At 37.6% G+C, this 56,385-nt stretch carries 73 protein-coding genes, 1 pseudogene and 1 riboswitch (2 of these 75 only partly in view); of the genes and pseudogenes, 68 read left to right on the forward strand and 6 right to left on the reverse strand.

The genetic code is table 11. The annotated features are described in order from the left end of the window. The 14 genes from dnaG to IGJ49_RS05155 form a co-directional block, all read left to right on the forward strand. A protein-coding gene (gene dnaG / locus IGJ49_RS05090; RefSeq protein WP_438722602.1) for a DNA primase crosses the window boundary here: on the forward strand, positions 1–1,297 show its 3' portion. The gene continues 545 nt to the left of window position 1, outside the view; only the last 1,297 of its 1,842 coding nucleotides appear in the window; its start codon lies off the left edge, out of view; the stop codon is at positions 1,295–1,297. A 23-nt stretch (positions 1,298–1,320) separates the two neighbouring features. Then, positions 1,321–2,430, forward strand: coding sequence for an RNA polymerase sigma factor RpoD (gene rpoD / locus IGJ49_RS05095; RefSeq protein WP_010735787.1), 1,110 nt, complete (start codon positions 1,321–1,323; stop codon positions 2,428–2,430). Between the two features lie 290 nt (positions 2,431–2,720). Then, the gene (locus IGJ49_RS05100) at positions 2,721–4,781 is read left to right on the forward strand and encodes a cell division site-positioning protein MapZ family protein (protein WP_438722604.1); all 2,061 of its coding nucleotides are present in this window, start codon (positions 2,721–2,723) and stop codon (positions 4,779–4,781) included. 280 nt (positions 4,782–5,061) lie between these two features. Then, positions 5,062–5,925, forward strand: a complete 864-nt coding sequence (locus tag IGJ49_RS05105) for a CvfB family protein (protein WP_010735785.1) — start codon at positions 5,062–5,064, stop codon at positions 5,923–5,925. 104 nt (positions 5,926–6,029) lie between these two features. After that, entirely contained in the window at positions 6,030–6,503 is a 474-nt protein-coding gene (gene fur / locus IGJ49_RS05110; RefSeq protein ID WP_023519469.1) for a ferric iron uptake transcriptional regulator, read from the forward strand. A gap of 96 nt (positions 6,504–6,599) precedes the next feature. Further along, positions 6,600–7,487, forward strand: coding sequence for a site-specific tyrosine recombinase XerD (gene xerD, locus IGJ49_RS05115; protein ID WP_023519470.1), 888 nt, complete (start codon positions 6,600–6,602; stop codon positions 7,485–7,487). A gap of 19 nt (positions 7,488–7,506) precedes the next feature. After that, a complete protein-coding gene (locus tag IGJ49_RS05120; RefSeq protein WP_019723231.1) occupies positions 7,507–7,875 on the forward strand; it encodes a GNAT family N-acetyltransferase in 369 nt (122 codons plus the stop codon). Next, a complete protein-coding gene (locus tag IGJ49_RS05125) occupies positions 7,872–8,642 on the forward strand; it encodes a segregation/condensation protein A (RefSeq protein WP_438722606.1) in 771 nt (256 codons plus the stop codon). Before IGJ49_RS05120 ends, IGJ49_RS05125 begins: the two co-directional genes overlap by 4 nt. Then, positions 8,626–9,201 carry an SMC-Scp complex subunit ScpB gene (gene scpB / locus IGJ49_RS05130; protein WP_438722608.1) on the forward strand — a complete coding sequence of 192 codons (576 nt, stop codon included), beginning with the start codon at positions 8,626–8,628 and terminating at the stop codon, positions 9,199–9,201. Before IGJ49_RS05125 ends, scpB begins: the two co-directional genes overlap by 17 nt. After that, positions 9,201–9,917, forward strand: a complete 717-nt coding sequence (locus tag IGJ49_RS05135) for a pseudouridine synthase (protein ID WP_010735779.1) — start codon at positions 9,201–9,203, stop codon at positions 9,915–9,917. The genes scpB and IGJ49_RS05135 overlap by 1 nt, the downstream gene beginning before the upstream one ends. An 84-nt stretch (positions 9,918–10,001) precedes the next feature. Beyond that, positions 10,002–10,124, forward strand: a riboswitch (FMN riboswitch). 127 nt (positions 10,125–10,251) lie between these two features. Further along, positions 10,252–10,863, forward strand: coding sequence for an ECF transporter S component (locus IGJ49_RS05140; protein WP_077151649.1), 612 nt, complete (start codon positions 10,252–10,254; stop codon positions 10,861–10,863). 554 nt (positions 10,864–11,417) lie between these two features. Beyond that, the gene (locus IGJ49_RS05145) at positions 11,418–12,941 is read left to right on the forward strand and encodes a YfcC family protein (RefSeq protein WP_010735777.1); all 1,524 of its coding nucleotides are present in this window, start codon (positions 11,418–11,420) and stop codon (positions 12,939–12,941) included. Between the two features lie 376 nt (positions 12,942–13,317). Then, positions 13,318–14,658 (forward strand): M20 family metallopeptidase, encoded by a 1,341-nt coding sequence (locus tag IGJ49_RS05150; RefSeq protein ID WP_438722611.1) that lies wholly within the window; start codon positions 13,318–13,320, stop codon positions 14,656–14,658. A gap of 213 nt (positions 14,659–14,871) precedes the next feature. Further along, on the forward strand, positions 14,872–15,603 hold the full coding sequence (locus IGJ49_RS05155; RefSeq protein ID WP_179099925.1) for an alpha/beta hydrolase: 732 nt from the start codon (positions 14,872–14,874) through the stop codon (positions 15,601–15,603). Positions 15,604–15,860: 257 nt separating this feature from the next. Here the strand turns inward: IGJ49_RS05155 and IGJ49_RS05160 are convergent, their stop codons facing one another. Continuing rightward, positions 15,861–16,082, reverse strand: coding sequence for a ferredoxin (locus tag IGJ49_RS05160; protein ID WP_010735774.1), 222 nt, complete (start codon positions 16,080–16,082; stop codon positions 15,861–15,863). Between the two features lie 29 nt (positions 16,083–16,111). On the opposite strand from IGJ49_RS05160, the gene IGJ49_RS05165 reads away from it, so the two are divergent. The 10 genes from IGJ49_RS05165 to IGJ49_RS05210 all read left to right on the forward strand — a co-directional run bounded on the left by IGJ49_RS05165 (position 16,112) and on the right by IGJ49_RS05210 (position 26,562). Next, a complete protein-coding gene (locus IGJ49_RS05165) occupies positions 16,112–17,131 on the forward strand; it encodes a helix-turn-helix domain-containing protein (protein WP_375152201.1) in 1,020 nt (339 codons plus the stop codon). Beyond that, positions 17,118–18,509: a RecQ family ATP-dependent DNA helicase gene (locus IGJ49_RS05170; protein ID WP_349520219.1), complete on the forward strand. Its 1,392-nt coding sequence runs from the start codon at positions 17,118–17,120 to the stop codon at positions 18,507–18,509. The genes IGJ49_RS05165 and IGJ49_RS05170 overlap by 14 nt, the downstream gene beginning before the upstream one ends. Positions 18,510–18,593: 84 nt before the next feature. Then, positions 18,594–19,229: an SAG1386/EF1546 family surface-associated protein gene (locus IGJ49_RS05175; RefSeq protein WP_375152202.1), complete on the forward strand. Its 636-nt coding sequence runs from the start codon at positions 18,594–18,596 to the stop codon at positions 19,227–19,229. 126 nt (positions 19,230–19,355) lie between these two features. Beyond that, the gene (gene cmk, locus IGJ49_RS05180) at positions 19,356–20,036 is read left to right on the forward strand and encodes a (d)CMP kinase (protein WP_349520223.1); all 681 of its coding nucleotides are present in this window, start codon (positions 19,356–19,358) and stop codon (positions 20,034–20,036) included. Positions 20,037–20,169: 133 nt separating this feature from the next. Beyond that, positions 20,170–21,402: a 30S ribosomal protein S1 gene (rpsA, locus tag IGJ49_RS05185; protein WP_010735769.1), complete on the forward strand. Its 1,233-nt coding sequence runs from the start codon at positions 20,170–20,172 to the stop codon at positions 21,400–21,402. Positions 21,403–21,614: 212 nt separating this feature from the next. Then, positions 21,615–22,925: a ribosome biogenesis GTPase Der gene (gene der, locus IGJ49_RS05190; RefSeq protein WP_010735768.1), complete on the forward strand. Its 1,311-nt coding sequence runs from the start codon at positions 21,615–21,617 to the stop codon at positions 22,923–22,925. Positions 22,926–23,170: 245 nt separating this feature from the next. Then, positions 23,171–23,446, forward strand: a complete 276-nt coding sequence (locus IGJ49_RS05195; protein ID WP_002290178.1) for an HU family DNA-binding protein — start codon at positions 23,171–23,173, stop codon at positions 23,444–23,446. Positions 23,447–23,689: 243 nt separating this feature from the next. Then, positions 23,690–24,736 carry a hypothetical protein gene (locus IGJ49_RS05200; RefSeq protein ID WP_438722617.1) on the forward strand — a complete coding sequence of 349 codons (1,047 nt, stop codon included), beginning with the start codon at positions 23,690–23,692 and terminating at the stop codon, positions 24,734–24,736. Then, positions 24,737–25,996 (forward strand): tetratricopeptide repeat protein, encoded by a 1,260-nt coding sequence (locus tag IGJ49_RS05205; protein WP_062805402.1) that lies wholly within the window; start codon positions 24,737–24,739, stop codon positions 25,994–25,996. Positions 25,997–26,001: 5 nt separating this feature from the next. Beyond that, on the forward strand, positions 26,002–26,562 hold the full coding sequence (locus tag IGJ49_RS05210; protein ID WP_023519477.1) for a YpiB family protein: 561 nt from the start codon (positions 26,002–26,004) through the stop codon (positions 26,560–26,562). Between the two features lie 724 nt (positions 26,563–27,286). Here IGJ49_RS05210 and IGJ49_RS05215 read toward each other — a convergent pair. Beyond that, positions 27,287–28,168: a YitT family protein gene (locus tag IGJ49_RS05215; protein ID WP_349520229.1), complete on the reverse strand. Its 882-nt coding sequence runs from the start codon at positions 28,166–28,168 to the stop codon at positions 27,287–27,289. A gap of 247 nt (positions 28,169–28,415) precedes the next feature. Here IGJ49_RS05215 and IGJ49_RS05220 point away from each other — a divergent pair, with 247 nt between their 5' ends. The 12 genes and pseudogenes from IGJ49_RS05220 to IGJ49_RS05275 all read left to right on the forward strand — a co-directional run. Continuing rightward, positions 28,416–28,754, forward strand: a complete 339-nt coding sequence (locus tag IGJ49_RS05220) for a nucleotide pyrophosphohydrolase (RefSeq protein ID WP_010735763.1) — start codon at positions 28,416–28,418, stop codon at positions 28,752–28,754. Between the two features lie 19 nt (positions 28,755–28,773). Next, positions 28,774–29,979 (forward strand): CCA tRNA nucleotidyltransferase, encoded by a 1,206-nt coding sequence (locus IGJ49_RS05225; RefSeq protein ID WP_409173805.1) that lies wholly within the window; start codon positions 28,774–28,776, stop codon positions 29,977–29,979. A gap of 265 nt (positions 29,980–30,244) precedes the next feature. Continuing rightward, positions 30,245–30,700, forward strand: a complete 456-nt coding sequence (locus IGJ49_RS05230; RefSeq protein ID WP_010735761.1) for a hypothetical protein — start codon at positions 30,245–30,247, stop codon at positions 30,698–30,700. 228 nt (positions 30,701–30,928) lie between these two features. Then, on the forward strand, positions 30,929–31,204 hold the full coding sequence (locus IGJ49_RS05235; RefSeq protein ID WP_010735760.1) for a hypothetical protein: 276 nt from the start codon (positions 30,929–30,931) through the stop codon (positions 31,202–31,204). A 12-nt stretch (positions 31,205–31,216) separates the two neighbouring features. Next, positions 31,217–33,313, forward strand: a complete 2,097-nt coding sequence (locus IGJ49_RS05240) for a cation:proton antiporter (protein WP_010735759.1) — start codon at positions 31,217–31,219, stop codon at positions 33,311–33,313. A 222-nt stretch (positions 33,314–33,535) separates the two neighbouring features. Next, positions 33,536–35,422, forward strand: coding sequence for an ABC-F family ATP-binding cassette domain-containing protein (locus tag IGJ49_RS05245; RefSeq protein WP_438722622.1), 1,887 nt, complete (start codon positions 33,536–33,538; stop codon positions 35,420–35,422). Positions 35,423–35,432: 10 nt separating this feature from the next. After that, positions 35,433–36,380 carry a thymidylate synthase gene (locus tag IGJ49_RS05250; protein ID WP_023519479.1) on the forward strand — a complete coding sequence of 316 codons (948 nt, stop codon included), beginning with the start codon at positions 35,433–35,435 and terminating at the stop codon, positions 36,378–36,380. A 14-nt stretch (positions 36,381–36,394) separates the two neighbouring features. Beyond that, positions 36,395–36,907, forward strand: a complete 513-nt coding sequence (locus IGJ49_RS05255) for a dihydrofolate reductase (protein WP_023519480.1) — start codon at positions 36,395–36,397, stop codon at positions 36,905–36,907. A gap of 264 nt (positions 36,908–37,171) precedes the next feature. Then, positions 37,172–38,014 carry a DegV family protein gene (locus IGJ49_RS05260; RefSeq protein ID WP_438722625.1) on the forward strand — a complete coding sequence of 281 codons (843 nt, stop codon included), beginning with the start codon at positions 37,172–37,174 and terminating at the stop codon, positions 38,012–38,014. A 242-nt stretch (positions 38,015–38,256) separates the two neighbouring features. Further along, positions 38,257–39,153 carry an SGNH/GDSL hydrolase family protein gene (locus IGJ49_RS05265; RefSeq protein ID WP_375152206.1) on the forward strand — a complete coding sequence of 299 codons (897 nt, stop codon included), beginning with the start codon at positions 38,257–38,259 and terminating at the stop codon, positions 39,151–39,153. Continuing rightward, positions 39,146–39,802 carry a YpmS family protein gene (locus tag IGJ49_RS05270; protein ID WP_010735753.1) on the forward strand — a complete coding sequence of 219 codons (657 nt, stop codon included), beginning with the start codon at positions 39,146–39,148 and terminating at the stop codon, positions 39,800–39,802. Before IGJ49_RS05265 ends, IGJ49_RS05270 begins: the two co-directional genes overlap by 8 nt. A 32-nt stretch (positions 39,803–39,834) precedes the next feature. Continuing rightward, positions 39,835–40,086, forward strand: a pseudogene (locus IGJ49_RS05275) (peptide-methionine (S)-S-oxide reductase); the annotation flags it as partial. Between the two features lie 81 nt (positions 40,087–40,167). On the opposite strand, the gene IGJ49_RS05280 reads toward IGJ49_RS05275, so the two are convergent. From IGJ49_RS05280 to IGJ49_RS05295, 4 genes are all read right to left on the reverse strand, one after another. Next, positions 40,168–41,298 (reverse strand): tyrosine-type recombinase/integrase, encoded by a 1,131-nt coding sequence (locus tag IGJ49_RS05280; RefSeq protein ID WP_438722627.1) that lies wholly within the window; start codon positions 41,296–41,298, stop codon positions 40,168–40,170. Between the two features lie 12 nt (positions 41,299–41,310). Then, complete coding sequence (locus IGJ49_RS05285) at positions 41,311–41,625, reverse strand: hypothetical protein (protein WP_167592546.1); 315 nt, start codon at positions 41,623–41,625, stop codon at positions 41,311–41,313. A 61-nt stretch (positions 41,626–41,686) separates the two neighbouring features. Then, positions 41,687–42,241 carry a DUF4352 domain-containing protein gene (locus IGJ49_RS05290; protein ID WP_167592547.1) on the reverse strand — a complete coding sequence of 185 codons (555 nt, stop codon included), beginning with the start codon at positions 42,239–42,241 and terminating at the stop codon, positions 41,687–41,689. 145 nt (positions 42,242–42,386) lie between these two features. Next, the gene (locus IGJ49_RS05295; RefSeq protein ID WP_438722629.1) at positions 42,387–43,142 is read right to left on the reverse strand and encodes a helix-turn-helix domain-containing protein; all 756 of its coding nucleotides are present in this window, start codon (positions 43,140–43,142) and stop codon (positions 42,387–42,389) included. 149 nt (positions 43,143–43,291) lie between these two features. Here IGJ49_RS05295 and IGJ49_RS05300 point away from each other — a divergent pair, with 149 nt between their 5' ends. The 32 genes from IGJ49_RS05300 to IGJ49_RS05455 form a co-directional block, all read left to right on the forward strand. After that, positions 43,292–43,561, forward strand: a complete 270-nt coding sequence (locus tag IGJ49_RS05300) for a helix-turn-helix domain-containing protein (RefSeq protein WP_167592548.1) — start codon at positions 43,292–43,294, stop codon at positions 43,559–43,561. A gap of 11 nt (positions 43,562–43,572) precedes the next feature. After that, positions 43,573–43,890: a MerR family transcriptional regulator gene (locus tag IGJ49_RS05305; RefSeq protein ID WP_167592549.1), complete on the forward strand. Its 318-nt coding sequence runs from the start codon at positions 43,573–43,575 to the stop codon at positions 43,888–43,890. A gap of 134 nt (positions 43,891–44,024) precedes the next feature. Beyond that, a complete protein-coding gene (locus IGJ49_RS05310) occupies positions 44,025–44,174 on the forward strand; it encodes a hypothetical protein (RefSeq protein WP_438722631.1) in 150 nt (49 codons plus the stop codon). Between the two features lie 41 nt (positions 44,175–44,215). Continuing rightward, complete coding sequence (locus IGJ49_RS05315; RefSeq protein ID WP_438722632.1) at positions 44,216–44,551, forward strand: hypothetical protein; 336 nt, start codon at positions 44,216–44,218, stop codon at positions 44,549–44,551. Then, positions 44,548–44,709, forward strand: a complete 162-nt coding sequence (locus IGJ49_RS05320; RefSeq protein WP_438722634.1) for a hypothetical protein — start codon at positions 44,548–44,550, stop codon at positions 44,707–44,709. Before IGJ49_RS05315 ends, IGJ49_RS05320 begins: the two co-directional genes overlap by 4 nt. Beyond that, the gene (locus IGJ49_RS05325; protein ID WP_438722635.1) at positions 44,702–45,046 is read left to right on the forward strand and encodes a hypothetical protein; all 345 of its coding nucleotides are present in this window, start codon (positions 44,702–44,704) and stop codon (positions 45,044–45,046) included. The genes IGJ49_RS05320 and IGJ49_RS05325 overlap by 8 nt, the downstream gene beginning before the upstream one ends. Continuing rightward, positions 45,039–45,809 (forward strand): DUF1071 domain-containing protein, encoded by a 771-nt coding sequence (locus IGJ49_RS05330; RefSeq protein WP_438722637.1) that lies wholly within the window; start codon positions 45,039–45,041, stop codon positions 45,807–45,809. Before IGJ49_RS05325 ends, IGJ49_RS05330 begins: the two co-directional genes overlap by 8 nt. A gap of 9 nt (positions 45,810–45,818) precedes the next feature. Then, positions 45,819–46,547, forward strand: a complete 729-nt coding sequence (locus tag IGJ49_RS05335; RefSeq protein WP_438722639.1) for a putative HNHc nuclease — start codon at positions 45,819–45,821, stop codon at positions 46,545–46,547. Beyond that, complete coding sequence (locus tag IGJ49_RS05340) at positions 46,540–47,373, forward strand: DnaD domain protein (RefSeq protein ID WP_438722641.1); 834 nt, start codon at positions 46,540–46,542, stop codon at positions 47,371–47,373. The genes IGJ49_RS05335 and IGJ49_RS05340 overlap by 8 nt, the downstream gene beginning before the upstream one ends. 15 nt (positions 47,374–47,388) lie before the next feature. Next, positions 47,389–47,709: a hypothetical protein gene (locus IGJ49_RS05345; protein WP_438722643.1), complete on the forward strand. Its 321-nt coding sequence runs from the start codon at positions 47,389–47,391 to the stop codon at positions 47,707–47,709. Continuing rightward, a complete protein-coding gene (locus IGJ49_RS05350) occupies positions 47,710–47,904 on the forward strand; it encodes a hypothetical protein (protein WP_438722645.1) in 195 nt (64 codons plus the stop codon). It begins immediately after the preceding gene. 17 nt (positions 47,905–47,921) lie between these two features. Next, on the forward strand, positions 47,922–48,140 hold the full coding sequence (locus IGJ49_RS05355; RefSeq protein ID WP_438722647.1) for a hypothetical protein: 219 nt from the start codon (positions 47,922–47,924) through the stop codon (positions 48,138–48,140). Between the two features lie 12 nt (positions 48,141–48,152). Then, positions 48,153–48,566 carry a hypothetical protein gene (locus IGJ49_RS05360; protein ID WP_438722649.1) on the forward strand — a complete coding sequence of 138 codons (414 nt, stop codon included), beginning with the start codon at positions 48,153–48,155 and terminating at the stop codon, positions 48,564–48,566. A 2-nt stretch (positions 48,567–48,568) separates the two neighbouring features. Continuing rightward, positions 48,569–48,805, forward strand: coding sequence for a hypothetical protein (locus IGJ49_RS05365; RefSeq protein WP_438722651.1), 237 nt, complete (start codon positions 48,569–48,571; stop codon positions 48,803–48,805). Continuing rightward, a complete protein-coding gene (locus IGJ49_RS05370) occupies positions 48,799–48,930 on the forward strand; it encodes a hypothetical protein (RefSeq protein WP_438722653.1) in 132 nt (43 codons plus the stop codon). Before IGJ49_RS05365 ends, IGJ49_RS05370 begins: the two co-directional genes overlap by 7 nt. Before the next feature lie 11 nt (positions 48,931–48,941). After that, entirely contained in the window at positions 48,942–49,445 is a 504-nt protein-coding gene (locus IGJ49_RS05375; protein ID WP_438722655.1) for a hypothetical protein, read from the forward strand. Positions 49,446–49,462: 17 nt separating this feature from the next. Beyond that, positions 49,463–49,777 (forward strand): MazG-like family protein, encoded by a 315-nt coding sequence (locus tag IGJ49_RS05380; RefSeq protein WP_438722656.1) that lies wholly within the window; start codon positions 49,463–49,465, stop codon positions 49,775–49,777. After that, entirely contained in the window at positions 49,774–49,983 is a 210-nt protein-coding gene (locus tag IGJ49_RS05385; RefSeq protein ID WP_438722658.1) for a hypothetical protein, read from the forward strand. The genes IGJ49_RS05380 and IGJ49_RS05385 overlap by 4 nt, the downstream gene beginning before the upstream one ends. After that, entirely contained in the window at positions 49,980–50,381 is a 402-nt protein-coding gene (locus IGJ49_RS05390; RefSeq protein ID WP_438722660.1) for a YopX family protein, read from the forward strand. Before IGJ49_RS05385 ends, IGJ49_RS05390 begins: the two co-directional genes overlap by 4 nt. Further along, positions 50,378–50,953 carry a DUF1642 domain-containing protein gene (locus IGJ49_RS05395; protein ID WP_438722661.1) on the forward strand — a complete coding sequence of 192 codons (576 nt, stop codon included), beginning with the start codon at positions 50,378–50,380 and terminating at the stop codon, positions 50,951–50,953. The genes IGJ49_RS05390 and IGJ49_RS05395 overlap by 4 nt, the downstream gene beginning before the upstream one ends. Further along, the gene (locus IGJ49_RS05400; RefSeq protein WP_438722662.1) at positions 50,950–51,093 is read left to right on the forward strand and encodes a hypothetical protein; all 144 of its coding nucleotides are present in this window, start codon (positions 50,950–50,952) and stop codon (positions 51,091–51,093) included. Before IGJ49_RS05395 ends, IGJ49_RS05400 begins: the two co-directional genes overlap by 4 nt. Then, positions 51,090–51,287, forward strand: coding sequence for a hypothetical protein (locus IGJ49_RS05405; RefSeq protein WP_438722664.1), 198 nt, complete (start codon positions 51,090–51,092; stop codon positions 51,285–51,287). The genes IGJ49_RS05400 and IGJ49_RS05405 overlap by 4 nt, the downstream gene beginning before the upstream one ends. Further along, on the forward strand, positions 51,284–51,514 hold the full coding sequence (locus IGJ49_RS05410; RefSeq protein ID WP_438722666.1) for a hypothetical protein: 231 nt from the start codon (positions 51,284–51,286) through the stop codon (positions 51,512–51,514). The genes IGJ49_RS05405 and IGJ49_RS05410 overlap by 4 nt, the downstream gene beginning before the upstream one ends. Then, positions 51,511–51,732, forward strand: a complete 222-nt coding sequence (locus tag IGJ49_RS05415; protein ID WP_438722668.1) for a hypothetical protein — start codon at positions 51,511–51,513, stop codon at positions 51,730–51,732. The genes IGJ49_RS05410 and IGJ49_RS05415 overlap by 4 nt, the downstream gene beginning before the upstream one ends. Continuing rightward, entirely contained in the window at positions 51,729–51,923 is a 195-nt protein-coding gene (locus tag IGJ49_RS05420; RefSeq protein ID WP_438722669.1) for a hypothetical protein, read from the forward strand. Before IGJ49_RS05415 ends, IGJ49_RS05420 begins: the two co-directional genes overlap by 4 nt. Positions 51,924–51,990: 67 nt before the next feature. Continuing rightward, positions 51,991–52,194, forward strand: coding sequence for a hypothetical protein (locus IGJ49_RS05425; RefSeq protein ID WP_438722671.1), 204 nt, complete (start codon positions 51,991–51,993; stop codon positions 52,192–52,194). Positions 52,195–52,198: 4 nt separating this feature from the next. Further along, entirely contained in the window at positions 52,199–52,336 is a 138-nt protein-coding gene (locus IGJ49_RS05430) for a hypothetical protein (RefSeq protein WP_438722672.1), read from the forward strand. Next, entirely contained in the window at positions 52,308–53,021 is a 714-nt protein-coding gene (locus tag IGJ49_RS05435; protein WP_438722674.1) for an ORF6C domain-containing protein, read from the forward strand. The genes IGJ49_RS05430 and IGJ49_RS05435 overlap by 29 nt, the downstream gene beginning before the upstream one ends. Before the next feature lie 92 nt (positions 53,022–53,113). Then, on the forward strand, positions 53,114–53,530 hold the full coding sequence (locus IGJ49_RS05440; protein WP_438722675.1) for an ArpU family phage packaging/lysis transcriptional regulator: 417 nt from the start codon (positions 53,114–53,116) through the stop codon (positions 53,528–53,530). Positions 53,531–53,869: 339 nt separating this feature from the next. Beyond that, positions 53,870–54,706: a phage terminase small subunit gene (terS, locus tag IGJ49_RS05445; RefSeq protein ID WP_438722677.1), complete on the forward strand. Its 837-nt coding sequence runs from the start codon at positions 53,870–53,872 to the stop codon at positions 54,704–54,706. Then, positions 54,696–56,111, forward strand: coding sequence for a DEAD/DEAH box helicase family protein (locus IGJ49_RS05450; protein ID WP_438722679.1), 1,416 nt, complete (start codon positions 54,696–54,698; stop codon positions 56,109–56,111). Before terS ends, IGJ49_RS05450 begins: the two co-directional genes overlap by 11 nt. Positions 56,112–56,122: 11 nt before the next feature. Then, positions 56,123–56,385, forward strand: the 5' end (the start) of a protein-coding gene (locus IGJ49_RS05455) for a phage portal protein (RefSeq protein WP_438722681.1). Its footprint extends 1,267 nt past the window's final position; the window shows 263 of its 1,530 coding nt (coding positions 1–263); it begins with the start codon at positions 56,123–56,125; its stop codon lies off the right edge, out of view.

The following is a 56,385-nucleotide window of genomic DNA, read 5'->3' on the forward strand; positions in this document are numbered from 1 at the left end:
GGAAGTATTCAAGCAGTCCGGCTTGTTTGTGACACATGATGATGGACGGATGTCGGATCGTTTTTATCAACGGATCATGTTTCCTCTTCGTAATGGTCAAGGTCGGACGATCGGGTTTTCTGGTCGTTACTTGGCTAGTGAACACGATGCAAAAGATCAACCAAAATATTTGAACAGTCCTGAAACGGATCTATTCAACAAAAGACAAGTCTTATTCAACTTAGACAAAGCACGTAGTGAGATCCGCAAGTCGGGTGAAATCTTACTATTCGAAGGATTTATGGATGTTATCGCTGCATGGCAAGCGGGTGTCAAGACTGGTTTAGCCTCCATGGGAACAAGTCTGACGACTCAACAGATCCAGCAGATGGAAAAACTGACAAAAGAATTAGTGTTTTGTTATGATGGTGACCGTGCGGGTGTAGAAGCTACGAACCGAGGCATCGAACTACTGCGTCAAAATAGTCGAATGCAATTATCTGTCGTAGCGATCCCAGAAAAACTCGATCCAGATGAGTACTTGAGAAAGTATGGGGAAGAGGCTTTTCAAGAATTAGTTTTACACGGACGAGAAACCATTTTTGCTTTTAAATCGCGTTATTTGAAGCAAGAAAAAAATCTGGAAAATGAAAAAGATAAAATTGAATATCTTGAAGCGGTACTAAGTGAATTGAGTAAAGTTGTTTCGCCAATCGAACAAGACATGTATCTAACGCAGTTATCAGCAGAATTTCAGCTGAGTCGAGAAACGCTGCAAAAACAAATACGTGATCTGCGCCGAAAGAATCAACCAACCAAGCAAGAACAAGCTCAACCAACGACAGAGCAGGTGTCCGTAAAATCTGGAACGATCAGACAAAAACGCCCACTATCTCAGGTTGAAAAAGCAGAACAAATGCTATTGTATCGAGCGTTCAAAGAACTTGCTGTGCGTAATCTACTCAAGGAACAAGGCGTTCAATTTATTCATGATACTTATGCAGAAATCTATTTTTTATTTGATGCGTTTGTATCTCAAAATGGAGAATTCAAACTTGCGGAGTTTTTAGACTTCTTGCAAGATGAAAATTTAAGGCGGATAGTGGTCGAGATCGAATATATGCGAATGGCTGAAGAAAGTACGCCACGTGAGATCCAAGACTTACTGAGAGTGATCAGTAAATCGGGCTTAGCTGAAGAAATCATAACAAAAAAACAGATGCAGCAAGAAGCACGACGTACTGGGAACAAACAGTTAGAATTGGAATTGACGATTGAGATCATCAATTTAACGAAACAGTTAAAACAAGCCGAATAGCTACTTAAAGGGGGCCTTCTTTTATGGCAAATGGAACAGATGTTAAAAAATATGAAGCAGCAGTGGCAGCGTTCATTAAAGAAAATAAACCAAAAGGGCAAGTGATTTATGATGATCTATCAAATAAACTTGCGACACCATTCACTTTAAATGCAGATGAAATGGATAAGTTGATCCAAAAAGTAGAGGACGCAGGTATCAGCGTCGTTGACGAAAATGGTGAACCATCGATCCATAGTCTGAAAAGTGCTGAGAAAAAAGCAGAACAAGCGAAAACAGAAGATCTTTCTGCACCGACAGGCGTCAAAATCAATGATCCTGTTCGGATGTACCTCAAAGAAATTGGCCGCGTCTCCCTTTTAACTGCAGAAGAAGAAGTAGCATTAGCATTGAAGATCGAAGAAGGTGACCAGGAAGCGAAACAACGCTTAGCTGAAGCTAACCTTCGTTTAGTTGTAAGTATTGCCAAAAGATATGTGGGTCGTGGGATGCAATTTTTAGATTTGATCCAAGAAGGAAATATGGGATTGATGAAAGCTGTTGAAAAATTTGACTACCGTAAAGGGTTCAAATTTTCTACCTACGCAACTTGGTGGATCCGTCAAGCGATCACACGTGCGATTGCTGACCAAGCCCGTACGATTCGTATTCCAGTGCATATGGTGGAAACCATCAATAAATTGATCCGTATCCAACGTCAATTACTACAAGACTTAGGAAGAGAACCAACGCCTGAAGAAATCGGTGCTGAAATGGATCTTCCTACAGAAAAAGTACGCGAAATCTTAAAAATCGCTCAAGAACCTGTCTCATTAGAAACACCAATCGGTGAAGAAGATGATTCACATTTAGGTGATTTTATCGAGGACCAAGAAGCAACTAGTCCTGCGGAACATGCAGCGTATGAATTATTGAAAGAACAATTAGAAGATGTCTTAGATACTTTGACAGATCGTGAAGAAAACGTCTTACGTTTGCGTTTTGGCTTAGATGATGGCCGTACACGTACGTTGGAAGAAGTAGGTAAAGTCTTCGGCGTGACTCGTGAACGTATTCGACAAATCGAAGCAAAAGCATTAAGAAAACTTCGCCACCCATCACGCTCAAAACAATTGAAAGATTTCTTGGAATAATCAAGAAATAATTTTTTAAACAAAAAAACAGATCATTTTTCTTGAATGATAGAAAACCCTCAAAGTAGGAGATCTCTCCAGCTATTGAGGGTTTGTTTTTTATCAAACAATTCGACTAACTTTCAACAAAGGTCCGTTTAAACAAAGTAGCTCATTACGGTCGTTATTTATTTTTTACTGAAAGACTTAGTTGTTTTTTTATAAAATCCTTAGGATATCCTATTGGCGTGTGGATTAGATTATGGTAGATTTAATGGTAGCGAAAACCTAGTAAAGGAGCCGATCGCTAAGTGATAAAAAAATGTCCAAAATGTGGATCAGAAAAAATCAAAGATCAATCAAAATGTCCAGAATGTGACTTTGAACCACAACAAGATGAACTGACACAATTACCCCAAACAGATGGAAATCAATCGTTAGACGAAACAGCTGAGGAAGTTTATCCAGACAGTATCGTAAATGATCCAATCGAGTGGTCAGAACTAAAAGATCTACCGTTGGAGTCTGTCATGGAGTTGTTTGACTCAAGTGACACGAGCACTGAGTCAAAGGATGATCAAGTAGATAAAAAAGAAAATACCAATCTTGGCAAAGAAAAAACAGAGACAGATCACTCTGCTACCTCTGAGCAAAGAGAAAAAGCGCAGCAGAAAAAACGAGTAGCTGAATTAAAAGAAGCAGTAAACAATGAAGAAGAAAATTCCATTCTAGCTGCTTACATCAAGGCGCATCGTGAAGATACGACTGAAGAACACGCAAAAGAGCTGCTTCGAATGATCGAAACGGCGGCAGCAACGGGTGAGGATTCAGTCGACATTCGCTTGTCGGAAAATACAACGGAGCAAGTTTCTCCTGAAAAATCTCAAGAGGATGCAATAAAAGAGCCACCAGTGGAAGAACCAACAGAAGAAACGATCATTGAAGATACTGTGGTCGAAGATTCTTCAACAAGTACAGAAGAACAAGTAGACGTAATTACAAATATAGAAGAAACTGCCCCAGTTTCTACGGAAGAACCTGTAGAGACGACTGAACCGATCGAAGAGGAAAGTTCTAAGGTTGAGAGTACGAAAGCTGCTTCAACAGATGCACCGCAACCAAAAGAAGCTCCTGAAACAACTGAACTGGTGGAAACACAGCCGGAACAGACAAAGGTTGAGGAACAAGAAACAAGCAATGCGTCCATCAAAAAAGAAGAATTGCCAAATGATCGAGGATCAAAGAAATCCAAAAAAAGATTATACCTGACGAGTGCGGCAGTGCTTTTACTTGGTGCAGGGGGTTGGATGTATTATGATCATCAGCAAAAAGTCCAAGCAGAAATCGCTGCCGAAACCCAACGTAAACAAGATAAAATGGCTGATTTACAATCAGATTTAGCTGCGTTTTATTCAGATGATGATGAACAGTTCATTCGTACAAGTATGATCAATCAAGACTTATTAAAATTAAGGGCATCATTGAATGAGGTCAAAGATGAAAAAGGGTATGCAGATCTGGAAAAAACCTTTGAAGATATCCAATCAAAGATCAAACAGATCCAAACGGTCAATGAATGGTTTGTTACACCAGTTATCGCAGATGATCAACTGATCGCAGAACCCAAATTGAAAGCTGACCAAGCGATCCAAAGTTTTGAAACAGAAGATACAGCATTTGGTCAATTGATCGACAAAGCGACAGATGAAGCAACTAAACAGTATCAACAACTTCAAACAGCAAAAGAAAAAACTGCTGTGATCTATGCAGATGGTCAAGTAAAAGATTCAGCAACGAAAGAGCAGTACGACACAGCAAAAGCAGAAGTGGCGAAAGTAAAAAATACAGAATTAGTCAAAGCACTTGTGACCGAATTGGACAAAGTCGATGAAGCTTTGACGAAAAAAGAAGAAGCGAAGAAAGCCGAAGAAGCAAAGAAAGCTGAAGAAGCGAAGAAAGCCGAAGAAGCGAAACAAGCGCAGGCGCAGGCTGAAGCGCAAGCACAAGCACAAGCTGAGGCAGCTGCTCAACAAACTGAGGCGACACAAACAACGCCAGCGACTAACTCCGCAAACCGTCCAATCATGGAAACAAGAGCCAGTGATGTCGCAGATGCTTCTAATCCTGCTTGGAATTGGGCACCAGGAGTCAAAGAAAGTGTGATCGCAACAAGTATTGCACGAGGCTACATCGTAGAGGGCGGCTATCGATTAGAGAAAGCTCGCATCGAAAACGGTGAAGGATACTACAACCTTTATGCGACTTCTACTAAATCATCTTTGATGAATGGTATCGGTGAAAGTGCTCTACCATTTTATATTGTCACAATCAATTGTAAAACTGGTTGGTTTGGTGGGAACGGTAGTAACTAGATCAGTGGTAGTTAGCTAGAGTATAGTTCTATCAGCCTGATTTGCTATTCCTACAAAGCAAAACAACAATGGTCCAGAAGCAATTTTTCTTTCTATCATAGCGTCAAAAATAGGCCTTAGAATCCAAAAATATGAGGATATTTTCGGGTTTTATGGCCTATTTCAGTCGAACACTGACGGCTTAAGCTTTTATGGAGAATCTCTATCTATAAACATGGCGTTATGTTATGATAGCAAAGAAATGTTGGAATACAAAGGCCTTTTAGAAAAGGAGAAAAAGATGAACGAATTATTAGCAAATGTCTTTACCGCAATGGTGATTGACGAAAATGAAAAAAATTATTTTGTCCAAAAAAATGGACAAACTTTCCGTTTGAGCAAAGAGGAAGGAGAGCATACGATCGGCGAAGCAGTCGAAGGTTTTGGTTATCAGAATCAAAAACAAGAGAATCGTTTTACAACGGTGATCCCGAAGAGTCGCATTGGTCATTATGCTTTTGGAACAGTCACTTCTTCAAGAAAAGATCTAGGTGTCTTTATTGATATTGGTTTACCGGATAAAGATTTTGTTGTTTCGCTGGATGAGTTACCTACAATGACTGAGTTGTGGCCCAAAAAAGGGGATCAGTTGATGATCGCTTTGCGCGTTGACGCGAAAGATCGCATTTGGGGAAGCCTAGCAGAAGAAAGAATCTTCAAATCACTAAGTAAGCATGGTTCAGAAGAATTGAAAAATAAAAACATCTCAGGAATCGCTTATCGTTTGAAGCTGACTGGCACGTATCTGCTGACGGATGATTTTTATATTGGGTTCATCCATCCTTCAGAACGTTACCGCGAACCACGTTTAGGTGAAAAATTAGAAGGACGCGTAGTTGGGGCTAGACCTGATGGTGTGTTGAATATCTCTTTGAAACCACGTGCACACGAAGCGATTTCTGATGATGCACAAATGATCTTAACGATTTTAGAACGTTCAGCAGATCAACAAATCGCATTCACTGACAAATCAGATCCAGATGAGATCATGCGTGCCTTTGGGATCAGTAAAGGGGCATTTAAGCGAGCAATTGGTAATTTATTGAAACAAGGATTGATCAAACAAGAGGATGGCGTGACGAAACTAGCGAAAAAATCTAATTGAGAATGACTTGCATGTTTTTCTCGTCTAGCTTATAATAATTTTAATCTAGAACGGTTGATTAGATATCTTAATTATAATCATTATAAATTGTTGGGGTTGAGAAAATGGGCATGAATACAATGTCAGTAATGAAAAAAACAAAACAACAGCTACATGAATCTGGGTTTAAACTGACCCCACAACGAGAAGCAACCTTGCTCGTCCTCTTAGAGAACGAAAAAGAACACTTGTCAGCAGAAGAAGTTTTCTTTCTAGTCAAAAAGAAAAACTCAGAGATCGGTTTGGCCACCGTTTATCGGACGTTGGAGATTCTAACGGATCTAAAAGTCATCGACAAAGTTAGCTTCAATGATGGTGTGGCTCGGTATGATCTGCGAAAAGAAGGAGCCAAACATTTTCATCATCATCTCCTGTGCTTAGATTGTGGAACGATCGAGGAAGTCGAAGAAGATCTGCTAAGTGAAGTTGAACAAGTGATCGAACAGCGTTACCACTTTTTTGTCAAAGATCATCGTTTGACCTTTCATGGTATCTGCCAAGAATGCTATAATAAGAAAAAAGAAAGAAAGACCGTCTGAATTGATAGACGGCTTTTTCTTTGAAGTGTCTACTGAAAAATAGACTACCGAAACCAAAGGCTATCTGATATGATAAAGAAGCATGAGGTGAGAAGGATGGAAGAAGAAATCAATGAATATCTTCGCTATTTAAGTATCGAGCGTGGATTATCGTTCAATACTCGAAAAAGTTATGAACGAGACTTGAATCAATACTTGCACTATCTAAAAGAACACGAGATAACCTCTTGGCAAACAATTGATCGATTTGTCGTCATCCAATATTTAGAAACGTTGCATGCGGAAAATAAGGCTTCTGCAACGATTACACGTATGATTACAAGTTTAAGAAAATTCCATCAATTTTTGCGACAAGAACGGTATACAGAACAAGATCCAATGCAACACATCGAGACACCGAAGAAAGCCCAAAAGTTGCCAAGTACATTGTCTTTAAAGGAAGTAGAACGGCTGATCGAAACACCTGATACATCGAAAAGTTTAGGGATCAGAGATCGCGCTATTTTAGAAGTCATGTATGCAACAGGGATGCGTGTGAGTGAGTTAGTCGGACTGAAGTTAGGCGATTTGCACTTGTCTTTAGGGCTGGTTCAAACCTTAGGTAAAGGAGATAAAGAACGAATCATTCCTTTAGGCGATTATGCGATCCAATGGTTAGAACGTTATTTGGATGAGGTTCGTCCTTTACTAGTCAAAAATCCATCTGAAAACCACGTTTTTTTGAATCATCATGGTTCAAGTCTCTCTCGACAAGGAATATGGAAAAATTTAAAACAACTTGTTCGAGAAGCAGGGATCTACAAAGACGTGACCCCTCATACATTGAGGCATAGTTTTGCGACACATTTACTAGAGAATGGGGCGGATTTACGTACCGTTCAAGAACTATTAGGTCATGCAGATATTTCAACGACACAGATCTATACACATATCACGAAAAAAAGAATGACAGATGTCTACAAGCAGCATTTCCCAAGGGCTTAGTTTATAGGATGGTGAGAAAATGTTAACACATTATCGAAAAGAAAACCGAAAAATCGCGATGGGACTATTGAGCTTTCATAAAAAGTTAAATGCAGAATCAAGTTTACTAAAAGAGATCGATACCTATGAATCTGCTGAGGATTATGAACTTTTTTTCTATACGCCAGAAGATTCTACAAATATCCAAGGAATCATTGGTGTGCATTGGAATGATAAAGATCAGATGACGATTCACGATATTTCGTTGAATCCTTCCTACCGGGGGGAGAATATCGGGTTTCAAATGTTGAATGAATTGCAAGCAAAATACCCCGATGTGTTGATCCATCCAACGGATATCACAGAAGCTTATTTAAGTAGATGGATCAATGAAAATAAGGAAGAGTGAATGATGTGTCAGAAATCAATATCAAATTAGATGTCTTTGAAGGTCCATTAGATTTACTCCTTCATCTGATCCAAGATATGTCGATCGATATTTACGATATCCCGATCGCCACTATCACGGAACAATACATGAACTATATCCATACGATGAAGACGCTTGAGTTAGCTGTGGCAGGAGAGTACCTTGTCATGGCAGCAACACTGATGGCAATCAAAAGTAAGACATTATTGCCTATCCAAGAAGTAAGCAATGACGAAGAAGAATTTTGGGAAGAAGATCCTCGTGACGAATTAGTCAATCAGCTGTTAGAATACCGCAAATTCAAGTATGCAGCAGATAAGCTTACTGAAAAGGCAGAAGAACGTAGTTTGTATTTCACAAAAGAACCTTCTGCAATCGATGAGTTATTGGGGCAAGAAAAACCATTGAAGCGTGGACAAGTGAAAAAAATCGATTTATTTCAAGCCATGCAGAAAATTTTAGAACGAAAGAAATTTGCTCAAAAAGAAGAAAAAACGATCGCACCTGATGATGCGACAATCGAAGAACGAATGACATTTATCCAACAGCGCATCGTCTCTCAAAAAAATGGCTGTTTGTTCGAATCTTTTTTTGAAACGCCTTCTAGAAACGAAGTCGTCACAACATTTTTGGCGATCCTCGAATTGATGAAAAATGGACAGATCGTGGCTCAGCAAGAAAAAAATTATGAATCAATCATGCTTTATCCAGCAGTAGGAGATACACAACATGACGAAATTAAGTGAACTTGAAGCAATCTTATTTATAGTAGGAGAAGAAGGAACGACAATCGAAGAATTGAGTGCCTTACTGACCTATACACGAGAAGAAACGACTGCTTTAGTGGCAGAGTTGGCAGCTAGTTATGAAGCAAATGACAACACAGCGTTACATCTTTTTGAAACAGAAAAACAACTCGTGCTGACTACCAAAAAGGAGTTAGCGCCGATCGTCAAAAGATACGCGCAAGGGACATCGAATACCTTGTCACAAGCGGCAGTCGAAACACTAGCAATCATTGCATATAAACAACCGATCACTAGAAGTGAGGTCGAGTTGATTCGTGGTGTTCAAGTTTCTGGCGCGATTCAACGCTTGACTGCACACCAACTGATCGAAGAAAAAGGGCGAGTCGATGGACCAGGTCGCCCGATCCTTTACGGGACCACAAGTCATTTTTTAGATTATTTTGGTCTGAGATCGCTAAATGAGTTACCCGATATTCAAGATATCGAACGTTCACTGGAAGAAGACGCAGCCCTTGATTTATTTTTTGATGGCGTGCATGAAGGAGAAAACATATAATGGAAAGATTACAAAAAGTAATTGCTCACGCAGGAATTACCTCTCGCCGTAAAGCCGAGGAATATATTTTGGCTGGTCGAGTAAAAGTAAATGGTCAAGTCGTCAAAGAACTTGGCGTAAAAGTTGGCAAACACGATACAGTGGAAGTCGACCAAGTGCCGATCTATCAAGAAGAATATGGCTATTATTTACTTTATAAGCCAAAAGGGGTCATTTCTGCTGTAGCAGATGACAAGGGCCGGAAAGTAGTGACAGACCTATTACCAATGGTCAAAGAGCGTATCTATCCAGTTGGACGACTAGATTATGATACTTCTGGCATACTTTTATTGACGAATGATGGTGATTTTGCGCAACGATTGACGCATCCCAAGCATGAAGTTGATAAAGTATATGTTGCCAAAGTCAAAGGGATCGCCACTAAGTCAGCGCTGAACCCATTGACAAAAGGAATCAAAATTGAAGGAAAGAAAACGTCACCTGCAAAATATGCCATTTTATCTGTTGATCCTCATACGAATCATAGTATCGTAGAATTAACGATCCATGAAGGCCGTAACCACCAAGTAAAAAACATGCTACAAGCCGTCGGGTTACCTGTGCAAAAATTAAAACGAGAAAAATATGGCGAATTGACCTTGCAAGGTTTACGTCCTGGTGAGTATCGTGAGCTGAATAAAAAAGAAATCAGTCAGTTATTGAATCAATCAAAATAAATAACTTACTTTTTGTAAGGCTAAATACCTTGCTTTTTTGTTATGAAATAAGTATAATAAAATGGTAAACAAAAATTAGATATGGTTCGTCTTCAGGGGCAGGGTGAAATTCCCGACCGGTGGTTATAGTCCACGACCTACTTTTGCGAGTAGCTGAATCGGTGAAATTCCGATACCGACAGTAAAGTCTGGATAAAGAAGATAGAGCTTATTTGGCATACGTATGTACAAATGACTCTAACTCTATTTTCCCCTGCGAAAATAGAGTTTTTTTGTTTGTGTTTACGTGGTTGAATAGTTCGCTGAAGAGGAATCCCAACAGGAGGATTTCAACATGAAGAACACCCGAGTACAAAAAATGGTTGCGGTCGCATTATTTGCTGCAATCGGATTGGTTTTGCAATTTTTCTCATTTCCAATCATGCCAACATTTAGTTTTTTGAAAATCGATTTTAGTGATATCCCAGTTTTGATCAGCATGTTTTTATTTGGCCCGTTAGCGGGGATCATTACCGCGTTTTTACGTTCGATCTTACATTTGATCATGACCGGTTTTAGTCCGGAGAATCTAGTTGGCGACGTCGCTAGTTTCTTTTCAACAGCGGTCTTTACTTTACCGATTTTCTACATCTTCAAAAGAAACAAATACCAAAAAGGAAAAAATCAAATTTTTGGCGTGATCAGTGGAACACTTGCACTAACCATTTTCATGAGTATTGCGAACTATTTTGTAATCACACCTCTTTATTTAACATTTTTAGGCCTAAACGCAACCCAAATGTTAGGTATGCCACTGGCAAATTACATTTTGATCGGTATTGTACCTTTTAACTTGATCAAAGGATTTATCGTTAGTGTGGCATTCCTTGTCTTACACGCCAAACTACTGCCTTGGTTGAGCAGAAAACAACACCAGTTAGAAAAACGGCATAGCGTTGTAAAATAAAAGTAAATGACTCTTTTAAAAAAAGACTAGGATAGCATATAATACAAAGAATACAAGTAAACTTGAAAGTAGGAATTCCTACTTTCAAGTTTTTTTTATGAAAAAGAGCATTTTCAGTTATTTATATAGAGACTAGATAGGTTATATGGGAGGGGAACAAATGACCAATCATAGGTATTCGCATAGCTAACACTTATTTTTTAAAGTTTTTCTTAATATTTTGTTATGAAAAAAAATTCAATAACCGACATTGTGTAAGCGTTTTATAAATCGTGTCTGAGTATTTTTTGCCTTTTTGTATAAAAATGTATTTTATACGTTTTGATGTGAAATTCTTCTCTTTTTGTTTGTTAGATGGACCTGATATAATAGACGACGGAAACGCTACAATTAGTATGAATAAAGCATTTCAATTAAATAATCAAAGGAGGGACAATAAACGAGGGTTTTGAATAAAATTTATCGAATCTACTAGTTATTATTTTTGGTCTTATCATCTTTTTGATAAAATACCGATGTGTCAAAGATTTTTGAAACAAGAAAGGAAGAAGAAAATGGAACAAACAACGAAGAAGAAATTTCAAATGCCTTCAGCGTACTCGGTCTTATTCATTATTATTGCCATTATCGCTGTACTTACATGGTTCATCCCAGCAGGACACTACAGTGTGGATGAAGCCGGTAATATCATTGCAGGGTCTTACGAAAGAGTCCAACAAAATCCACAAGGACTTTGGGATATCTTTATGGCTCCAGTCAACGGGATGTTGGGTGTACCAGCAGGTGAGTTAACGAAAGAAACACCTGCGGCAATTCCAATTTCCTTCTTTATCTTAATTGTTGGTGGTTTCTTAGGAATCATCAATAAAACTGGCGCATTAGATGCTGGGATCGCAACAGTTGTGAAACGCTTCAAAGGAAAAGAAAAAATGTTGATCCCTGTATTGATGCTTTTATTCGCTTTAGGTGGTTCAACTTATGGAATGGCGGAAGAAACGATTCCATTTTACGCATTATTGATTCCTGTTATGATGGCCGTCGGTTTTGATACTGTCACAGCGGTAGCCATCGTGTTGGTCGGATCTCAAGTGGGTTGTTTGGCATCAACAGTTAACCCATTTGCGACAGGAGTTGCATCACAAGCTGTTGGTATTTCAATGGGTGAAGGAATCGGGTTACGTTTCTTTATGTTCGTTGTCTTACTAGCAATCTCTATTATTTATGTGTATCGCTATGCGTCGAAGATCGAAAAAGATCCAACCAAATCTTTAGTATATAATCAGCGCGAAGAAGACATGAAACACTTTGATATCGAAGCAATCAATCGTCAAGAAATGATCACGAAGAAACAAAAACATGTCAATGTATTGTTCTTCCTTACTTTTGGTATCATGATCATTAGTTTGATTCCATGGACAACATTGAATGAAAACTTCACTATTTTTGAGTCATTGACAAATTGGTTAACTGGCCTACCTGTAATTGGAACTGTTTTAGGTAAAAACATGTTGCCTCTAGGTGATTGGTATTTCCCTGAAATCACAATGTTATTCTTAGTAATGTCAATCGTTGTGGCAATCACTTTTGGTATGAAAGAATCTGATTTTGTCAAAGAATTCTTAGCAGGTGCTTCAGACTTGATTGGTGTAGCAATCGTTGTTGCTGTTGCTCGTGGGATCCAAGTAGTGATGAACAACGGTTTGATCACAGATACGATCTTACATTGGGGAGAACAAGGATTAAGCTCATTATCATCAAGTGTCTTCTTGATCCTTACATTTATCTTCTATATCCCTATGTCATTCTTGATTCCATCAACTTCTGGCTTAGCAGCTGCTACAATGGGCATCATGGGACCAATGGGAGAATTTGCTGGTGTCGGTAAAGATCTAGTAATCACTGCTTACCAATCAGCATCTGGATTAGTGAACTTGATCACGCCAACTTCTGCTATCGTAATGGGTGCAATCGCCATTGCTCGCTTTGATATTTCCGTTTGGTGGAAATTCACTGGGAAGTTGATTGCCATCTTATTTGTTGCTATCTGTGTGATCTTAGGTGTAGCAGCAATGTTCTAATTCTAGACAAATGACAGCCAAAGTTCTATGATAAATGAAGAAACAATATCTATTGACTGAATAAAGAGACATGAATCCTTTATTCACCAAGTACGATGTATCACTTGTATGTAAGAGATCGTCGGTAGAAACAAGACCTTTGAAAAAACGAGTTACTCTGTTGATGAAATGGTGACTGAAGAATCCAGCGCCAAGAAATAAGCGACAAAACCCGAAACTTGGATTTTGGGTTTTGTCGCTTATTTCCGAAGGCGTTGGCTTTTTCACAGAAAATTTCGTGAATAGTGTCCTATTACACTCGAGCAGATGTACATGTGGATCAAAGTAGTATTTTCTGCCGTCATCTTTTTTTTAAAATAATGAGGAGGCAAAGTTGATGAAACAATTTGTAACAGAACAACATCATGAACAAGCATTAGAATCATTAAGTGAGTTGATTAGAATTCCTTCTGTGTTGGATGAATCTGATTCTGGAGAGGGACATCCTTTTGGGAAAAAAGTTGTAGAAGCTTTAGATAAAGTGTTAGAAATCAGTGAAGGATTAGGTTTCAAAACATTTAAAGATCCCGAAGGCTACTATGGTTATGCAGAAGTAGGCTCAGGAGACGAGTTATTTGGTATCTTATGCCATATGGACGTTGTCCCTGGAGGCGATGAAAAAAACTGGGAATCTAAACCTTTTGAGCCAACGATCAAAGATGGCTGGTTAGTTGGCCGTGGCTCCCAAGACGATAAAGGACCTTCGATTGCTGCAATGTACGCAGTGAAAGCATTGATGGATGCAGGGGTAGAATTTAATACGCGCATTCGTTTCATCTTCGGAACGGACGAAGAAAATCTTTGGCGTTGTTTAGATAAATACAATGAAAAAGAAGAAGGAATCACACAAGGCTTTGCGCCAGATGCAGAGTTTCCTTTGATCTATGCAGAAAAAGGTTTGCTACAAGCTTACTTGACCGGTCCTGGCACAAATGAATTCTCTGTAAATGCTGGTGGGGCACTAAACGTAGTGCCGGATTCAGCACCTTATTCAGGTGAAAAATTGGCAGAAGTGAAAGCAGCGTTAACGAAACACAACTTCGATTTTGAAGATCAAGGTGACTCGATCACAGTGCTAGGAAAAAGTATCCATGCAAAGGATGCCGCAGAAGGTGTCAATGCGATTTCTCGTTTAGCGATCGCTTTGTCTGAAGTTTTTGATTTTGCGCCAATCAAGTTTTTAGGAGAATTAGTCCAAGAAAATGCGACTGGTGAAAAAGTAGTCGGAAAGACTGTTGACGAACAATCTGGTGAGTTGACGATGAACTTCGCTAGTTTAGAAATCACACCTGAGCAAACAAAAATCGGGGTGGACATGCGTATCCCTGTCACCTTCAAAAAAGATGAACTTGTCGAAAAAATGACAGAAAAAATCAAAGCATACGATTTATCATATGAAGAATTTGATTTCTTGGGTTCATTATACGTTCCTTTGGAGAGTGAATTGATCCAAAACTTATTAGCAACGTACCGTGATATCACAGGGGATATGACTGAGCCATTTGTTTCTGGTGGAGCAACCTTTGCTCGTACGATGAACCAATGTGTCGCTTTCGGTGCAATGTTCCCTGATACACCAGACTTCATGCACCAAGCCAATGAACGATGGGAATTAAGCAGTATGTACAAAGCGATGGAAATCTACGCAGAAGCGGTTTATCGCTTGTGTGGGAAGTAAACCAATAGTTAGTTAAGAAACGAATAAGAGTCATAAAAGTAACCACCCCTATTTTGAGGAACTTTGTCAAAATAGGGGTGGTTTTTCATTGTCAGTTGTTCCTCCTTACAACGATATCCAATAATAACATCTTACATAAAATCATTTGCAATTTTACCGTATTTTATTTAGTGTATAAGAGTATCAAATGAAAGATGACGGAAGGTGATGTTTTTGAAAATATTTAAAAGAGTCCTGATAGGATTAGTGATCGTACTGGGATTAGGTGCTATTGGAGGTTATTTTTATTGGCAACAAAGTGTGTACGAACCATCGACTCAAGCAGAACAATCATTTAAGCAAGGAATAGATAAAGAGGATTATTTATTATTCGAATCGCAAAAATCGGCGAAACATCCAATGGTGATTTTTTATCCTGGTGCGCTCGTCGAACCAGAAAGTTATAGTATATGGGCAGAGCAACTAGCAGAAAATGGCTATACGGTAGCCATTGCTAAAATGCCTTTTGAACTGGCGATCCTGAGTGGCAACAAAGCAGACAAAATCAGAGAGGATTTCAAAGATCAAGATTTTGTGATTGGAGGACATTCTTTAGGTGGGGTGATGGCAAGTCGTTATGCTAATGCAAATCTGGATGATGAACGATTAAAAGGTATTTATTTCATGGCAAGTTACCCGGATGAAAAGGGGACATTGGCAAAAACTGATTTACCGGTCATCAGTATCACCGGAAGTGAAGATGAAGTCATGAACCAAGAAGCAGCTGATGAAGCAAAAGCTTATTTACCTGAACAAACAGAATTTGTTTCCATCGCTGGAGGGAACCATGGCGGATTTGGTAGTTATGGTCATCAAAAAGGTGATGGTGAAGCAACAATCAGTAATGAAGACCAACAAACAGCAATCGTCACGACCATGATGAATTGGCTGAATCAAATCAAGTAAGAGCGTCACTTTTCGGATCGGCGAAAAGAAATGATCCGTTTATAATTGAAAATTTCACAAGCTGATCGGCGGATACAGACGTCTCAAAGGAAGCTCCTAGAAAAATAAGGCGTCATCCACAAAAAAATTTAAAAATCATTTTCGTGGATGACGCCTTATCACTTGAGGGGAATACGATTAACTCATCTATTTTTGTAACATAGAAAAACAAGTAGATCATCGGACAGTCCTGCTAAAAGTTAGTTGTAAGAGAGCGGTCAATTTTCTTTTTCCAATAAGATTGCTCGAACCGGACATTTTTGATAAGCTTTGGTTACGTTGGCTTCTTCTAAAGGCTGAACGAATTGTTGATGTGCTTCTGGTTCTTGTGCAAATAAGACGATTCCTTCTTCATCATAATCAAAGATATCAGGCGCCTCGATTTGACATAGACCACATGCGATACAACGTTCAGGAACTAATTTACATAATAATGACATATTCACCATCCTAACGTAAGGGGATTACTATGACTGAGTTTATTTTATCTTTATTTTCTTCAAGTGACAAGTTACGAGCAAGCTCACTCTATCAATTATTAAGTGGCAAGCGTACATCCTCGGTACTACTTTTTGGCTTTTTTCAGCGATTATTAGTTGTTCATGGTTGTTTTCCTTCACTTGAACAAGCAACGTTTAATACGCAGATCCAACAGATGATAGATGAGGGATTATTAAAGTGGGAAGACCGAGAGTTGCAACTGACGAAAAAAGGGGAAATGCGAAGAAAAAATGAATCCCTCCTCGGACTACACTATGATAAGTATGGACGTACAGCTACTATTAGTTGGCGTTTGCTGAAATTCTCTGTACAAGTCGTCTCTCACTTATCCACCAATGAAACAGCTTATTTACCAGTAGAGACGGGTCCTTTTTATGCTTACCAAGTTAAGAGATGGTTGAAGGAAGCAACGTGTACCAAAACGGAGCTGGTTGCTCAAGTATCAAAGGAACTTTCTACTATTTTTACTCTGATGCCAGACGAACAAGCGAACTTCTTAGCGAACCAATTTTCTGGTAAAAAGCAAACAGGCTTACTCGCGTACCAACTGACTACCCTTGAAGATGGCACAGCTCAACAATTATTCCAAGATCAGTGTATCCATCGCTTATTAGCGATTATCGAACAGCATTCAGATTTCTTATTATACGATTTGCTTGCACCGTTGCTTAGACAAAATTATAATCAAAGCATGTTGACGACGAGAGCCTTGATTTTATCTGGGGATTCGGTGGAGCAAGTGATGGTGAAACGAGGATTGAAGAAAGGCACGATCAATGACCATTTGATTGAGTGGGCCATCTTTTTTGATGATTTTCCTTTTGAACGCCTGATCCACTCCGAGACAAGAAGATCTTTAGCTTCGTTGGATCGACCACTTCTTACACTAAGATATAAAGATCTTGAAGGACAAACGATCGATTACGGAGAATTTCGTTTGGCACAAATCGAGGCATTTAAAGGAGGGGATAAAAATGGATTTGCTTGATCCATTGAAACAGTACTTTGGTTTTACCTCTTTTCGCCAAGGACAGGAAGAGATCATTTCCACCTTATTGAATCAGAAAGATGTTTTAGCGATCCTGCCAACTGGTAATGGCAAAAGTTTATGTTATCAGTTGACTGGCTATTTGCAAGATGGGATGGTATTGATCGTTTCTCCGTTACTCTCTTTGATGGAAGATCAAGTAGGGCAATTGCAAAAACGAGGAGAGAAAAGGATGGTTGCCTATAATAGCTTACTCACTAGAAGTGAGAAACAGTATGTGTTAGCTCATTTATCCGAATATAAATTTGTCTTTGTCAGTCCCGAGATGTTGCAGCAGCCGGAAGTGCTTCATGCCCTGAAGCAACAAAAAATCTCGTTGTACGTAGTTGATGAAGCTCATTGCGTGTCACAGTGGGGCATTGATTTTCGACCTGAGTATCAATCTCTCGGAAGAGTCGCAAAAGAATTAGGATCACCAACTACTTTAGCTTTGACGGCAACAGCCACGCGACCGGTACAAGAAGAGATCGAACACATTCTCTTTCGCACACAACCTGCCCTCGTCAAACATTCAGTTAATCGAGAAAACATCTCATTATTTGTCTTTCATACAGATGAAAAAGACCAGCAATTACGTCAGTTGATGGCACAAGCAGACGGAGCAATGATCATTTATTGCGCGACTAAAAAAGAAGTCGAACGTCTTTATCAACTGCTTCGCAAAGACTATGCTGTGGGGTATTATCATGGAGGGCTAGATGCCTCACAACGTCGGCAACTCCAGCAACAATTCAATCGTAATCAACTGCAATTTTTGATTGCGACCAACGCGTTTGGTATGGGGATCGATAAAGCAGATATCCGATATGTCATCCACTATGATTTGCCAGATAGTTTGGAAAATTATATGCAAGAGATTGGCCGAGCAGGCAGAGATCAACAACCAAGTAGCGCTATCTTACTTTATCAACCAGGGGACGAAGGGATCCATTACTTTTTCCAACAATTATCTAAAGAACAACGTCAGATTTTCGAAGAACATCTGTCAACTGGGCAAACAGAGGCGCCCCAGTTCGATGAGATCCAGCAAAAATGGCTGATGCTGGTAAATGAAATGCAAAGTCCTGATACATGGCTTCTGCAATTAAAAAAACAAGAACAAGTGAAAATCAAGCAACTACAGCAGATGCTTGCTTATATCCATACAACATCATGTAGACGAGAACGTCTGATGGATTATTTCGGTGAAACCCTCAAAGAAAAACCTGAAAAATGTTGTGATCGAGATGGTGCGTCCTTATTTCTTTCTGAAACTGGACATACTAGTCCAACCGTAGAAGCAACAGACTGGCAAACCATTTTACTAAATTTATTTTAAAAAAATGGTGCGAGGTATTTTTTTCGTACAATCAAGATTATCCTATGGTATAATAACTAGGAAAGAATTTAGGAGGTCAATAAGGTGAGTAGAAAAGATAGACATCAATCATCAGAAAATAACGAAACACAAGAACCATGGGAGCAACCAATTTACGATACAGAGGATGAAGCATCTTCAAGAAGTACGCAAAGACAGCAAAAGAAAGGGAACACCCTGTTCTTATCGCTATTTTTGATTTTATTAGTTTTATGTATTGCTATTCCGGCAGGAGCTTACTTCTGGATCAGAAACGGATCAAGTAATAGTGCGACCGCTGCATCTTCTTCCTCTACGACTTCATCGATCGTAGAAAGTTCGACTGTAGAATCAACTGTAGAATCGACGACAGTTTCTAGTGAACCAACTTCTGATACACAATTAGTTGCTGGAGAAACAACACCCACGAGTGCTGTGACACCAGAAACAACACCATCTTCAACAGTAACAGAGCCAGAACAAACAACACCAAGCAGTGTGGCTCCACAAGAAACAACACCTACTTCAACACCAGAGGCAGGCACAGGTGTTTCAGGCTCAACCACAGTCGTTCAAGCGGGTGAAGGTCCTAGACAAGTAGCAGAACGCGCAGGCATTACAGTCGACCAATTGTTCCAATTGAACGGAATCGATCCAAACAACTACATGTTATATCCAGGACAAGAACTTAGAGTCCAATAAATGGAGTTAAAAAGATAATACTGAAGAGTTGTTTTTCCTCAGAGTATCTTCATAAAATGTAATTAAATAAGGAGCAGTGGCTTGAGCCACAGCCCCTTTTTTTTGAGAAAAGGGAGTTTATGAAAAATGACACGAATTAGTATCGCAATTGACGGTCCTGCCTCTTCAGGCAAAAGTACGGTAGCTAAAATCATCGCAAATGAATTGAACTATATTTATACAGATACGGGCGCGATGTATCGTGCAGTCACTTACTTGGCAATCAAACATCACATTGCTTTTTCAGATGAAACAGAGTTAGTCGATTTGATCAACAAACACCCGATTTCATTTGAGCAAATGGCGGATGGACAACATGTCTTTGTAGCTGGGCAAGACGTTACTTCAGATATTCGACAACCAGACGTTACACGAGCGGTCTCTGAAGTAGCTGCGCATTCAAAAGTACGCGAAGCTCTTGTTGCGATCCAGAAAAAAATCGGTGAAGATGGTGGTGTCGTCATGGATGGTCGAGATGTCGGTACCGCTGTTTTACCAAAAGCCGAAGTGAAGATTTTCTTGGTAGCCAGCGTATCTGAACGGGCACAAAGACGACACAAAGAAAACCTTGAAAAAAATATTCCAACAGACTTAGAAGAATTGACAAAAGAAATACAAGCACGTGATGAATATGACTCTACTAGAAAAGTTTCACCCCTGAAGCAAGCAGAAGATGCGATACGGATCGATACAACCGGTAAAACGATTCAAGAAGTTGTCCAAGCGATCAAAGAAGTGATTCAACAAAAAGGATATTTTCTTGACTAAATAGAAAAAAAGCGAAGAATCCGACCATTTTAATGGAAAACAAACGAAATCGCTTTATTTTTTTTAAATAATCAATTAAACTATAGGCAGTACCGTAGTTAACGGCAGAATGTTGGTTAGGAGGACAAGTGTTATGACAGAATTTGAACAAAATCAGACAGATAACAACCAATCTATGGAAGATGCAATGAATAGCGTTCAAGAAGTGAGCGTTGGCGATGTCGTCAAAGGAGAAGTTTTAGTTATTGAAGACAAACAAGCCATCGTTGGAATCGAAGGAACGGGTGTTGAAGGCGTAGTTCCTGCAAAAGAATTATCTACTTTACCGGTTGAAGATATCAACGAAGTGGTAAAGGTTGGCGATACGTTAGATCTAGTCGTAATCAGCACGATTGGTAAAGACAAAGAAAACGGAAGTTACCTTTTATCAAAACGACGCTTAGATGCGAAAAAAGTTTGGGAGGATATCGAAAAAGATTTCCAAGCTGGAAACATCATCGAAGCACCAGTGACAAATGTAGTTAAAGGTGGTTTAGTTGTCGATGTCGGTGTTCGTGGATTTGTTCCGGCATCAATGGTAGAAGATCATTTTGTCGCTGATTTTTCTGAATACAAAGGAAAAACGATGACATTCAAAATCGTTGAAATCGAACCATCAGAAAATCGCTTGATCCTTTCACACAAAGCAGTCGTTGAAACAGAAAAAGAAGCACAGAAAAAAGAATTACTATCAACTATCCAAGAAAATGACGTGATCGAAGGACGCGTTGCTCGTATCACAGATTTTGGTGCGTTTGTTGATTTAGGCGGCATCGATGGATTAGTACACGTTTCTGAGATTTCTCACGGACATGTTGCTAAACCCGGTGATGTTTTAGCTGTTGGCGATGAAGTGAAAGTCAAAGTTCTTTCAATCAATCCAGAACAAGGACGTATCTCATTATCGATCAAAGACACATTGCCTGGACCTTGGACAGATATCGAAACAAAAGCTCCAGTAGGCGCTGTACTTGAAGGTAAAGTGAAGCGATTAACTAGCTTTGGTGCCTTTGTTGAAGTATTCCCAACAGTGGAAGGGCTTGTCCACATCTCACAAATCTCACATAAACACATCGCGACACCACATGAAGTGTTGCATGAGGGCGATGATGTCCAAGTGAAAGTTTTAGAAGTCAATCCAGAAGAGCATCGGATTGCATTAAGTATCAAAGCATTAGAAGAAAAACCTGCTTCTGATAAAGAACCAAAAGAAGTTGAGTCTTATGAGTTACCTGAAGAAAACACAGGATTTACAATGGGTGACATCTTAGGCGAAGCCTTAAAAGGGGAAGTAGAAGAAACAGCAACAGATGATTCTGAAAAATAAATGAATGATCGTTCCCGAAGCGCGAATTTACAGCATCAAGGGAAGTTGTACATGTGTAAAACAAGTGGTCTGGGGATTACGCCCCAGACCATTTTCTTTTGTAATAGGCAGTGATCCAGAAAAATACTTGAATGTTCACCGATCTAAGCTTGAAAGTTAGCGAAGTATTCGGTACACTAAGTGAGATTGGAAACATGTGAGGAGGAAAAAATATGGCAAATCCAACAATTGCAATCGTTGGTCGCCCAAACGTCGGTAAGTCGACGATTTTTAACCGTATCGCCGGTGAGCGTATTTCGATTGTCGAAGATACTCCAGGAGTTACTCGTGATCGTATTTATGCTAAAGGGGAATGGTTAGGTCGTGATTTCAGTATTATTGATACTGGTGGGATCGACTTAGGCGATGAACCATTTATGGATCAAATCAAGCACCAAGCAGAAATCGCAATCGATGAAGCAGACGTAATCGTCTGTGTCGTCAGTGGCCGTGAAGGCATCACTGATGCAGATGAAGTCGTAGCAAAAATTTTATATCGCAGCAATAAACCGGTGATCTTAGCCGTTAATAAAGTCGACAATCCTGAAATGAGAAACGATATCTATGAATTTTATGCACTAGGTCTAGGTGATCCTTACCCTGTATCTGGAAGTCATGGATTAGGGATCGGCGACATCTTAGATGAGGCAGTGAAATTCTTTGATGAAGAAGCAGAAGAAGAAGAGGATGATACCATCAAATTCAGTTTGATCGGTCGCCCGAATGTAGGAAAATCTTCCTTGATCAATGCGATCCTAGGTGAAGACCGAGTGATTGTTTCGGACATCGAAGGAACGACGCGTGATGCTATCGATACGCACTTCGTCTCAGAAGACGGTCAAAAATTCATGATGATCGATACAGCTGGAATGAGAAAACGTGGGAAAGTTTATGAAACCACAGAAAAATACAGCGTGATGCGTGCCATGCGTGCGATTGACCGTTCAGACATCGTGTTAATGGTCTTGAACGCAGAAGAAGGCATCCGTGAACAAGATAAACGAGTAGCTGGCTATGCGCATGAAGCTGGCCGTGGTGTGATCATCGTTGTCAATAAATGGGATCTAGTAAAAAAAGAAACGAATACGATGCGTGACTTCGAACAAGAGATCCGTGAAGAATTCCGTTACTTAGACTATGCGCCGATTCTGTTTGTTTCAGCTGTGACTAAGCAACGATTAGAACGTTTGCCTGAAATGATCGAAGAAGTGAGTATGAACCAAAACTTACGTGTTTCTTCAGCAGTCTTGAATGATGTGATCATGGATGCCGTAGCGATCAACCCGACACCGACAGATAAAGGTAAACGATTAAAGATTTTCTATGCCACACAAGTTGCAGTTAAACCGCCAACCTTTGTTGTTTTTGTTAATGAAGAAGAATTGATGCATTTCTCTTATGAACGTTTTTTGGAAAATCAAATCAGAAAAGCATTTACGTTTGAAGGAACTTCGATCCGAATTATTCCACGTCGAAGAAAATAGGCATTTTACCATAGTAGTCCGTTTTTTTCAAAAAAATAAGCATATTTTTGTATTACGTTTTTATGACTAAAAAAAGCGGTTAAATAATGCCAAAAACCTTGCTATTAAGCGATTCATATGATATCGTGATAACAGAATATTGAAACTTCATCAATATTTCTTATAAACTTCTGGACCACTCAGAAAGTTTTTAAACTAAAATGATGTTCCTATCATATCTCTTGTTGGAGGAGGTGAATCTATCCATGGCAAATAAAGCAGAATTAATCGAAAAAGTTGCTTCAGCTACAGATTTAACTAAAAAAGACGCAACTGCAGCAGTTGACGCTGTATTTTCAACTATCCAAGATGCTTTAGCTAACGGCGAAAAAGTTCAATTAATCGGTTTTGGTAACTTTGAAGTACGCGAACGCGCGGCTCGTAAAGGACGTAACCCACAAACTGGTGAAGAAATCGAAATCCCAGCTAGCAAAGTACCTGCATTTAAACCAGGTAAAGCATTGAAAGACGCTGTTAAATAAGACAGTTGAAAAAGCGCTTGTGGCTACGGCTACAGGCGCTTTATTTTTTATATAGATGGATAAAAGAGGCGGAAAGCAGTAGAAAGGCAACAACCAAATAGTTCAGCAACCAAATGGAACTCGTTACATACCAAATAAAAGAATAGAGTTGATCAAAAAAGGCATGGGTTCATTCACTCGTTTTTCTTATTCTTTTTTTATTTTACTTACTAATGGTAAAATAAAAGAAAAGGGGAGGGCAACATGGAGTTATCCTATCGCTACCAACAAGAAGAAACAACAATCTTTTATGGGGAAACATTTGTCAGTCAGTTGAAAAATGAATCGATTGATCAAGCGATTCTTTTTTTAACGAACCAACGTTATTATGATCTATACGCTGAGAAAATGACACAGTCATTCACGAACAAGTTAGCGATTGATTGGTATATTTGTGGCAATACGCAGTGTAATCAATTATCTGAATTGCATAGCCTCTTGTCCTATGCGAGACGCTATCCTGAAAATCGACCGCTTTTAGTAATAGGTTTTGGCAATGAGGGAATTATGGAGTTGGCGGGCTTCTTTCAAAAACATACGTATCTTCAGACTACACTTTGGTTGATCCCCGTCTCGATCCGCTCCATGGCACGGGCACTTAATCCTCAATGCGAGATTTTACATGGGTCGAACGAATCGGCTCTTCAAACGACGAACCTTCCAGAACGGATCATTTATGATCGGACGATCAGTGAAAAACAAATCGAAGGGAAACAAATCGATTTTTTGATTTTTATCTGTTGTGGGTTAGTCTGTGATCATCCGTTTCTTCAAAATCTTTACAAAAATTATCCGAATCGCGAAAAATTATTCAATCGTCCTTTTGCTGGCATGCTAGAAGAAATCATTTATTTTTATCAAGAAGACGCTGAACAAGTGGCAAATTATGGTAAACTATTTGAGCAAGCTTTTTATCTGACTGAAAATAGTCATTTGCTTTCCGCCAGTATGAAAAAATTTTTAGGTATCTTGATGCAACTTATCTGGAATTCAGAAATCAAGTTGCTTTCTTTCCAATTGAAGAATTTTTTTATCTGGCTGCAGCATCTAGGTTATCCAATTATTTGGCCTGAAGAGATATCAAAAATGGATTATCTAGAAAATGTGCTGGTTTTAGCAGAAAAGAGCAAAAAAATTCTCGTTTTGGAAAAAATTGGTATAATAGATGGATATCAATTGCCAAACGAGCAAGAACTATTGAAAACAATGGCGTCCTATGAAAGGATCGTTCAAGAGATTAGAGGGATTTAGATGATGACAAATAGTGAAAAAATGCTACAAGCATTAGCAGACGAAAATTTGACAGAAGCAAATGAATATTTGGCAAAGGCGCTCCAAGAAGATCCGGCTGATGTGTTACATGAGTTAGGAGAAGAGTTATTAGCCATCGGTTTTTTAGAAGAAGCAAAAGCAATTTTTGAACATCTGCTAACTGTATCGCCTGAAAATGATGAATGGAATATTCCGTTGGCAGAGATCGCTATCGAAGACAATGAGATCGATCAGGCATTTGACTATTTAGAAAAAATCCAGCAAGATAGTGAGTACTATCCACAAGCACTATTAGCAATCGCTGACTTGTACCAAGTAATCGGTATTCCTGAAGTAAGTGAAGCAAAATTGAAAGAAGCAGCGAAGCTATTACCAGAAGAACCATTGATTCAATTTGCATTGGCTGAATTGTATTTTTCAGTTGACCGTTTCAATGAAGCTTCCGCACTTTACGAAATGTTGTTAGCAAATGGTATAGAAGAAATTTCTAGTATTTCCATGCAAGAACGCTTAGGACAATCGTTGAGTATGCAAGGGGATTTTGAAGCAGCAATCCCACCACTGGAAGCAGCTTTAGCCGAAGAGCGGACAGATGATCGTTTGTTCCAATTAGCGTTCACGAATCTACAATTACATGAGAACGAAAAAGCTATCAATTATTTGCAAGAGTTACGGGAATTGAATCCACAGTATCAATCCTTATACCTTTATCTAGGTCAGGTCCTTCAAGAAGAAGAGATGATCGAAGAAGCACAACAAGTCTTAGAAGATGGTATCAAAGAGAATCCATTCCAAGTAGAACTTTATCACCTAGCTTCGGAAAATGCCTTTCGTCTACATGACAAAGAAAAAGCAGAGAAGTTACTACTTGATGCCTTGAACGTCGGCGACAAACAAGATGAAACGTTGTTGACGTTGAGTAATCTTTACTTGGATCAAGAACGTTATGAAGACGTTGTTCAAACAGTCAACCAAATGGAAGAAGTTGCTAATCCATATGCAGAATGGAACCTCGCTCATGCCTATAATCAATTAGAAGATTTTGCGGTAGCAGCAGTCCACTATGAACAAGCAGCCCACGAATTAGATCATGAGCCAGATTTCTTGAAAGAATATGCTTTATTCTTACGTGAAGAGGGCCAATTAGCAAAAACACGAGAATTATTGGAACAATATTTAACTTATGAACCAGGGGATATGGAGGTATTGTCGCTATTAGATGATTTAACAGAGAGGTGATGAATATGTTGATTGATGTTAAAGAAAAGAAGAATTTCTTAACTTGGATGGTTAACCATGTCTCTTTCAGTCGTAGAGAAGTATTTTGGATTTTGAACTATCTGGCAAATCATGAAGCAATCTTACACAATGTGCGTTTTGTTGAAGGTGCAAACTTAACAAGACGTGGTTTACAGATCACCGATCTTTCCTATGAAGGTGAGCCGATGAAGCTATTTTTAGATGGAAAGGAATTTACTGACACTGATCAGATCTTCCACGAAATCCGTCTAAATTGGAAAAATCCACTCTATGTCGAATGCCTTTTTGAAAATGCGTGGCAAACGAAAGAATATTTAGAAATCATCGAAGATAACCCGTTAGCCTCATGGGAAGATGCAATCAGCGAAGAATCAACAGAATTAATCGAGCATTATTTCCAAGAAAAAGAGCAAGCAGCTAAACTAAACATGCTTTACCAACAGATCGATCAGGCATTAGAAGAAGGCGATAAAGATGCGTTTCTTGAACTATCTGATGAAGTGAACCGCATGATCCTTCAAGCGCCACAGAAGAGTAAGAGCTGAGTGTGGGGAAAGCTAACCAGGTAAAAGTAACATTATGATAAGTAAGTAACTATAGTGAAAATATGTATAATAAAGTCTAGGCTTCCTTCCGAGTAATATTCGTAAAGGAAGCCTAGTTTTTATTAAGTTTTTTGGTCAACAAAAAATGGATTTCAATAACAAAATTTCTTAAAAAGCTTATTATAATCAAATTTGTTCCAGAATATCTCTGGTCACTTCCCTAAATTCCTTTGGTTGATACGTATGAACGAAATGTCCAGAGATCTTTACATATTCTAGATTTTTGGAAGGTGCGTTGATCTGTTAGAAATGTATACATATTTGATTCCAGTGATATTTTCAGATAGTAATATAGGCTCTCTTAAATATTATCAGTTATATTTTAAATAGTTCATCTATCTTTCATTCTGTGCAAAAAAATATGAAACGATAAAGCTATTGATCAAAAAAAGATGTGACATAAGTATCCAGCTATGGCAAATAAGCGTGAATCCCAAAAATTTGAAGAGCTATTTTCGTTTTTCACGCTTATTTATGAAGGTAAGCTTGTGGAGCACCATATATTCGGTTTTAGGAAGCACAAAAGTCCTAATCGCCCAGGTACTTCTGAATGAACTGAGAATATCTCTAAGTAGACATGTGCAACTCCTTGATCACGAAGTACGCAGAACTACGTTATTCTATATACGTAGAAAGCTTCAGTATCAGGTTGATTGATTCAAAATCATTCTGTTATTTTTTTAAATCGCCTCGTTTGTGGTTTAAGATAGGTAAAGCCTTCTCCTTCTACTTCATGGACATTTAGAATTGAAAGAAAGGCATGTTCGTCAATTTCATGAATGATCCGTTTTACTTCGTTTAATTCCCTGGCACTTACCACCATATAGATCATTTTTTTATCGACACCAGAAAAGCCACCTTCTCCATGCAAGAATGTGACACCACGTTGTAAGCCGGTCATCAATAAAGGTGCAATTACCTCACTTTTATTTGAGACTACCAGAATCCCTTTGGCAGAGTAGCCACCATCAAGGATAAAATCGATGACACGACTAAATACATAGGAAGCGATTAACGTGTACATCATCCGCTTCAAATCGATATAAGTTAATGAAGCAAGTAAAACGATGACATCAAAAGCTAAAAGGGAACGTCCCATAGAGATTCCATGATTTTTTTCAAGTATCCGAGCGATGATGTCACTTCCTCCTGTAGTACCTCCCATACGATAAACGATCCCGCTGCCGACTCCGGCAATCAGTCCTGCAAGTAAAGAGACGATCAGTAAATCATGCTCTAAGTTGATTTGTAAGGGAATCCTTTGCCAAATCCATAAGAAGGCAGAAAGCGAGACAGTGCCTAAGACAGTATACGCGAGCGCGCGTTTTCCTAAGATTTTTCCGCCTAGTAGGATCAATGGAATATTAATCAATAAAGTAGAATAAGCTGGGTCGATATGAAAAAGAGCACGCAAAATCAAGGTAATACCTGAAACTCCACCCTCGGCTAGCTGGTTTGCGATATTCAAATAGACTAGTCCAAAAGCATAAATACTTGTTCCTAAAATAATAAAAAAAACTTCTTTCATTGTTTTCAATGATGTCATCGAATCCCCACTTTCTACTATATGATATGATTCATTGTGCAACAAGCGGTATATCCTAGATATAGACCTAGGGATTAGGAAACTGGTTCTTCATTTTTATAGTTATAGAATAGACCAAGTTGGCTTGTTACTAAGAATTTATTAAGTATACCTAACATAATGTAGCATGTATTCTTTGTTTTCACAATTGCACTTCTTGCGGTTTTGCTGTAAAGTTTTTTAGGAAGAGATGATTGGAGGGTTCTTAATGAAAGAAGAGCGTTCACTAAAAAGTATGCAAGAAGAGGTCGATGCGTACATCCAACAATTTAAAGTTGGGTATTTTTCGCCATTGGCGCAAATGGCACGTCTGACCGAAGAAGTAGGTGAATTGGCACGAGAGGTCAATCATTCATATGGCGAAAAAAGTAAAAAAGCAACAGAACCTAGTAATTCAGTGGCAGAAGAATTAGGCGATGTTCTATTTGTAACAATGATCATGGCAAACTCGTTAGGAATTGATTTGACGACGGTATTTGAAAAAAATATGGAGAAGTTCAATCGAAGGGACCATCATCGTTTTGCCCGAAAAGATGAGGAACAGTGAGAGGATAGAAGGAGTAAAAATGAGACTAAATGAATTACCGATCGAATATAAAAAAGCAATTCCAGTAATAAGAAAAATTGAGGCAGCTGGATTTGAGGCGTACTTTGTTGGTGGTAGTGTGCGGGACACGTTACTCGGACAAAAAATTCATGATGTAGATATTGCTACTAGTGCGTTTCCAGAAGAAATCAAGCAGTTGTTTCCAAAAACGATCGATATCGGGATCGAACATGGAACGGTTCTCGTCTTGCATGAAGAGGAGCAATATGAGATCACGACATTTCGTACGGAATCGACTTATCAAGATTATCGGCGTCCTGATAGTGTTTCATTTGTTCGTACACTAGAAGAGGATCTAAAGCGCAGAGACTTTACGATCAATGCTTTTGCTTTGAAAGAAGATGGTGAGATAATTGATTTATTCGATGGGTTAACTGATTTAGAAAATCACGTCTTACGAGCAGTTGGACGACCTTTCGAGCGATTTCATGAAGATGCTTTACGAATGATGCGTGGGCTTCGTTTTGTGAGTCAGCTAGGGTTCAAATTGGAAGAAGAAACGGCCAAGGCGATCGAAGACAACCATGCGTTATTGGACAAAATCTCTGTTGAGCGAATGAATGTTGAATTTATCAAAATGCTTTTAGGGGATTTTCGTAATCATGGCTTGGCCGCATTTGTCGAAACAAAATGTTACATCTATTGTCCACAATTAAAAGAAGATGGTGAGGCATTATTAAGATTTGCCGATTTACCATCTATTCCATTAAAAAAAGAAAGTCAAGCTTGGGCATTATTACTCAATCAACTCGGTCGATCTGAGCAAGAGGTGGCACCTTTCTTAAAAGCATGGAAATGTTCCAACCAAATGATTCGAGAAGTCCAACGTTTGGTCAAAGGATTGGCGAAGCGACAAGAACGACGATTAACACCATTGGAGATTTATCATCTTGGAAAAGACGCATCGTTGGATGTGGAAGAATTGATGATTTACTTCCAACAAACCCCTGACACAACAACTGTGCTAGACATCTATCATGCACTTCCTATCAAGACAATGGGTGAGTTGGCGATTGATGGCAAGGTGTTATTAGCTACGAGTGAAAAAAAACCAGGTAAATGGGTCAGTGAAGCGTTAGCACTTGCGGAGTCAGCGGTAGTGAACGGACTGGTACAGAATGAACAAGCTGCATTATTAACCTATCTGAAAGAGCAACAAGGTTAGTCAACGAAATCGTGACAATCACTAATTACGTCTGTTTGGCGGGCTAATCATATACTGACATAGCTAAAGTAAGGGCATGAGAGTTATCTATAGAAGCGGTTGGCTTTTTTGTAGGATGTTTCTCATGTCCCTTTTCTCTTTTAGAGGAGGATTGTTATCAAAAAAGCTGACAGAAAAGCAAACATGAGAGATGACCGCTTTTGTTGTTTTATGCTAAACTAGTAATGAAACAGAATATAATGCGTCAAAAAAGGAGATTTTTTTAATGAGCAAAGAAATGACAGCGCTAAAATTTTATTTCCGTAACGGCGAAACATGGACGATCAATCGTCGTCACATCGGCGACCTTTGGATCAAACAAATCACGACAAGTTTTGGTCGTATCAATGGGAGTGAATTTATCGAGATCCATCCATGTGCCGGTTTTAAAATCGAAATCTTTCATGAGGGAGATTCAGTAGCTACTCATGATATCAATCTAGGTGGTTTGGAAATGGGTATGTTCAATCGTGCTTTGAAATATGAAGATATTGAACGTATGGAAATCTTGTATCGCAATGGTACACCTGATCTAGTATACTTCCCTTACTTGGACAAAGGAACAGAGGGATTAGATAATCAATATCAATCAACAAAAATCAGTGAAAAAACTGGTAACTTATACATTGTGATCAACCCAGAACAACGTGTTGACGATGTTTATGGCGAATATTTCGAATAAGAGCGAATGACGTTTAAAAATAGCACATGCAAAACTTTTGAATGGGTTTTGCATGTGTTTTTCTTTTGTCTTTATTTTACGATTACAGTTGATATTTTATAGTGATTGGACTAGAATGAGTTTCTGGAATTGAAACGAATACTTCATCCTAAAAGTAAAAAGGTTTTAGTTGCATTCTAAAAACTTTTTGCTATAATTGGTGCAGTTTGAATATAGGAGATCTTGAAAATGAGAGAGAGTTTTGAAGAACAAAAGAAACGACTGGTTGATCACTATGGTACTTTTTCAATGGAAGATCGTCGCCAGATCTTATGTAAGTTGCGTAAAAGGAATATCTTGATGTATCGTCAATTAGGACGCTTGAAACACGAATTGCTCCGTTTAGAATCAAAACGTGTGCAATGTGAGTTAGATGGTCGGGTGACCCAAGCGGAAATTGTTGAAAACAAAATTTTAAAGAAAAAAGAGCAATATTTGAAAGTTCTTGCACAAAATAAAAAATAAAGGGGATCAAGCATGGAATTTGCAGAGTTAGTGATTGTTTTTGCAGTCACGATCACGCTATCCAACATAGCAAGTCGTATCTTGCCAATGATCCCTGCACCACTGATCCAAATATTTCTTGGCGTGGTTTTAGGATTGACCGAATGGGGTGAATCCATCAATTTTGAACCTGAATTATTTTTAGTGATGATCATCGCCCCCTTGCTTTTTAGAGAAGGAGAAAAAGCGGATATCGCCTCGATCCTGAAAAATTTCGATACGATATTGTTTCTCGCTTTTGGTGGGGTGATCTTGACTTTGATTGGCGTTGGAGCAACGTTATCATTTCTGTTGCCCAGTGTCCCTTTAGCCGCGTGTTTCGCTTTTGGTGCAGCACTAGGTCCGACAGATGCGGTGGCAGTCAGTTCGCTTTCCAATCGTGTGAACATTCCGAAAAAAGCCATGCATATTTTAGAAGGTGAAGGGTTACTGAATGATGCTTCTGGCGTAACAGCCTTCCAATTTGCCTTAGCTGCTTTGATCACTGGGACGTTCTCTGCGGTAAACGCAGGCGTTACACTGATTTTATCAAGTATTGGCGGGGCAGTAGTCGGCTTTTTGCTTGTCTGGGTAAAAAGAAAAATCATTGGTTTGATCGAGAAAGCATCGGCACGTGACGTAACAGGCTACTTATTGATTGAATTGTTGTTGCCTTTCTTAGCGTATGTTTTAGCCGAAGTCTTTCATGTTTCAGGAATTATTGCAGCAGTGGTTGCAGGGGTATTACAAGCCTCAGGATTTAAAAAAATCTCAGTCTTTGATGCGGAGTTGTCAACTTTATCGAATAGTACATGGACAACGATTGCCTTCACATTGAATGCGCTGGTATTTATATTTTTAGGAATTGAACTGACACAAGTCTTTACACCAGTTTGGGGAGATGGACTGTATTCGAATAGTTTGTTGCTAATGATCATTTTATTGGTTTCAATCATGCTGTTCGTCATACGCTTCGTTTCAATCAGCTTATTTTATATGTTTAAGGGCGGTTTTCAAAGTTTCAAAAAACAACTGAATGAAGTCTTGATCTTAACTTTTGGGGGTGTAAAAGGAACAGTCAGTTTAGCGACTATTTTTATTTTACCATTCACGATCAATCAAATGGCATTCAATCAACGATCATTGCTCTTATTTTTAACGGCAGGGGTTATTTTGGTCACGTTGATTATCGGGATCATTGTATTGCCAATGTTGACTGAAACAGAAGAAGCAGCGACAACTGATTTAAAAGCTTTGATGATCTTGGAAGAAGTGATTGAAACACTACGCTTAGAAAAAGAAGCGGAAGAACCAGGATCAAAAGCTTATTTAGCGATAGAAGCAGTGATTGAGACTTATCAAGAAAGAATCAGTGAGCTTTATTTATCTGATTTGAGTGGAGATGAAAAGCAAGAAGTCCAAGAAATCCAAGCGTTGATTTTATCGATTGAGCGAGATGGCTTGGATGAAAGATATCGTTCTGGGAAGTTGTCTTCTAATGGCTATCGCTTTTATTCAAGATTCCTAGCTAACTTTGAACAGTCGATCACAAGTCAAATTTTGTCATTCATTGGATTTTGGTTTATTGTGGTACGCCGATTGATGCGGATCGTTCTCCACCCCAAAATGTTTTGGCAAAGACGGCAAAGTGATCGCCAAACTATGATCTCTGATAAAGACATTCAGGAAATTCGAGAGACGTATCAAAAGAATACGCAATTGATCATCGAAAGTTTGGAGAATCTAACGGACGTTTATGATGATACGATGATCGGATTCTTTATCGAACAACGAAAAGCTCAGGGGATTCGGATGATGAGTGGTAATCTGATTTCCACTTGGATGATCCAACAAGATCGTTTGTTTACGAAGAAGATGCTAAGAGGTTACTATTTAGAAAGAAAAGTCATTGATGAATATGAAGTCGCAGAAACGATCACGACTTTTTCTGCGAATCAATATAGACGAAATATCAATCTGTTGGAGTCCTATACAATGAATCAACCGACAGATCGTTTTTCATTTCGCTTTGCGTTCCAAGCAAAAGCAAAGAAATTTCAATTGAAACAAGACCAAAAGAGGAAGTTGTGACAAAGCACAGCTCCTCTTTTTTTTTGAGGTTGTGACAGAAGTCGTTTAACCTTAATAATTAAGTTCATCCAGGAAGTCAGGTTTTTGAATCCTGTGTATTTGGTTATATGAAGTGAGAGAACACGTATCTTCAATGCTACCTAAAAAAAAGAATATTCGAAAAAAACTATCTTTTAAACAATTGTTTTATGTTACAATATCCAAGATAAGGGGGGAGTACTGGTGAAAGAGCTAAAAATAACTGACCTCAAAAAAACATATGGAGAAAAAGAATTATTTAATCAGATCTCCTTTTTGATCCATGAACATGATCGCATCGGTTTGATTGGTACCAATGGAACTGGTAAAACAAGTCTTTTGAATATCATCGCTGGACTTGACAGTGGAGATGGTGATCAGCAGACAGTTTTTTATCCGAATGATTACCGTATCGGTTATTTATCACAAACCGATTCATTTGCAGAAAATGATACGGTCTTACAAGCTGTTTTTCAAGGGAATAGTCCATTGATCCAGACTGTACGACTCTATGAGGAAGCCTTGATTGCATTAGCTGAAAATGGCGATGATGAAGCAGTCCAAAAACGCTACGCATTGGCAGAAGAGCGAATGAATAAAGAGGACGCTTGGACGACGGATACAAATGCCAAGATCATTTTGCAAAAACTAGGGATCAGTCAATTAGAAAAGAAAATCGGTGAGCTTTCGGGTGGACAAAAAAAACGTGTCAGCTTAGCACAGGTTTTGATCGATGAACCTGATCTTTTATTACTTGACGAGCCGACAAACCACTTAGATTATGCAGCGATCGAATGGTTGGAATCTTACTTGAAACAATATCGTGGTGCCTTATTGATGGTTACCCATGATCGTTATTTCTTAGATCGTGTCACGAATCGGATCTTTGAACTTGCCTTTGGGAATCTTTATGAATATAAAGGCAATTATGAAGCTTATCTTATTGAAAAAGCCGAGCGAGATCGTGTCGAAGTCGAACAAGAAGAAAAGCGTAAACGCCTGTATAAGCAGGAGCTTTCTTGGATGCGAGCGGGAGTACAAGCTCGTGGGACGAAACAGCAAGCACGTATCAATCGCTTTGAAGATTTAAAAGAAAACTTATATCAAGTCAATCATGATACGGATATCGAACTAAATATCGCGACACAACGTTTAGGTAAAAAAGTGATCGAGATCAAGGATGGTTCGTATTCGATTGAAGGAAAACCTTTGCTCCAACACTTGGATCTATTGATCCAATCAAGAGAGCGTCTAGGAATCACTGGAGAGAACGGTGCTGGAAAGTCAACGTTGTTAAATATCTTAGCAGGGAAATTATCCTTAGATAGTGGCATCTATACGATTGGCGAAACTGTTCTATTAGCTTACTATACACAGGAAAATGAAAAAATGTCTCCGGACAAACGAATGATTGCTTATCTGCAAGAAGCGGCAGAAGAAGTCCAAACTGCGGATGGAACGCAAATCGGTGTCGCCGAACTTTTGGAGCGGTTCTTGTTTCCAAGATTCATGCACGGAACACTGATCCGTAAACTGTCTGGTGGGGAAAAGCGTCGTTTATATTTACTCAAATTATTGATCCAGCAACCAAATGTTCTATTGCTGGATGAGCCAACCAATGACTTAGATATCGCTACTTTAACGATTTTGGAAGATTATTTCCGGACATTCCCTGGAGCGGTGATCACCGTTTCTCATGACCGTTATTTCTTAGATAAGGTAGTTGATAAACTGTTAGTTTTTCTAGGAGATGGCAAACAAGAGCTTTATTATGGCGATATGTCTAGCTATTTAGCCAAACGCAAAGAAGATCAACAGATTCAACCAGAAAAAGTCAAAGCTAAGATAGAAGAAAAAAAATCTGAGCCAAAGAAAAAGCTTTCTTATATGGAACAGAAAGAATGGGCAACAATCGAAGATGAGATTGCGGAACTAGAGAATCGTTTGGATGAATTGCAAGAGGAGATGAACCATCAAGGGGATGATTTCACACGATTGCAAGAATTACAAAAAGAAGTAACCACAACTGAAGAACTGCTGGAAGAAAAAATGTCACGTTGGGAATATTTAAGTGAATGGGCAGATAATTAGGAGGGAAAAGATGGAGCAAGCATATCTTGATCTAGGGAAAAAGTTGTTATCTGATGGACATGTAAAAGGTGATCGTACGGGAACAGGAACATTTAGTTTATTCGGTTATCAAATGCGATTTGACCTGCAAAAAGGCTTTCCGTTATTGACGACAAAACGTGTACCTTTTGGTTTGATCAAAAGCGAATTATTATGGTTTTTGAAAGGAGACACGAATATCCGTTATCTTTTACAAAATAATAACCATATTTGGGATGAATGGGCATTTGAACGGTATATCAAAAGTGAGGATTACCAAGGGCCGGATATGACAGATTTTGGACATCGTAGTTTGACTGATCCAGAATTCAATAAAGTCTATCAAGAAGAAAGCAAGAAATTCTGTGAAAAGATAGTGGCAGATGAAGAATTTGCAGAAAAACATGGAGATCTTGGTCATATTTATGGCTATCAATGGCGTCATTGGGAAACCAAAGAAGGTAGTTTCATCGATCAAATCAAAGAAGTTATCGAAGCTATCAAGCAGACACCTGATTCAAGACGACTGATCGTCTCAGCATGGAATCCAGAAGATGTGCCAAGTATGGCTTTACCTCCTTGCCACACGATGTTTCAATTCTATGTAAATGACAATAAACTAAGTTGCCAGCTGTATCAAAGAAGTGCTGACGTGTTTTTAGGTGTCCCGTTCAATATTGCTAGCTATGCTTTATTGACACATCTGATTGCGCATGAAACGGGATTAGAAGTTGGTGAATTTATCCATACTTTAGGCGATGCGCATCTTTACTCAAATCACGTAGAACAAATGAAAGAACAATTGTCTCGTGAAGTTCGTCCATTTCCGAAGCTAGTATTGAATACAGAAAAAAACTCTGTGTTTGATTTTGAAATGGATGATATCAAAGTTGAAGGATATGAGCCGCATCCTTCAATAAAGGCACCTATCGCGGTCTAAGAAAGGATGAGAAAATGTTCGCTGCAATCTGGGCACAAGATGAAAATGGCCTGATCGGAAAAGAAGATAGACTTCCTTGGCATTTGCCGAATGATTTGAAATTTTTTAAGCAAATGACTGAAGCGAATGTATTGATCATGGGACGAAAAACATTTATGGGGATGGGCGGTAAGCCACTACCTAATCGTAAAACGATTGTTTTGACAAGAGACCGTGAGTTTACAGCCGAGGGCGTACTAGTGATGCATGATGTCAATGAAGTATTAGCTTATGAAAAAGAAGTAGATGAAATTTTATTTGTTGCTGGAGGGTCAGCAATCTATGAAGAATTTTTACCTTACTGCACAATTTTGTATCGTACGGTGATCCATCACTCTTTCGAAGGAGATACGTATTTTCCTGCTGTAGACTGGCAAGCATGGTCATTGATCAATATCAGTCCGGGAGAAATAGATGAAAAAAATAGTTATGCACATCAGTTTGAGACGTATAAACGTAAAGAAGAACACACAACAGAAGAGATATAATGTTTCGTTGAACCTATAGATTCAAAGCGGAAGAAACCGAAATGGATTTTTTATCATTCAGGTTTCTTCTGCTTATTTTGTCGTTCCATCAAAAAAAGTAGAACAGATAAAGAAAACTGAGTAGAACCATGTTATCATAACAAACAATTTATTTTAAATTTGTTTATAACTGAATTTGATGAAAAAACAGAAGTTCTTTGGTATACTGAAAGTGGACCTGCCTGAAAAATGCTAGGCACTTTGTGAAAGAAAGAGTGTGAAATAATGACAAACGTAAAAATAGTAACAGATTCTTCTTGTACAATGGAAAAAGCAGTACGAGATCATTTGAATATTCATGTTATGCCATTATCAATTATGATCGATGGCGTTGTATATTCTGATGACGATCAACTAGGCGGAGAGAAATTCATGGAAATGATGGCTAAATCAAAATCATTACCTAAAACAAGTCAACCGCCGATCGGCGAATTCATTTCAACGTATGATGAATTAGGACAAGATGGTAGTGAAGTGATTTCCATCCATATGACGAAAGGGTTAAGTGGAACGGTTGAAGCTGCAAGACAAGCAAGCAACTTAACGAAAACAAACGTCACAGTCATTGATAGTGATACGACTGACCAAGGTTTATCTTTCCAAGTGATTCGTGCGGCTGAAATGGCCAAAGAAGGTAAATCAGCAGAAGAGATCCTTGCTGAAATTGAGAAGATCAAAAATAATACCAAACTTTATATCGGTATCTCCACATTGGATAACTTAGTAAAAGGTGGAAGAATCAGTCGTGCAACTGGTTTACTATCAAGTATGTTAAACATTCGTGTGGTGATGAACTTTGCTCATTCAGAGCTGATTCCTGTGACAAAAGGTCGTGGGAAAAAGACTTTCGACAAGTGGTTCGATGGCTTGAAGAAAGAACTGAAGGCTCTACCGAACGTTCGCCAGATCGGTATCTCACATGCAGGTGCCACAGAGCTTGCTCGAGAGTTTGAAGAAGGCTTGAAACAATTGTTTTCCGATATGGACATCCCAGTATTGCATACAAATCCAGTGATTGCTACCCATACAGGGGAAAATGCTTTTGCAATCATGTATTATACCGATTGATGAATGTAAAATAAGGAATAGAAGGACAGATCATGTGAAGACAAATAAACGTGTTCTTTGTGATCTGTCTTTTTTCGTTCAAGTGCTACTAGCATAAGGAAGTGAGGAGGAAAAGACATTTTGAGATGCTCCACTTCCTTTAGCAGATGAGAAACAGCCTCTTTCTTTTTTTCAGAAAAGGGCTATTTTTTTAATTGGAATTTTGGTAATATAAGAAACAATCATGGTCTAGAGGTGAAACAATGAAACGAATGAAACAACAGTGGTTGCTTGTTTTGATCCCTTTGTTCACTGCAGTTCTTCTCTTTGTCGGACTCTCTTTGAGCGTGCCGAAAGCACAGCCTTTGTTAAAACCGGCAGCATCGGTTACTTCTGAAAGCAATCAAAAGGAAAAGTTACACTATGTAGCAATTGGCGATTCATTGACTGAAGGAGTAGGCGACCAGACGAAACAAGGTGGTTTTGTTCCGTTAGTCGCAAATGACATAAAAGAAAGATACGGTTTGACAGCCATTGAAATTGAAAACTATGGTGTAAATGGCGAACGAAGTGATCAAATATTAAAAAGATTGAAAAGCAATGAAGAAATCCAAAAGAATATCGAAACCGCAGACATTATTACCTTGACTGTTGGTGGGAATGATTTAATGAAAGTGATCCAAAATAACCTTTTTGGTATCAGTATCCGTTCATTCAATAAACCAATCAAGAAGTATCAAGAAAACGTCCAAGCCATCATCGAAGAGATACGAGGGTTAAATAAAGAGGTACCTATCTATATTTTAGGGATCTACAATCCATTTTATTTGAACTTCCCTGAGATTACAGATATGCAAACGATTGTGGATAACTGGAATGAAGGAACACAGCAAGTAGTAAATGAAGCAGAAAATAGCTATTTTATCCCGATCAATGATCTATTGTATCAAGGATTAAATCAAGAGGTCGGAATTACTGAAGCTTCTGATCAGTCAGCTTCTAGCGATAGTTCGAACGGGACGAAAAATAATGTGTTATATGAAGAAGATCATTTTCATCCTAATAACTTAGGCTATCAATTGATGGCTAATGCTGTGAGAGATCAATTAATCGAAACGCATGAAAAATGGCTGATCAAGGAGGGAAACAAGGATGGATAAACGTAGTTCAACAGTTGTAAAAAACAAAAGGCATAACTACTGGAAATACGCATTTCTGATTTTATTAGGCCTGATCATTGGTTCGACGATTTTCTTGGGTACGCGGATATTCGCCAATCGTGAACCTGATTTGCCAGAAGTACCAGCGATTACAGAAAGACAAGGCGATCCAGTATTGACGATCAATACTCAAAAAGAAAAAGTCAACCAACTGATCAGCTTTTTCTTGACAGATTTCCAAGAAGGACAAGATATCAAGTACAAATTTTATTTAGAAAATGAAGCATTGCTTAATGGGACGTTTGAAGTGTTAGGATTCCCTATCGACTTTTACTTGTATTTTGATCCGTATGTAATGGAAAATGGTAATGTTCAGTTAAAAGCAAAAAGTCTATCGATCGGTACATTGAATCTGCCGATCAAAGATGTGATGAATATGATCAAGCGAAATTACAAACTACCTGAATGGATCGAGATCAATACAGACGATTTAACGATCATGTTACGATTAGACCAATTCCGTATGCAAAATGGAATGTACATCAAAGCGGACAAAATTGATTTAGTCAACGATGATATTCGCTTTAGTTTGTATTTACCAAAAGATTCCTCAACGACGGAAGAAACGACCGAATCTAGTACTAATTAAGTGATATCTCGAGAGTAAGGGAGGAATCAACAATGGAACGAGCAATATTTGCAGGAGGTTGTTTTTGGTGCATGATCCAGCCTTTTGACACATTACCTGGCATCCACACGATCATGTCCGGTTATACTGGAGGTCATGTGCCAAATCCAACGTATGAACAAGTGAAAGCCAAAACAACAGGACATACTGAAGCAGTAGAAATCTTGTATGATCCTGAATTGATCTCATACGAGGCATTACTTGAGCTTTATTGGCAACAAACAGATCCTACAGACGCTTTTGGTCTGTCATATTAATTTTTATTTGTTGATTTAGCGCCTTTTAGGCGCTTTTTTTAACTTTTGACTACCCCTTTGACTACCATTTTATAAATCCATGTACCTTAAGAATTTCTCTGCACTTTCTTTTTCTGCTTCTTTAGTAACGTGGGTATAGATTTCTAGTGTTGTATTTATATTGGTATGACCTAGTCTTTCTTGAACCTGTTTGATACTTGCTCCAGCTTCGAATAATAGAGAAGCGTGAGTATGTCTAAATCCATGTGGAGTGATATTATATTGAGGATATTTTCTTAATATTTCATTCAGAAATGAATTATGAATGAGGTTGTTGCTATTACTAGAAAATATCAATTGTTTTTTGTCTGGTTTGATTGGTATTCCACGAGAAAGCAAGAGCTTCTTTTGTTCTAATTTCCATTGTTTTAATAAAGAAATTGTGGACTTGTCTACAGAAATTATCCTTGTGGACTTATTTGTTTTAGTAGACGTGATATAAGGATTTCCATTCAAATAATATCCTGTTTTATTAATAGATAAAGTTTGGTTAGTAAAATCAATATCATTCCATGTTAGCGAGATAAGTTCTCCTTTTCGGAGTCCTGTGTAAGCGAGGACATGAAACATTGTGTAAATACTGAAAGTCTCTTGCTGTTTTACTAATCCTAAAAAATCTTTTAATTGGTAACGATCTAAAAAGTTCTCTTTTTCTGTTTTTTGATGGCTCATTTTTCTAGGAACTAAAATATTATCCATTGGATTTGAAGAAATGAGATTGAGTGACATTGCATAAGTAAAAACCTTTTTTGTGTAACTTCTGAGACGAGTAGGGGCATTTTCTTCATTCCACTCATTTACTATTTTTTGACAGATTGCTGTATTTATTTTATTAATTCTCATGTGACTGAATTTAGGCAATATCTGATTATTGAATAGATATTGAACTCTTTGAACACTCGACTCTTTCACGGTATGTTTATAATTAGCAAACCATAATTCATAGACTTCTTTAAATGTGCTATAATTTTTTTTAGAAAAACTATTAGACTCTATTTCTATTTGGAGCTGAGCTAGTGCAAGCTTGGCTTCTTTTTGTGTTTTAAATCCTCGTCTAGTAGTGCGTTTCTTTTTCCCAGTTAATGGATCAATACCTAGATATGCCTGAAACATATAGGCTGTTCTCCCATCTTTTTTTGTATATTTTTTTATTGCAGCCATGAAATTCACTTCCTATTCCAATTCTATATCTAAAATACTATTGTCAAATGATTCTAAAATCTCGTTTTTTTCTATGAAATCAATCCATTCTTCATATCCATTGTATTTTGGAATTCCTAAATGAGATTTAAGTTTTTGATAGGTATTCGTCACGATTTTTTTCCATTCTTCTTCGCCAGTACGAATGATTTTATCATCATCCCATTTTTTTGTTTTTCCAGTTCGTTTACTATTTTTTGATATTTGATAGTCTTTCCATTTTGTTAAAAAGATATGTTTTGAATTAGAATTGTTTTCTAACCATTCTTTGAATTCTTGATATTGCATATTTTTCTCCTTTCGAATATATGTTCTTATCTGTTGTAAAAGAAAAGCCCGAAGGCTTTTATTAGTTTAATAAAATATCTACAGTTTCATCGTTCCAAAATGATGTTTCATATTGAAGTTTCAATTTTGCATTAGGGTCTGCTTGTCCTACAAGGTTACCAGTAACAGATGCACCATTATCTAAGTCTCCAGAATTAAGTCGATCGGTGGCAATACCATCAGTAACAATTTCATCTACATCTGTTGCATTACCATTAGCATTTAATTTAAAATTGTATGGATTATAGCTTTGTTTTTGGCCAGTATTATTGGTAATAGTAACATTTATAATTACATATTGTTTGCCAGTATCAGGAGTTTCATATTCACTACCATTGCTGAAGTTCACATTATTTACTTTAATTTCATATCCTTTGTAACTAACAGTATCTCCTACATGGTATTCTTTAGATAAAGTATTATCTGAAGAATTATTTGTATTTGTTTCACCTGCGCTTTTCGAAGTGTTTGAATCAGAACTACTTCCTAAAAAAGCGAAACCTATAATACATAATATAATAAATCCAATAAATACCCCAAAACAGCCAAACATACCTTTTCCAAAACTTTTCAACATAAAATTTCCTCCTTGTTTTTATAAGCTTATTTTTATATAATTTTATTGTAACGAATCTCAGAAATGAGGAAAGGGTTCATGTGAAAGCATGGGCTTTTTTTATTTACAAAAAACCACCTAATCAAATGACTAGGTGGTTCGTTTTTTATAAAACCACTTTGCCAATAATCCTAAAATCGTTAGAGTCATCAACAATAATGTCTTTATATTTTTTATTAAATGATTGTAAACGAGCTTTATCGTTTTCAAAAAAAACTTTTTTGATGAATGCCTCTCCATCTACGATAACAACGCCAACATTTCCGTTAAATAAAGTATCTTGTTTAGAAACGAAAATATAATCCTGATCATAAATTACTGGTTCCATAGAATCTCCATTGACAGTTAAACAAAAATCAGCTTCGATAGGAATTTGTTTTTTAGGAAGTGAAATGACCTCTTTTGTATCAAATATGAATTCTCCAGTACCTGCTGAAGCACATCCGTACCAATCTATATCGACAAATTCTTCTTTTTGTTCTTTCAATTCTCTGTATCTTTGAAGAGAATGAATTTTATTGTTTTGTCCAGGATTTTGCTGTTCTTCCAATTCATGTTTAGCAAAGTCATAGACTTTTTGTTGTCGAGGTGTGGTGAGTTGAGAAGAAGTCTCATTAATTAAAGATAAAATAGAGTTTTTTGTATCTATTTTGTCAGCACCGAATAATAGAGTTTCAACGTCAGTATCAAAAAAAGTAACTATTTGTTCTACTTCTTCGATTTTTGGATATCTTTCTCCAGAAATCCATCGGGAAACAGTAGATTTATTACGACCTAAATAAGTTCCTAATTCTTCCATAGTCATATTTTTTTCTTGACGAAAAAAGTCTAACATTTTTCCGAATTTAATTTCTCTTTTCATTATATTGTGTCACCACCTTTGATTACAAGTATATATTCACATAAATCAAAAGTAAATAAAAAAGTTTACAAAAATGCAACCTAATTGTTGACAAAAATGCAACAAAAGTTTATTATGAAAATGTAATCAATAAGGAATGAGGTGATAACGTGAGCAAAGCAACTTTTAAGCCATTGGATAATTTAATAGAAGAGAAAGGATTACGTTATAATTTTGTTGCAAAAAAAATGGGTATTAATCCTAGTTATTTATGGCAAATGAGATGTAATTTATTTAAGATGGACATCAATCATATGGAGCTTTTAGCAGAAATATTAGGTGTTGATTTTTTTGATATATATGAATTACGAAAAAAATTTGAACAAGAAGTTTCCAAAAATGCAACTAGAGATTTGAATTCAATCAAACAACCGGCGTAGGAGGTGTACTCGTGGAAACATCAAGCGAATTAGCAGGATTGATTGAAAAGTTAATTGAAGAAAAAGTAGATGAAAGAATACAAGTACTAGAAGCTACTTATTTTGCTAAGTCAAAACAAACCCTTTTTACTATAAAGGAACTTGCTGATAAATGGGGCTGTTCAGAAAAAACAGTTGATATTTATTTAAAGCAAGGGGGAGTCGAACCAGTTGATAAAAGCGGTCGATGCTACCTGTATGATTTAGCCGAAGCTGAAAAAGCAAAACAAAGTTATACCAAAAAAGTTTTAGTTGATCAAAAGCTAAATTATCGTATGAGAGCCATGTAAAGTCTACACGCACCACTTCCGAAAAGAGGAGTTGCAGGATACCTCCTTTCAACTATCTGCAACCAATACTACTTTTTCATAATGCAACTCCTCTTCTTGGAGGTGGTGACGGTGAGAGGCAAAGGAGGGATTAAATGACGTTACAAGAGCATCAATACTTGATGCGAAAACTAAATCAGGAATACCACGAAGAAATGAAACCTAGATTGTTAGGGGAACAATGGCGTGAACGCCAGAAGAAGTGGCAAGAAATAAAAAGACCGACTAGCGACGGCAATCGCTAATCGGCAACAAATCAAAAATTATAACAGGAGAATTATAACACATGAACGAAAAAATTAAAAATCTTATTGAAGAATTAAAAAGTGAATGTCAAAAACAAGGTGTTTCTATTATTTGTACAGCACAAAAAGAAGGGGAACTTAAAAGCATCATTCATGGTGAGAAAGCCGAATTTTTACTTTGCCTTGCTATGCAAGAGGAACATTTAGATGAGAATTTTCCAGTACCAGCACATATTGTGCGTAGAATTGCTGTAGATGCTTATAAACAAGCACAAAACGAAGAAGAAAATCAATCTTCAAATCATACCTTTGTTATTGACAACGAAGAGGATTTCGCTGACGTAATGACTCGGATTCTCAAGGGGGAATTTGAATGAAAAAAACACGAATTAATGTGAAAGGAGCATATGCCCTCGTTGGTGTGGGCATGTGCTTCGCCACAATTAATATTCGCTATGGTTGGATTTACTTCATTACTTTAGTTTTGACTTATTTATTCAATTCCACGCTCAAGGAAGTGAATGAGCATGAATAATTTTGTACAGTCACTAGACAATTATATTACCACTCCGAATTTCGGAAATCCTACCAAAGAAGATAATTATGGTTTGAAATTAGAACCTAGAAAAAATGTGCTAACGAGTGAACATCTAGATAATGATCAAGATGACTTTGGAAACTTCGTATACAAAGATGATCAAATGCACTTGATACATCTAACGAAACACATGAATCATCCAGAATGGGTAATAGTCACTCGTGATGGTTTATTAGATGCCTTGGAAGAATACGAAGATTATTGGATAGAAATTTTACCTGCAGGTAAAGGAAAAGAATTTTTAAGGGAAATGGAGTCGATGTTTAGTGAGTGAAGCAAAAGAAAATGTATTTCTAACTTTGAATTCTCTCAACGTTAATGAACACGTTGAAAAAAAGAAAACAGGAAATATTGAATTATCTTATCTTTCATGGGCTTGGGCATGGGAAGCTGTCAAAAAACATTATCCTGATGCTTCCTATCGAATATTGAAATTTGAGAATAACTTACCTTATGTGTTCGATGAAAATACAGGTTATATGGTTTTTACTGAAGTAACAATAGACGGAATCACTCATGAAATGTGGCTACCAGTGATGGATAGTTCAAACAAAGCGATGAAGTCAAAACCTTATACGTACGATACAAAAAATAGAAAGAATATACCAGTAGATAAAGCCTCAATGTTTGATATCAATAAGACAATCATGCGTTGTTTAGTAAAAAATCTAGCAATGTTTGGATTAGGTCTTTATATCTATGCTGGTGAAGATTTACCAATGTTGCCAAAGGCAACGAAGGAGCAACGAGATGAGGCTAAGAAACTAGTTGCTGAAAATGCAAGGCTTGCTAAGATGACACAACAAAAAGCGATGACGAGATTCTTAACAAATATACAATATGCTGGGAAATTTGAAGATATTGATGTAGAAACTTGTGAGGCATTGATACAAACAGCTTCCGATGCGCTAGTAAAAATGAAAGCAAAAGTAAAGGAAGAGCAACAGAAAGAAGAGTCATCAGGATCAACGGAACATGATGGAACAATAAACGATCAACAGAATTCTTTATTTGATCCTACAAATCCACCAATGTGAAGTGATTAGATGCAACAATCATTCGTTATAACAAATTACAACAAAGAAAAACGATTGTTGACTGTACAGTTGAAAGAAGACTTAAATATCGAGCGATTAAAAACGATGTATTCGAATGATTTACGTGCGGTTTTAGGTGTTCTTATGTTGCCAGACCCTCGAAGATTTAGCGAAGCCCAAAGGCTTTTATATTGGGCTTTGCTAGGAGATATACACCGATGGTCTGGTACTTCAACAAGTCAGTTAAATGATTATTTCAAAGAAGAGTATGTGATCCAGTATTTTACAGAAATAAGTGTCGCAGATAATTCAGATGCAAGTGTGACAGAGGTGAATAACTTAATTGAATTGGTACTTGATTTCATGTTTGAGTGGAATGTTCCTTTTCCACGCTCTTATGAAATTTTACCGAAGCATGAACAGTTTTATCACTATCAATGCTGTAAGCACCGCAAATGTGTCATATGCGGACAATCTGGAGCGGATATTCACCATTTACAAGCAGTAGGAAATAGAAAGAGATCACAAGTTGATCATCGCAAGTTTCCGTTGACATCATTATGTCGGAAACATCATAACGAGGCGCACAATATAGGTGTTACTCAATTTATGAATAAGTATCAAATTCATCCTGTTTATTTGAATGGCGCAGATTTGATACGAATTGGTGTGATGAATATGAATCAAATAAGAAGCTTTGATGATAGATATAAGCAAGAAAGAGGTACTCATGAGTAAGTTATTAATTGATGATTATCCTATTCAAGTATTGCCTAAATTAGCGACAGTCATTGGGCTGAACGAAGCAATTATTTTGCAACAGCTCCATTATTGGTTGAAAAGCAAAAGTGCAAAAATGATTAAAGGTAGGAAATGGATTCATAATACTTATGAAGAATGGCAAGGACAATTTCCGTTTTGGAGCGTAGCAACAGTTAAACGTACTTTAACTTCTTTAAGTAAACAGAATCTAATAATTAAAGAAAATTATAACAAAGCAGGATTTGATAAAACAATTTGGTATTCCATTGATTATGACAAGCTCGAAGAGGTGACCCAACGATTGGGTCAAAATGACCCGACGGATTGGTCAAATTGCACCAATGGATCAGGTCAAAATGACCTCACCAATACCATAGACTACCCAGAGACTACCACAGAGACTACAAGCATGCTAGCAGCGATGGCTCAGATCTCACAACTTTACCAACAAAAAATTAAACCAATGGATAGTCCTCAAAACATCGATCGAGTGCAGAGCTTTTTAGAAGACGGTGTCGCCCTTGAGGTTATTCTATACGCCATTGAGATTTCAGCAAGAGATGGCGGACATACGGCCGGGTATGTGGTTAAGAAGCTTAACGATTGGCAAAGACGTGGTGTCAAAACGGTAGATGATGCGAAGTTAGCTGATGAAGCATGGAAAGCTGAACACTCGCCTAAACTGTTCAAGAAAAGTCCTGCTAGAAGAGAGCCTATCCCGAAATGGTTGGCAGACTATGAAGAACAAGAAAGGCTCAGAAAAGAAAGAGAAGCGCATCGATATGACGATGTTCCTTTCTAAACATGAGGTGATACTTTGAAAGAATATAACTATCTCAAGTTGTTAAAAAAACTAGGAGAATGTAAACAAGGTGATGAACGACAATGTTTGCAAGCAGTTTATAGCCAGCTAAAAGATTTAACCGAAGAACAAATCAAAAACGATCGTTCAAGTTGGAGTAAGTTGCGTGTTTACTATGCGCTTTACGTAGACCCTACAAAGTTAGGACATGTTTTTGAGAAGGGAAAAGATGGACTTCACACAAAAAAGCCGAAGTATTCTCTTTTGTCATTTAAGGAGTGCTACCGAGGTCTACAGAAACATTTGGAAGCCCAACAAAAAGGAGTGGTCGTGTAGGTGGGACAGCCAAAACAAACAGGTGGGACACCTAAGAAAAGACCGAGATTTTCTCTTGATGATGAGACGATAGAGCAACTTAATTGGATGCATGAGGAAGATGCCAAGAAAGCAAGTTATCGAATCTATCCATCGGATACGTTGAAGAAAATCATTAACGAAGCGTACACAGTACGCAGAGCATTTAGAAATTAGCTATTGGAGGTTTGAATGTGGCATATGTTGTAAAAGCAATGTGTTATGTCGATTCAGAAGGATATGGCGTTCCTGATTTGAAGAAGGCAAAGCGATATAACACAAAAGAAATGGCTGAACTAGCCGCTTATGTGAGTAATGGTGAAGTGGTAGAAGTGAAAGATTATTCTAAGAAACTTGTACAGAAAAAAAGGAAACAAGCTAAATCTAATCAGGCTTGGATGAAAAAGCAATAAGGAGTTAATTTTATGAAACTGACAGAAGACTTTAAATTAATTGCATTGAATTCTCAGGAAAGAGATCCAGAAGTGACTATCTCAAAGTATGGAATTAATTTTAGTAAAGCAGCAGCAGAATGCCTGAAATTCTCAGAATATGCTTTAGTTTACTTGAATGATAAAACAAAGATGATTGCAATTGCACCAGCTGTTAAAACAAGTAATGGAGCAGTCAAGTTTTACAAACCTAAAAATAAAACTAGTAAAAATCCTAGTATTAAAAATGGCAGATTTCTTAGTGTATTAGCCAAGATGTGTCAGTGGGATATTGAAAATAAAACTTATTATGTGAAACCAGAATACCTTGAGGATGGAAAAGGTATTTACCTTGATTTAAATAAAGCCGAAGAAAAAGAACGTCGTATTTTTGGACGAGGTGAGTAATCATGAGCAGAAAAAAGAATTTTATTCCAGAAGTTGGCCAAGAAGTCGAATGCTTCTGTTGCGATTCAAAGCGCTATACACCATGGTTATATCCGTTTGAAGGATACGTAAAAGAAGTTTATGACAAATCAGCAATGGTAGTCATTCGAACGACACATCCAGATGATGACTATTTAGTAACTGGTTACCACGGAAAAACGATTGTTCCATTTACAGAAATGAGGGCTGTGGAATGCTAGATTTGAAAGGTTTACTAGATATCGCATCAGCTTTTTTAGGATGTGGACTTGTTTTGACAATGGCAATGATTGTATTAGCAGGAATAGTTAAATTTGGTGTACTGCTTTGGCAAATGATTTTTTAGGAGGATAAACATTGGCAAGCGTTTTAAATGAACCAGTATATAGAATTAAGGAATATTCTAATTTGAATCGTTTATATGCAGAAAAAGAAAAACAAGGAAAAGTAATAAGTGAAGAAATCAAACGTGTAATAACAGAATTTCCACACTTTGGTGATGGCAATTTAGGAATATGGTCAAGATCGTGTATGGGATTAAAAGTAGGAAGCCCAGTGGAAAAAGAGTATGAAGCTGAATTGACGAAAAAAGAAATTCAAGGCTATCGAATTTTTAAAAAGAAAAGCCCGACTTTAAAGGTTTTAAAAGACTTATTAGGTGATTCATTAGAAGCTTTTAATGCAGCAAGAGCAAATTATAAGTTTGAACTGCATACACAGTACGGTATTAACAATGTGAGTGGTACACATTTTATAGATGGACAACTCTATGTAGGACTTAGAGGAGAACCAGAGAAAAATAGCGAGGAACTAGAACCAATGGATTACAAAGAGTATCTTTCGCTTTATGCAAATGAGTAATTTTAGGAGGAAAAACAATGGACGAACTAATCGCAAAAGTAGAACAGTGGGCAAGAGAAAAAGGTTTAGACCAAGCAGATTCTAGCAAGCAAATGCTTAAAACGGTCGAAGAAGTCGGCGAGGTTGCATCAGCATTGGCTAGAAAAGAGAAGGATGCTTTGAGAGATGGCATTGGAGACGTAGTAGTAACCTTGATCATTCTATCAATGCAAAATGACATGGACCTATACAAATGTTTAAACCAAGCGTACAACGAAATCAAAGGACGTAAAGGTGTAATGGTTGATGGCGTGTTTGTGAAACTAGAAGATTTACTGGAGGACAGCAAATGAAATTTTATGTAATTAAGTTTGGTCAATATTTTTACAGAAAAAGTGATGAATTTATGAATGTTGCTTCATTGAATTTAACTACTCTATTACAAGATTCTCAGTGGTTTCGTAGCTATGAAAATGCGAGGGAAACTGCGGAAAAATTTGGTGGTGAAGTTAAAGAATGTAGTGTGTTGGGGTTGGAAAATATGGAGGACGGCGAATGATACCAAAATTTAGAGCGTGGCACATTATTGATAAAAAGATGATCTCGTGGAAAAGACTATTGAATGGCCATAATTTACGAAACGTTTTTATGCGGCCTGAAATGTGTAATTTAAAACTCATGCAATCCACAGGACTGAAAGATAAGAATGATGTAGTGATTTTTGAAGGAGATATAGTACTTGTCAATGTAATTAATGGTTTTGATAATTTAGTTAATGAAAAAACGATTGTACAAGAGTCCGAATTTCATTCCGGATTGATTTGTAAATCATTAACTAGTGAAATGGAATATAGATTATTCAAGCGTAATAAGATGGGGTATGAATACGAAATCATCGGAAATATATACGAGAATCCAGATTTATTAGATAGCGATTTAGTGGAGGTAGAGCGATGAAAGCAATTGAAGATATTATCCATGAACTAAATCTAAAATGTACTGCTTTAAATACAAATTCAGTGACTATTGAACAGACAGATGAAAATGATGAATTTAAATGTAATTCTCATGTATCTGATTTTAATAAAGGGAAAATAGAAGGGTTAAGCGAAGCTAAAAAGTTGTTGGAAGAAGTCAAGCAACTAGACGAACCGCAGAGGGAAACCATACCTAAATGTGCACATGAATTTATCCTAGAAGGAACAGGCTTAGGCTTAAGTTACTTTGAAATTATTACTAGTGCTGAATCTTTTGCTAATGCGAAACCACAAGATGAATTCTCGAAATGGTTAAGGAAAAATAGTGGTTTGTTCATTAGGTCATTACTAGACGGCTACGAGGTCAAGAAAGAGCCGTTGTACAGAGTTAAACTAGGCGAGGGATATTTCGTTGAGTATCAAGGAAGAGGTGCGCTGATTATGATTATCCCTGACGACAATAAAGAAATTAAGATATTCGATTCGAAATCAGATGCTGAGCGCACTGCTCAAACGATTGGCGGAACAGTGGAAGAGGTGGCAGAAGGATGAAAGTATTAGATAAAGTCACCGGTGCAATAGTAGAAGTTGCTTTTATAACGAACAACGGGAGTGTGTATCACCTCGTTAATTCAGAAGGTGTCATCTATAGGAGGTTTTCAGATGAAGTCGAACAGGAGGAAGCGGAATGATTACCGTAGGCGCGTTTTTAAGTTATGCATACACAGGTATGCAAATTCAACGTTTTGATGAGAAAAATCAAGAATATGATGGACTATATAGTATTGATGAATTCGTCGAGCGTTATGGAGATAAAAGAATAAAGTGGTTCTCTGTTACGAATGGTTGTGGGTATTTAGTAATTTCATTGGAGGAAGCGGAATGATAAAAATGACATTGGAAGAACTACGACAAAAATATAAAAGAGGCTGGTATAGAAAAGGTAAAACATATCGTTTTCTATGTGCTATTGATGGTATGGGGTTTCTGATATATAAAACAAAAACAGCAATGAAAAAGAAAACATCCACGGTGTGGGGAATTAATCCAGAATGTGATGATTGGTTTTCTAAAGCTGAATATATTGGATTAGATTTGGAGGAATCTGAATGAAAATATCAATTGAAACACTAAAAAAAATCATTGATGAAAGTAGAAATGATTTAACGTTAGACGAACTATTAACTAGAGCCAATGTTGGTGACGATGATCTTGATTGGGAAGATTATGAAGTATTACGAGCATGGACAAGTGTGTTAGTTAATGAAGCTCTGGATGCAATATTGATGAGAAGTGCGTTTTGTGCTGAAAAGGGAGAAGAAGCAGAATGATAAATACAATCATTAAAGCAGATAACGACGAACAAGGTTGGATGAACTCATTCAATGATTGGAATAGTAGTAGTTACTCATTAAATCAGAAAATTGATTCAAAAGAGGTTGAAGAACTAAAAAAAAGAATCGACGAATTTAACCACTCTGTGGCATGTGGTCCAGCGGTTCGATTGGAGGAAAAAGAATGATCTATCCAGCTCTATTTATCTTACTTTTCGTTTTCATGTTAGTAATCATCCAAGAGGAGAATCAAAAATGAACGAATTATTATGGTTCATTGTATTCGTAGTAGTCGGGATTGTTTGCTTTTTAGTCGGTTACTGGAATTGTTTATTGAAATTAATCAAAGTATTAGACAGCTCCTTAGAGTATGAACATATTTCTAAAGATAAGCAGTACAGAGAAGGTTGGCTTGAGTGTATAAGCCATATAATCAATCAGTTTAAATGGAAGGTATAAACGTATGGGAAAAACAAAATCTAAAGTAAAGAAGAAAAAACGCCGTTTGGAACAAAAGGCTATTCAGAATGGGACGGCTAACGCAAAGCATTTGAAGAAGGGAGAAAAACAGAATGGATCTGATACCGATTATCACAAATGAAAATAATGAACAGTTAGTAAGCGGGAGAGACTTACACGAGTTTTTGGAAGTAAAGGACAATTACACAGATTGGTTTAAGCGGATGATAACTTATGGATTTGATGAAGATGTTGATTTCATAGGTTTATCGGAAAAATCCGATAAACTCGGAGGACGACCACGTATTGATCACGCAATGAAGCTTGATATGGCGAAAGAGATTTCAATGATTCAACGAACAGAAAAAGGCAAACAAGCACGTCAATATTTTATTGAAATCGAGAAGAGAAGTAAGCAAAGAGAACACGAATTATTAAGTGATCCTAGAACACAGCTCAAATTACTTTATCAATTTGGAGAGCAAACGGCAGTTCGTGTAGATGCTATTGAAAAAGATGTTTCTATATTGAAAGATACGATGCGAATCAGCGGAAAACAAGAAGCGGATATTCAACGAGCAGGCAAGCAAAAAGTGATTGAAGTTCTTGGTGGAAAAGATAGTACAGCCTATGAATCAATCAGCAAGAAAGTATTTGCGAATTTTTGGTCAGAGTTTAAACGATATTTTGCTATCCCTAGATATGGCGAATTACCTTGTAAACAATTTGATGAAGCACTTAATTTTATTGATGAATGGCTACCAGAGACAGCTATTAGAATAGAAATTCATCAATTAAATCGACAAGAACAGTTATTTAGAACATAAAAAATAGACAGCCAATAATTGGCTGTCACTACATAGAATGGTAATTGTTGAAAGCTTCTTTTATTATAACACAAAAGGAGCGATTTTGCTTGATGAATTTATTACGAGAAGTCGATTTTAAACAAACAAGAGATAATGCTAGAAGTGTTTTAAAGAATTTTAGACGTTTAGAGCGCATAGCAGGTCGTTCTTTGGTAGATATTAAATCACCAGTTATAACAGATATGCCTAAAGTTCCTAGTCATGGAAACAGAGCAGAAGATGCCATGATTCAATTAGCAGATGCTGAAACAGAACGAAATGCGATTCTAGGAGCTTTAATGGCACTTAGTTTGATTAGCCGACAGATACTTTATTATAGTTTCTGCGACGTTGAAAAGCATTCAAATTATGAAATCGGTCAATTGATTTGCGGTTACGGAGAGAAAAATGTAGAGAAATTAAAATCCAATGCACTAATTGAATTTGCAGAAGCGTATAAAAAAGGATCGTTGATTGCTTATCTATAATTTTTAGGGTTTTTATAGGGATTTTGTAGGGAAAGTGTAGGGTTTTTGAACGATTTAACGTGATATTATGATAGTGTCGAAAGATTAGGAAACAGGATCGACAAAATAAACGAAGGGAGGAAATCTCCCTCATCGTTTGAATTAAGCTTTGACAGACAGCAATCAAACAAAAATACAGTAAAGGAAGTGGAAACGCTCCTTGCCTATGTGTTTCTCTATTTGTTTCAACTGGTTGCTGTCTGTTGTTACATATGAGATCACTCGTTGAGTGGTCTTTTTGTTTTGAAAAATAGAAAAACAAAACTCAACCTAAGAAGATTGTGAGGTGGTGTGGTTTGAATGGCAAGGAAACGTGATCCAAGACGTGATGAAGCCAAAAAGATTTGGTTAGAATCCAACGGAGAAAAGCAATTAAAGGATATTGCAGATGAACTAAATGTTTCAGATTCACAAGTTAGAAAATGGAAATCTATAGATAAATGGAGTGCTGAATTGAAAGGTAATGTTACCATTGGCAAAAGTAACGTTACCAATCAAGGTGGCGCTCCTTTTGGTAATCAGAATGCAAAGGGGAATAAAGGCAATAGCCGAGCATCACCGCCAGTAGGAAACAAGAACGCTTTGAAAACTGGCGAGTATGAAACTATATTTTACGAAACACTAAGCGATGAAGAGAAGGACATCTATTCTAATTTGAATAATGATCCTTCTTTTGTTTTGTCTGAGGAAATACGGTTGCTGAAGATAAGACAGTTGCGAATGATGAAAAGAATACAGCAAGCCGAGGCTGGTTTAAAAGATGAAGAAATCGAACGCCTGCAACAGTTAAGGAAAATCAAAACGCCGATTGAAAAAGACGGTAGAAAGCTAGAAATTAAACGAGAGGTTATGCAAGATGTTCAAGTTAGCAGAAAAACACATCGCAAAATTGATGACATTCTTTCAATTGAAGATTCATTAACTCGGATTAGCAATCAGTTATCTAAAGCCATTAAGCAAATGAATGAACTATATATAACAGATTACAAAACTGATTTAATGAAAGCACAAACCGAGAAAATTCAAGCTGAAACAGCTGATATTAGCGGTAATAATTCTGGTGAGGAAGTGGAAGAATGGAAGCAAGCAGTTTTAAATGCAGCAAATAAACGGGCGGTGAGAGGGAATGAGCAATGATTTTATCCCATTTGCTGATATAGGTGCTGCGATTGATTATTACTATGATAAGCCAGTAGCTTTTTGCCAAGATATATTGCGGTTAGATCCTGATGAATGGCAGGAAAGTGTTTTAAATGATTTGGCTGAATTTCCAAAGGTTTCAGTTCGTTCTGGACAAGGTGTTGGAAAAACAGCATTAGAAGCAGGAGCAATACTTTGGTTTTTAACTTGTCGACCATACGCTAAAGTGATTGCTACAGCGCCAACCATGAAACAACTTTACGATGTACTTTGGGCGGAAGTAGCTAAATGGTTAAATGATAGCTTGATCAAAAACTTACTGAAGTGGACAAAGACCAAAATTTATATGGTTGGTGATTCAGAACGTTGGTTTGCTACAGCTAGAACAGCAACGAAGCCAGAAAATATGCAAGGGTTTCATGAAGACCATATGTTGATTGTTGTAGATGAAGCTTCTGGTGTATCTGATCCAATTATGGAAGCTATTCTTGGTACGCTATCAGGTTTTGATAATAAGCTATTGATGTGTGGAAACCCAAATAATATTGAAGGTGTTTTTTACGATTCCCACAATTCAGACCGTGATAAATACAGAGTCCATAAAGTATCTAGTTACGATAGTAAACGCACAAACAAAGACAACATAGAGATGATTCTTAAAAAGTATGGAAAAGAAAGCGACGTTGCTCGTGTCCGTATTTTTGGAGAATTTCCCAAAGGAGCGTTGGATTCATTTATCAGTCTTGAAACGGTTGAATTGGCTACAGAAAAACGAATTAGTGATTATTTAGTCAATAAAACAACGGTTGCTCATATTGGTGTCGACGTAGCTCGATATGGTGATGATTCTACGATTCTTTTCCCTAGAATTGCTACCAGAGCATTGAAGTATGAGAAATATTCAAAACGTAGCACCATGGAAACAACAGGATATGTCATCAATATGGCCAAGAATCTAATGAATCAATATCCAAGTATTGATAAAGTGATGATTAAAGTTGATGACACTGGTGTCGGAGGTGGTGTAACTGACCGCCTTGAAGAATTAATAGAAGACAATCAGTATCCTTTTGAGGTGTTTGGAGTGAATAATGGTTCAACATCAGAAGACGATTTTTACGATAATTTAGGTACTCAACTATGGGGAAACATCAAGGAAATGTTAGAAGAAAATATGACAGCAAATCTTAACGGTGAACAACCGATTATTGAATTGCCTGATGATGGATCGTTGATTAAAGAACTGAGTACACGTAAATTCAAAATGACGAGTAGAAGTCGTATTCGTTTAGAAAGCAAAGATGATATGAAAAAGCGAAACATTGGTAGTCCAGATATTGCTGACGCGTTGGCTTTAGCATTTTATGAGCCACCAAGTCACTATCAATTTATTCAATTTTAGGAGGTGAGCTTTTGATTAGTACAGTATTATCTTTAGAGAGATATAAGAAGCTACGTGTTAAATATGCAACACAAATTGAAGATGGAATGTTTGATCCGAATGGTTTTATAGAAGATATGAAACCATTTTTTGCTGATCGTGAAAGAAAATATCTAGCGTATACTAGTGAAAAGAATGAAATAGACAAAAGACCAAAGCCTAACACTGATATTGTAAAGGTTAATAATAAACTTCATGCTGGTATGTATTCAATTGTCGTAGACCAAGCAGTCAA

This window comes from Enterococcus sp. AZ171, assembly GCF_051714005.1.
Taxonomy (GTDB): Bacteria; Bacillota; Bacilli; order Lactobacillales; family Enterococcaceae; genus Enterococcus_B; species Enterococcus_B pernyi.

Coding starts and splice junctions, on each gene's coding strand:
- IGJ49_RS05160 (WP_010735774.1), bottom strand. CDS start 16,082: ATGTCATTATTATGTAAATTAGTTCCTGAACGTTGTATCGCATGTGGT.
- IGJ49_RS05270 (WP_010735753.1), top strand. CDS start 39,146: ATGGATAAACGTAGTTCAACAGTTGTAAAAAACAAAAGGCATAACTAC.
- IGJ49_RS05405 (WP_438722664.1), top strand. CDS start 51,090: ATGATTACCGTAGGCGCGTTTTTAAGTTATGCATACACAGGTATGCAA.
- IGJ49_RS05290 (WP_167592547.1), bottom strand. CDS start 42,241: ATGTTGAAAAGTTTTGGAAAAGGTATGTTTGGCTGTTTTGGGGTATTT.
- IGJ49_RS05370 (WP_438722653.1), top strand. CDS start 48,799: ATGCTAGATTTGAAAGGTTTACTAGATATCGCATCAGCTTTTTTAGGA.
- IGJ49_RS05400 (WP_438722662.1), top strand. CDS start 50,950: ATGAAAGTATTAGATAAAGTCACCGGTGCAATAGTAGAAGTTGCTTTT.
- IGJ49_RS05140 (WP_077151649.1), top strand. CDS start 10,252: ATGAAGAACACCCGAGTACAAAAAATGGTTGCGGTCGCATTATTTGCT.
- IGJ49_RS05250 (WP_023519479.1), top strand. CDS start 35,433: ATGGAGCAAGCATATCTTGATCTAGGGAAAAAGTTGTTATCTGATGGA.
- IGJ49_RS05165 (WP_375152201.1), top strand. CDS start 16,112: ATGACTGAGTTTATTTTATCTTTATTTTCTTCAAGTGACAAGTTACGA.
- IGJ49_RS05395 (WP_438722661.1), top strand. CDS start 50,378: ATGAAAGCAATTGAAGATATTATCCATGAACTAAATCTAAAATGTACT.
- terS (WP_438722677.1), top strand. CDS start 53,870: ATGGCAAGGAAACGTGATCCAAGACGTGATGAAGCCAAAAAGATTTGG.
- IGJ49_RS05415 (WP_438722668.1), top strand. CDS start 51,511: ATGAAAATATCAATTGAAACACTAAAAAAAATCATTGATGAAAGTAGA.
- IGJ49_RS05135 (WP_010735779.1), top strand. CDS start 9,201: ATGGAAAGATTACAAAAAGTAATTGCTCACGCAGGAATTACCTCTCGC.
- IGJ49_RS05120 (WP_019723231.1), top strand. CDS start 7,507: ATGTTAACACATTATCGAAAAGAAAACCGAAAAATCGCGATGGGACTA.
- IGJ49_RS05420 (WP_438722669.1), top strand. CDS start 51,729: ATGATAAATACAATCATTAAAGCAGATAACGACGAACAAGGTTGGATG.
- IGJ49_RS05435 (WP_438722674.1), top strand. CDS start 52,308: ATGGATCTGATACCGATTATCACAAATGAAAATAATGAACAGTTAGTA.
- IGJ49_RS05260 (WP_438722625.1), top strand. CDS start 37,172: ATGACAAACGTAAAAATAGTAACAGATTCTTCTTGTACAATGGAAAAA.
- rpsA (WP_010735769.1), top strand. CDS start 20,170: ATGACAGAATTTGAACAAAATCAGACAGATAACAACCAATCTATGGAA.
- IGJ49_RS05390 (WP_438722660.1), top strand. CDS start 49,980: ATGATACCAAAATTTAGAGCGTGGCACATTATTGATAAAAAGATGATC.
- IGJ49_RS05320 (WP_438722634.1), top strand. CDS start 44,548: ATGAAAAAAACACGAATTAATGTGAAAGGAGCATATGCCCTCGTTGGT.
- fur (WP_023519469.1), top strand. CDS start 6,030: ATGGGCATGAATACAATGTCAGTAATGAAAAAAACAAAACAACAGCTA.
- cmk (WP_349520223.1), top strand. CDS start 19,356: ATGACACGAATTAGTATCGCAATTGACGGTCCTGCCTCTTCAGGCAAA.
- IGJ49_RS05150 (WP_438722611.1), top strand. CDS start 13,318: ATGAAACAATTTGTAACAGAACAACATCATGAACAAGCATTAGAATCA.
- IGJ49_RS05450 (WP_438722679.1), top strand. CDS start 54,696: ATGAGCAATGATTTTATCCCATTTGCTGATATAGGTGCTGCGATTGAT.
- IGJ49_RS05255 (WP_023519480.1), top strand. CDS start 36,395: ATGTTCGCTGCAATCTGGGCACAAGATGAAAATGGCCTGATCGGAAAA.
- IGJ49_RS05285 (WP_167592546.1), bottom strand. CDS start 41,625: ATGCAATATCAAGAATTCAAAGAATGGTTAGAAAACAATTCTAATTCA.
- IGJ49_RS05340 (WP_438722641.1), top strand. CDS start 46,540: ATGAGTAAGTTATTAATTGATGATTATCCTATTCAAGTATTGCCTAAA.
- IGJ49_RS05220 (WP_010735763.1), top strand. CDS start 28,416: ATGAAAGAAGAGCGTTCACTAAAAAGTATGCAAGAAGAGGTCGATGCG.
- IGJ49_RS05200 (WP_438722617.1), top strand. CDS start 23,690: ATGGAGTTATCCTATCGCTACCAACAAGAAGAAACAACAATCTTTTAT.
- IGJ49_RS05360 (WP_438722649.1), top strand. CDS start 48,153: ATGAAACTGACAGAAGACTTTAAATTAATTGCATTGAATTCTCAGGAA.
- IGJ49_RS05410 (WP_438722666.1), top strand. CDS start 51,284: ATGATAAAAATGACATTGGAAGAACTACGACAAAAATATAAAAGAGGC.
- IGJ49_RS05425 (WP_438722671.1), top strand. CDS start 51,991: ATGAACGAATTATTATGGTTCATTGTATTCGTAGTAGTCGGGATTGTT.
- IGJ49_RS05430 (WP_438722672.1), top strand. CDS start 52,199: ATGGGAAAAACAAAATCTAAAGTAAAGAAGAAAAAACGCCGTTTGGAA.
- IGJ49_RS05265 (WP_375152206.1), top strand. CDS start 38,257: ATGAAACGAATGAAACAACAGTGGTTGCTTGTTTTGATCCCTTTGTTC.
- IGJ49_RS05315 (WP_438722632.1), top strand. CDS start 44,216: ATGAACGAAAAAATTAAAAATCTTATTGAAGAATTAAAAAGTGAATGT.
- IGJ49_RS05205 (WP_062805402.1), top strand. CDS start 24,737: ATGATGACAAATAGTGAAAAAATGCTACAAGCATTAGCAGACGAAAAT.
- IGJ49_RS05215 (WP_349520229.1), bottom strand. CDS start 28,168: ATGACATCATTGAAAACAATGAAAGAAGTTTTTTTTATTATTTTAGGA.
- IGJ49_RS05325 (WP_438722635.1), top strand. CDS start 44,702: ATGAATAATTTTGTACAGTCACTAGACAATTATATTACCACTCCGAAT.
- IGJ49_RS05195 (WP_002290178.1), top strand. CDS start 23,171: ATGGCAAATAAAGCAGAATTAATCGAAAAAGTTGCTTCAGCTACAGAT.
- IGJ49_RS05230 (WP_010735761.1), top strand. CDS start 30,245: ATGAGCAAAGAAATGACAGCGCTAAAATTTTATTTCCGTAACGGCGAA.
- IGJ49_RS05385 (WP_438722658.1), top strand. CDS start 49,774: ATGAAATTTTATGTAATTAAGTTTGGTCAATATTTTTACAGAAAAAGT.
- IGJ49_RS05210 (WP_023519477.1), top strand. CDS start 26,002: ATGTTGATTGATGTTAAAGAAAAGAAGAATTTCTTAACTTGGATGGTT.
- rpoD (WP_010735787.1), top strand. CDS start 1,321: ATGGCAAATGGAACAGATGTTAAAAAATATGAAGCAGCAGTGGCAGCG.
- IGJ49_RS05310 (WP_438722631.1), top strand. CDS start 44,025: ATGACGTTACAAGAGCATCAATACTTGATGCGAAAACTAAATCAGGAA.
- IGJ49_RS05105 (WP_010735785.1), top strand. CDS start 5,062: ATGAACGAATTATTAGCAAATGTCTTTACCGCAATGGTGATTGACGAA.
- IGJ49_RS05365 (WP_438722651.1), top strand. CDS start 48,569: ATGAGCAGAAAAAAGAATTTTATTCCAGAAGTTGGCCAAGAAGTCGAA.
- IGJ49_RS05225 (WP_409173805.1), top strand. CDS start 28,774: ATGAGACTAAATGAATTACCGATCGAATATAAAAAAGCAATTCCAGTA.
- IGJ49_RS05170 (WP_349520219.1), top strand. CDS start 17,118: ATGGATTTGCTTGATCCATTGAAACAGTACTTTGGTTTTACCTCTTTT.
- IGJ49_RS05440 (WP_438722675.1), top strand. CDS start 53,114: ATGAATTTATTACGAGAAGTCGATTTTAAACAAACAAGAGATAATGCT.
- IGJ49_RS05380 (WP_438722656.1), top strand. CDS start 49,463: ATGGACGAACTAATCGCAAAAGTAGAACAGTGGGCAAGAGAAAAAGGT.
- IGJ49_RS05280 (WP_438722627.1), bottom strand. CDS start 41,298: ATGGCTGCAATAAAAAAATATACAAAAAAAGATGGGAGAACAGCCTAT.
- der (WP_010735768.1), top strand. CDS start 21,615: ATGGCAAATCCAACAATTGCAATCGTTGGTCGCCCAAACGTCGGTAAG.
- IGJ49_RS05145 (WP_010735777.1), top strand. CDS start 11,418: ATGGAACAAACAACGAAGAAGAAATTTCAAATGCCTTCAGCGTACTCG.
- IGJ49_RS05240 (WP_010735759.1), top strand. CDS start 31,217: ATGGAATTTGCAGAGTTAGTGATTGTTTTTGCAGTCACGATCACGCTA.
- IGJ49_RS05295 (WP_438722629.1), bottom strand. CDS start 43,142: ATGAAAAGAGAAATTAAATTCGGAAAAATGTTAGACTTTTTTCGTCAA.
- xerD (WP_023519470.1), top strand. CDS start 6,600: ATGGAAGAAGAAATCAATGAATATCTTCGCTATTTAAGTATCGAGCGT.
- IGJ49_RS05335 (WP_438722639.1), top strand. CDS start 45,819: ATGCAACAATCATTCGTTATAACAAATTACAACAAAGAAAAACGATTG.
- IGJ49_RS05235 (WP_010735760.1), top strand. CDS start 30,929: ATGAGAGAGAGTTTTGAAGAACAAAAGAAACGACTGGTTGATCACTAT.
- scpB (WP_438722608.1), top strand. CDS start 8,626: ATGACGAAATTAAGTGAACTTGAAGCAATCTTATTTATAGTAGGAGAA.